Genomic DNA, 57,290 nt, shown 5'->3' with positions numbered 1-57,290 from the left:
GCGGCGTCCGCAGGGAGTCCCGCGTCCGACGATTCCGGGGAGCCGTCGCTGTGGGAACAGGCTTCGGTCCTCTTCGTGCACTGGCAGGAGGGGGAGACGAGGGCGATGGACGCCCTCGTGCGCCTGATGACGCCCGTGCTGTGGCACGTGGTGCGCGCCTACGGGCTCGAGAGCGCGCTCGCCGAGGACGTCGTGCAGACCACCTGGCTGACGCTGGTGCGCCGGCACGAGACCATCGCCGACCCCCGTGCCGTGTCGGGCTGGCTCACCACGTGCGCGCGCCGCGAGGCCTGGCGGGTCAGCAAGGCGCAGCGCCGTGCCGACCCGACCGAGGTGGAGCAGCTGGAACCCCAGCTGCCGACCGCGCCGGCCGCGGAGCAGTCCGCCCTGGTGGATGACGACCAGCGCCTCCTCTGGCTCGCCGTCGCCCGGCTCAACGAACGCTGTCAGCGGCTGCTGCGGGTGATCGCGTTCGAAGAGCGTCCCGACTACGCGCGCATCGCCCAGGACCTGTCGATGCCGGTGGGGTCCATCGGACCCACGCGGCAGCGGTGCCTGGTGAAGCTGCGCGCGCTGCTGGAGAACGACGGATACGAGAGGGAAACAGCATGAGCGCCGACGACATGAGCTCTGCGGAGTTCGCACAGGATGCCGCCCTCTTCGCGCGGATGCGGGCCATGTGGGCCCAGGTCGACCCGATGCCCGCCGACCTCATCGACCGGATGGTCGCCGCGATCGCCGTCGACGACCTGAGCCGCGAGTACGCGCTGCTGACTCTCGTGTCGACGGAGCTGGCCGCCGTGCGCGGCGACGGAGACGTGCTGACCCTGCAGTTCAGCGACGGCGAGGTCACGGTGCTGCTGCACATCACCCGCACCGAGCAGGGCACCCACCGCATCGACGGGTGGGTGGATGCCGCGCCCGAATCGGTCGTGATCGTGCACGGATCCGACGACGGCAAGGTGCGCGACGCACAGCTCGGCGAACACGGCCGGTTCGAGATCGACGGCGTCGGCGCCGGCCTCGTGCGCCTGCGGCTGACCGTCCGCGACGACCAGGGCGCCGCCCATGACATGCAGACCCCGCAATTCGAACTCTGAGGAGACGATCGATGGCTGACAATCCCGGCGACAGCCTGCCCGACTGGCGAGCCCGCTATGACGCGGCCCGGGCGAGGGGAGTGCCGCTGGATCCGGTGAGCGAACCCGTGGAGGGCGTGCACCCGTACCCCACGTCGTACGACCCGACCCACCTTCTGCTCACCGTCGCCGACGGGGCCCTCGAGCGCCTGCTGGCGGTGCTGCGGCAGGCGGCCCTCGACCTCGGGTGGGAGGTGCGGCTGCAGAACATGGACGGGTCCGCCGTCACCTCCGCGGACGCCTCGGCACGGGCCGCCCGCAACCGGCGCGACTTCGACGTGCCGAGCGTCCATCGGCTGGCGATCGTCCCCCTGCCGGACACCTCGGTCCCGTCCCCGCCGATCGACGCCTGGCGCCTGCTGCAGCGCGCCCGTGCGCGGGAGAAGGACGACCTCGTGGGCGCGAGCCTCGACCACGTCATCAGCGTGGACCCGTTCGGGGCCTCGCTGCCGTTCGGCGCATCCCTGCCGTTCGGGGCGTCGCTGCCGTTCGGGGCATCCTTGCCGTTCGGGGCATCCCTGCCCTTCGGCGCCTCGCTCGCACCGGGGACCATGCCGTACGCCGTCCCCGGCAGCGGCGGCCGCCAGGTCGTCGACTACATCGGGCCGGAACCCGAACGCCGCCTCGACCTGGACGACGAGGGACGCCGCCCCGTGGTCGCGGTCCTCGACACCGGCTGCGGGGCCCACCCGTGGCTGCCGGACGCCATCGTGACGCGGCGGCCGACGTTCGACGGCGCCTTCATCGGGGCCTCCGACCCGGCGACCGATCCCGAGGCGACGGGGGATGTCTCCGGGCCGTTCGACGGGATGCTCGACGGGGCGGCGGGCCACGGCACGTTCGTGGCCGGTATCGTGCGACAGCTCAGTCCCGAGGCCGACATCGTCTCGGTGCGCGTGTGCGACAGCAACGGCACCCTGCTGGAGGGTGAGTTCCTGCTCGCGGTGCGCAGCCTCGTGAAGGCGATGTCGCTGCCGCCGGAGAAGGGCGGATTCCCCGTCGACGTGATGAATCTGTCGCTCGGGTACTACCACGAGACGCCGGACGACCTGCTGTTCGACCGGACGCTGGTGGACCTGCTCGTGACCGCTCGCAGGCTCGGATGCGCCGTCGTCTGCTCCGCCGGGAACGACGCCACCGACCGGCCGACGTTCCCGGCCGCGCTGTGGGCGTGGCCGGATGCCGGTTTCGTGGTGCCCGATCCGGCGGATGCCGCGCCCCACGTGAGCGTGGGGGCGCTGAACCCCAATCGGACGATGGCGCTGTTCAGCAACCTCGGGGCGTGGGTGAAGACCTATGCGCCGGGTGCGGGAGTGCTGAGCACGTCCCCGCCGTTCCGCGGCGGAGTGCAGGCGGCGGTGCGCAACGACCGGTCGGGCTGGCGACGCGAGACCATCGACCCGGACGACTACGCGGGCGGATTCGCGGTGTGGAGCGGCACGTCGTTCTCGGCGCCGTACGTCGCGGCGAGCCTCGCGCGGGCGCTGAGCGAGCCGCTGATGGCGGGCCCGATGGACGACGACGAGCGGATCGCCTGCCTCCTCGCGGCACACGGCGACATCACCGCGCGCCTGGCGGAGATGGGACCGGTGGCGTCGTAGCGGATGCCCCGTGGCGCCGCGCCGCACGCCATGATGGAGGGATGGCGCGCGGTGCGGCGGAGCTTCACAGGTTGGCCCTCGAGGCGGTCAATCGCGGCGACATCGCGCGCGCGCGCCGACTCCTCGTCTCTGCCGCCGGTCTCGAGGCCGACGGCGACACGCATGCGCGCATCCTCGGCACCCTCGCCTACGTGCACAGCCAGACCGGGCGGCTGAGCGAAGCCGAGGAGCTCTGCCTGCAGGCGCTGCGCTCGCCGCAGCTGAGTGCGCAGACGCAGGCGCGCCTGGCCGGTCAGATGGGAGCACTCCTGGAGCGTGCCGGACGTTTCGACGACGCTGAACGGTGGCTCGACAAGGGCATCGCCGCGCTGCGCGACGACCCGGTCGCGCGGGCGACCATGCTGCTGAACCGAAGCCTCCTGAACTCCCGTCGCCAGCGCCTCGACGACGCCGCTTCGGACGCCGCCGAGGCGGGTGGCCTCTTCGACGCCGCCGGCGACGAGCTGCTTGCGGCGATGGCCCGGCACAATCTCGGCTACATCGCCCTGATGCGCGGCGACGTCGTGGCCGCGCTCACCGAGATGCGCGCCGCCCGCGACGTCGTGGGCGACGCGACGGTGGCGGCGGCGACGGCCGACACCGACCGTGCCGAGGCGCTGCGCGAGGCGGGACTGACCCGCGAGGCCGAGGAGCTGCTGGCATCCACCGCGTCGGTCTTCGGCCGGCACCGCATGCCGCAGTCCCGCGCCGAGGTCGAGCTGCAGCTGGCGAGATCGCAGCTGAACCACGATCCCGCGGCCGCACGGCGCACTGCGAACGCGGCGGCCAAGCGATTCCGCGCGGTGGGCAACGAGACGTGGGCCGCGCGCGCCGACGGCATCCGTCTGCGCAGCGCCATGGCCGCCGGCGGACCCTTGCCCGGCGACGCCGAGCAGGTGGCGGCCGACCTCGACGAACACGGATTCTCGAACGACGCCGCCGCCCTCCGGCTCTCCCAGGACATCTGGGAATCACGCCACGGGACGCGACCGACGTCCCGCCGGCCGCTGCGCGTGCCGCCCGCGGCATCCATCGAGGTGCGGCTGCTCACGTACGAGGCACGCGCGGCGCGCGCGGCGGCGGACGGCAAGGATGCCGCCGTCCGCCGGCATGCCGCCGCCGGCCTGCTCGAGCTGCGGCGCTGGCTGCAGGCGTTCGGGAGCCTGGACCTGCAGACGTCGGTGACGATGCACGTGGGCGGGCTCATGATCGAGGGCCTCGCCGCCGCGGCGCGATCGGGCCGCCCGGACGTGCTGTTCGACTGGTCCGAGCGGGCGCGTCTGCTCAACCACCAGATCGTCCCCGTCCGGCCGCCGGAGGACGACGCGCTCGCCGCCGACCTGGCCGAGCTGCGCCGACTGCGCGCGGAAGACCCGACGGGCCGGTGGAGGCGCGATCCGCGTCTGACCGAACTCGAGGACCGCGCCCGGGAGCGGCAGTGGTCCGCGACGCGGGGCGGCGGCATCCGTCGGCGCGCCACTCTCGCCGAGGTGCAGGACCGGCTCGACGACGGCACGGCGCTGCTTTCGTTCGTCTACACCGGGCAGGTGCTCGCGGTGGTCGTCGTCGGCGAGCGGCGGGCGAAGGTGGTGCCCCTGCCGGGCTGGGCGACGGCGCAGAAGCTGCTGCCCGGGCTGCGCGCCGACCTCGACATGGCGGCATCCATCCGCACCGGGCCGATGGCCGACGTGGTGCGGCGATCCCTCGATGAGCGGCTGGCCGCCCTGTCGCACGTGCTCCTGGACGACGCCGTCCGCGTGTCGGGCGCCGAGCGGTTCGTGCTCACCGTGCCCGGCATCCTCGAGGGCACGCCGTGGGCGATGCTCCCGGCGCTGCGCGGGCGCACCTTCACGGTCGCGGTGTCGGCGACCCGGTGGGCCGGATTCGAGCGGGACGTCCCCGTCGGCGGCCGTGTGGGCATCGCCACCGGGCCTCGCGTGGCGCGCGGCGACGAGGAGGCGGATGCCGTCGCGGCGGCCTGGACCGGGCCCTCCGACGCACCCGTCGCCCGGCTGCGGGGGGCGGATGCCACGGTGGATGCCGTCACGGCGCTCGCCGGCCGGGTCGACCTGCTGCACGTCGCCGCGCACGGGCGGCACGCGGTCGACAACCCGCTGTTCTCCGGGTTCGAGCTGGCGGACGGCACGCTGTTCGGCTACGACCTCGACCGGGTCGCCGACGTGCCCGGGGTGGTCGTGCTGTCGGCGTGCGAGGCCGGCCGGTCATCGGTGCGGTGGGGCGAGGAGGCGGTGGGCATGACGCGGGTGTGGCTGCACGCCGGTACGCAGGCGGTGGTCGCCGCCCCGGTGATCGTCGCCGACGACGCCGCGTGCGACCTGCTGGGCGCCATGCACGGCGGGCTCGCCTCCGGGCTCGGAGTGTCGGCGGCGCTCGCCCGGGCGAGCGTGGAGACGGGCATCGTCGCCCCGTTCCAGGTCTACGGATCGGGTTTCTGAAGAACTTGGTATCAGGGCACAGGGACCGTGCTCTAGGTCTACGGGGGATACGCGCGCTGGGGAGCGCCGGGGCCCTCGGACCAGGGGATGCAGCGGGGGCTGTCGGTCCGAGGGCCCGTTCCCGCCCCCGGTTCGACTGCGCTTCGACGGGCTCAGCGCGCTGATCCGGGCGCCCTGAGCGCGCGCCCTGAGCCTGTCGGACCTTGCGCCCTGAGCCTGTCGGACCTTGCGCCCTGAGCTTGTCGAAGGGCAAACCCGCGGGTCAGCGACTCGAATTGCTCGTGCGGCCGCGGACGATGCCCACGAAGGTCTCCACCTCGGGCGTGGTGCGGTCGGCATCCCACGCGAGTGCGACCGTCGAGACGGGGGCTCCGCGCAGCGGCCGATAGTCGGCGTCCTTGCGGTGGTGCAGCCGGGCCAGCGACATCGGCACGACGACGATGCCGACACCGGTCGCGACCGTCGCGACGGCGTCCTCCGTCGTCTCCGGGGAGTCGAAGGCCGGCGCGACCGTGCCCGGCACGTCGAGCCCCAGCACGTCGTCGCGGGGGACGATCAGCACCTCACCGGCGAGATCGCCGACTTCCAGCTCGTCGGCCGCGGTCAGGTGCGAGTCGGCGGCCATCACCACGACCGGCACCTCGTCGTACAGCCGGATGACGTGCAGACCGGTCGGCTCGATCGGGAGCCGGACGAGGGCGGCATCCACCTCGTCGAGGGCGGCGCGCTGGTCGGCGACCGCCACCGGGACGAGCACGAGGCGGGTGCGCGGCATCCGCTCGTTCCAGATGTCGATCCACTTGCCCGGGGTCGCGCCGGGGACCGCCCCGAGAGTGAAGGTCTCGGCCGGGGGCGGGGACGCCGGCGCAGGCTGCGCGGGGCGCGACGGCTTCGTGTTCGCCGGCTTCGCGGGCTTGCCGGCCGGCGGCTTGCGGCCCTTGGCCGGCCCGCCGAAGGTGCGCCTCCCGGGCCCCGGGCCCCGCCTGTTCCCCGCCATGGCTCCAGGGTATCGGGCGGACCGTCTGCAGGACGGATGGTCCCCGCATCCCGGGCGACCCGCGCGAATCCGCGTGCCGCTCGGCCTGTCCAGCGGATCGGTACTGCGTTCGGTACGCGGCGACCGCTAGCCTGGCGGCATGCTCGCAGTCATCGGCCTCATCGTGGCCGCGCTCGCCGCCCTGCTGCACGTCTACATCTGGGTGATGGAGAGCATCACCTGGCGAAAGCCCGCGACGTGGCGCCGGTTCGGCGTGCGCGATCAGGATGCCGCCGACACGACCCAGCCGATGGCGTTCAACCAGGGGTTCTACAACCTGTTCCTCGCGATCGAGGTGTTCACCGGCATCGTGCTGCTGCTCGTGGGCCTGACGTCTGCGGGCTACGCGCTGGTGCTGTTCGGCACGGGGTCGATGCTCGCGGCATCCCTCGTGCTCAGCACGCGCGGCGAGACGTATCGGCGCGCGGCGCTCACCCAGGGCGCGCTGCCGCTCATCGCGCTGGTGCTGCTGCTCCTGCGGATGTAGCGGGCGGGGTCCTGCGCTTCGACAAGCTCAGCGCGCGGATCCTGCGGCTCAGCGCGCTCGGAGTGTCAGGCGGCGAGCCACAGGCCGCGCCGGTCGGTCGCGACGCGCTCACCCTCGTGGATGGTGACGTCGTCGCCGATCAGCGAGCCGGCCTGCACGATCGCGTGGTCTCCGACGTGCGTGCGCACGCCGATCTTCGCCTTCGCTCCCACCGCGGCCCCGGGGCCGATGTGCGCGTGCGCCTGGATGTCGGCTTCGGGGCCGATGACGGCGTCCGCCTCCACCCACGCACCGGTGCCGATGTGCGCGCCCGGTCCGACGTGCGCACCGGGTTCCACATAAGCGCCGGTCTCGACGCGGGCGGTGGCGTGCACCTTGGCTCCGTGCGCGACGAGGCCGCGGCCGTTGACGTGCTTGCGGTACCGCAGCGCGTCGCCCTGGTCGTTCTCGATGTCCACGTAGTTCTTTCCCACGATCTCCTCCGTACCCGGTACAACCGGATCCGGGGAGGGGGTATTCCCCGAGGGCGATGCGTGCTAGGCGTGTCGAAACCGGACCCGGAAACGCAGGATGCCCCCACCCGGAAGGGCAGGGGCATCCTCAGCGGAGCGTCGTCAGTGCACGTAGGTGTCGGCGACGTCCAGGGCGCGGTCGTACGCGTCGAGGCCGCGGTGCAGCTCCTCCTCGGTGACGATGAGGGGCGGCGCGAACTGCAGGCGGTTGAAGTGCGTGAACGGGTAGACGCCCCGGCTCTTGCACTCCGCGATCACCGCGTTCATCGGCGCGGCAGCCGCACCCGACGCGTTGAACGGCACCAGCTGCTCCTTGGTCTCGCGGTTGCGCACCAGCTCGATGGCCCAGAAGAGGCCCACGCCGCGCACGTCGCCGACCGACGGGTGCTTATCGGCGAGCTCCTTCATGCGGGGAGCAACGACGCGCTCGCCGAGGTCGCGGACGCGCTCCAGGATGCCGTCGCGCTCGAAGACCTCGAACGTGGCGACGCCGGCGGCGCAGGCGAGCGGGTGGCCCGAGTAGGTGAGCCCGCCCTGGAAGGCGACCGTGTCGAAGTGCGCCGCGATCTTTTGCGAGATCACGACGCCGCCCAGCGGCACGTAGCCCGAGTTCACGCCCTTCGCGAACGTGATGAGGTCGGGGGTGACGCCGAAGCGGTTCACCGCGAACCACTCGCCGATGCGGCCGAAGCCGACCATGACCTCGTCGGCGATGTAGAGGATGCCGTACTTGTCGCACAGGTCGCGCACGCCCTGCAGGTAGCCGGGCGGCGGGACCAGCACGCCGTTCGTGCCGACGACGGTCTCGAGGATGATCGCGGCGATCGTCGAGGCGCCCTCGAGCACGATGGTCTGCTCGAGGTGCTCGAGTGCGCGCTGGGCCTCTTCGACCGGGCTCGACGAGTGGAACGGCGAGCGGTACGCGTACGGTCCGAAGAAGTGCTGCACCGAGCCGTCCCCGGGCTCGTTGGTCCAGCGGCGCGGGTCGCCGGTGGCGGTGATCGCGGTCGTCGTGTTGCCGTGGTAGCTGCGGTACGCCGCGAGCACCTTGCGCTTGCCGGTGAAGGCGCGCGCCATCCGGATCGCGTTCTCGTTCGCGTCGGCGCCGCCGTTGGTGAAGAACACCTTGTCGAGGTCGCCGGGCGCGACCTCGGCGATGCGCCGGGCGAGTTCGCCGCGCACGTCGCTGGCCATCGACGGCTGGATCGTGGCGAGGCGCCCGGCCTGCGTCTGGATGGCCTTCACGAGGTCGGGATGCTGGTGCCCGAGGTTCAGGTAGACCAGCTGCGACGAGAAGTCGAGGAACTCGTTGCCCTGGTAGTCCCAGAACGTCGAGCCCTGGCCGGCGGCCACCGGGATCGGGTCGATGAGGGCCTGCGCGCTCCACGAGTGGAAGACGTGCGCGCGGTCGTCGGCGCGCACCGCGGCTTCGGCCTCGGCGTCGGGCAGGGAGTGGACGGTGCCGTGCCGGTCGGTGTAGACCGCCGTGGCGTCAAGGGTGTCGGTCATGGTGTGTCCTTCGACTACACCCCGGTCGTTGAGCGAGCGAAGCGAGACGAAACGCGTCATGTTCGCGGGTTCGCTGCGTTTCGTCTCGGCCCTGGCGGGCCTCGCTCAACGACCGGGTGGTTGCTGTCAGTTGTTCTGCGGGAAGCCGAGGTTGATGCCGCCGTGCTTGGCGGGGTCGAGCCAGCGGCTGGTGATGGCCTTCTCACGGGTGAAGAACTCGAAGCCGTGCACGCCGTACGCCTTGGCGTCGCCGAACATCGACTGCTTCCAGCCGCCGAAGGAGTGGTAGGCGACCGGGACGGGGATCGGCACGTTGATGCCGATCATGCCCACCTGCACCTCGTTCTGGAACCGGCGGGCGGCGCCGCCGTCGTTCGTGAAGATCGCGGTGCCGTTGCCGAACCGGCCGGAGTTGATCAGGTCGAGACCCTCGTCGTAGCTGTTCACGCGCACGACCGAGAGCACCGGGCCGAAGATCTCCTCCTGGTAGGCGGCGGAGCTGGTCGGCACCTTGTCGAGGAGCGTCGGGCCGAAGAAGAAGCCGTCTTCGGCGCCGTCGACCTGGAAGCCGCGGCCGTCGACGACGATCTCCGCGCCGTCCTTCTCGGCGATGTCGACGTAGGAGGACACCTTGTCGCGGTGCACGCCGGTGATGAGCGGGCCCATGTCGGGCTCGGGGGTGGACTGGCCGTTGCCGACGCGGAGCTTGGCGATGCGGTCCTTGACCTTGGCGATGAGCTCGTCGGCGACCGGCTCGACGGCCAGGACGACCGAGATCGCCATGCAGCGCTCGCCCGCGGCACCGTAGCCCGCGTTCACGGCCATGTCGGCGGCGAGGTCGAGGTCGGCATCCGGAAGCACCAGCATGTGGTTCTTCGCGCCGCCGAGGGCCTGCACGCGCTTGCCGGTGCGGGCCGCGTTCTCGTAGATGTACTGCGCGATCGGGGTGGAGCCGACGAAGGAGATCGACTGGACGACCGGCGAGTTCAGCAGGCCGTCGACGGCCTGCTTGTCGCCCTGCAGGACCGTGAAGACGCCGTCGGGAAGACCGGCTTCCTTCCACAGGTTCGCGATCCAGAGGGATGCCGACGGGTCCTTCTCGGACGGCTTGACGATCACCGAGTTGCCCGCCGCGATCGCGATCGGGAAGAACCACATCGGCACCATGACGGGGAAGTTGAAGGGGCTGATGACACCCACGACGCCGAGCGGCTGCTTGAGTGTGTAGACGTCGATGCCGGTCGAGACGTTCTCCGAGTGCTCGCCCTTGACGAGGTGCGGGAAGCCGCACGCGAGCTCGACGACCTCCTGGCCGCGGGCGATCTCGCCCAGGGCGTCGGAGAGCACCTTGCCGTGCTCGGACGAGACGATCGCGGCGAGCTCGCCCTTGCGGGCCACGAGCAGCTCGCGGAACGCGAAGATGACGGCCTGGCGCTTGGCGATCGAGTACTGCGACCACTTCTGGAAGCCGAGCTCGGCGGAGGCGATGGCCTCGGCGATCTCGTCGTCGTCGGCGAGGGCGACCTCGGCGGTCACGGCACCGGTGGCCGGGTTGTACACGGGAGCGGTGCGGCCCGACGTGGAAGCGCGCTCGGCGCCGTCGATCCAGTGGCCGATCGCGCGGACTGCGGCGTCCGCGTCGGAGACGCCGGCGGTTGTCTCGGTGATGCTCATGGGGAACGTCCTCCTTGTATCGGACAGATCGTGTGGCGATCATCTAGGCTTGTTTTCTCAAGTGTGACACCGTGGGAAGGAACCGGAGCATGGCCGATCGTCACGAAGATGATCCCAACCGGACGGATCGTCCGAGTGGCGGTCCGCTGACGGTCGGCGACATCCTGCGCCTCCCGGAGCTCGCGCGCGTGCACCCGGACGTGCTCGTCGGGGACGCCGCACTGGACGCCCCGGTGCGCTGGGTGCACGTCTCCGACAGTGCGGGCGTGGCGCGGCTGCTCACCGGCGGGGAGCTGCTCCTGACGACGGGCTCCGGATGGCCGGGCGACCCCGACCTGCTGCGCGAGTTCATCGTGGGCCTGGTCGATGCGGGCGTGGCGGGGCTCATCCTCGAGCTCGGCACGCACTACCGCTGGGCGCCTCGGGTGGTCGTCGACACCGCGGCCGAGCACGGATTGGCTCTTGTCACCCTCAGCCGCGAGGTCAAGTTCGTGGAGCTGACCGAGGTGGTCCATCGGCAGATCATCGCCCAGCAGACCGCCGCCCTGCGGGCCCGCGACGAGGTGCGCGAGCGCTTCACCGGGCTCGCCCTGCGGGGTTCGCCCGCCGACTACATCGTCCGTCAGCTCGCCCAGACGCTCGGTGCGCCCGTCGTGCTGGAGAGCCTTGCGCACGAGGTGGTCGCCGCCGAGGTGCCGCCGGCGATGGAGGTGGAGCTGTTCACCGACTGGGAGCTGCGCTCCCGCTCCGCCCATCGCCGCGGCGGCGAGGGGCGTGCAGGCGACGGCGACTGGCTCATCGTCCCGGTCGAAGCGCGCGGCATCCGCTGGGGGAGCGTCATCGCGCTGCCCGGGCCGGAGCACCCCGCGGGCCGCCTCGCCGTCCTCGAGCAGGGGGCGATCGCCCTCGCGTTCGGGCGCCTGTCGGCCCCGGTCGACGAGTGGGCCCGGATCGGACGCCGGCGCCTGGTCGACTCCCTCCTCGCCGGCCGGTTCTCGACCCCGTCGGGCGCAGCCGCCCGGCTCGCGGCCGCGGGACTGCCCGTCGAAGGACGCCAGCTCTACGGCCTGGTGATCTCCCGCGCCCAGGTGGTGCCCGAGCAGGCCGTCGCGGCGGCGAAGGAGATCGGACGCCGGGATGCCGCCGGCCGCGACCACGCCGGCGGCCGTGTGCTGGTCGGCTCCGCACCGGCGGGCGTGCCGGGTCCGGCGGCGACGCTCCTGCTCTCCGTGCCGTCGCACGCGGTGCTCGACGACGAGACCGCCCTCGCTTTCGTCCGTGCGGTGGCGAGCCCGGCCGAGCGGGCGGTGGCATCCATCGGGTCCGCGGCATCCGGAATCGACGAAGCCCTCGCCTCGCTGCAGGAGGCCACCGACCTCGCGCGCGGGCGCGTGGGCGGCGCGGACCGCGGACCGGTGCTGCGGCGGGTCGAGGATCGGCCCCTCATCCGGCTCGTGACCACGATGCGCGACGATCACCGGCTCCTCGACCACGGGGAGCGGATGCTCGCGCCGCTGATCGAGCACGACCTGTCGCGGTCCGGCGACCTGCTCGACGTGCTGGGTGCGATGCTCGCGCATCCGGCGAACCGGACGGCCGCGGCATCCGCCTCGCACCTGTCGCGTTCCGTGTTCTACCAGCGCATCGCGCTCATCGAAGACCTGCTGGACGTCGACCTCGACGACGGCGAGACGCAGACGGCGCTGCACCTCGCGCTGCTCGTGCGGCGCTCGGCCGGCCGCTGACGGAGGAAATTCGGGATACCAAATCTCCACAGGTCCTTGACGGGGCTTCCGTGCGGTGCTGTAATTATCACTACGCGGATAGCGCATATCACATCGTGGAAATACGATCCGAGGTCGCGAGGTCGCGACGAAGGAGGACATAGATGTCAACCGACGAGGACTACGTTCACGTTCCCAGCAGGGAACACGAGAACATGGTCAACCCGCCCTCGGGCACGTTCGCGGTGCAGATGGGCATCAGCCCCCGGCTGTACAACAACGACCTCGCTCCCACCACGCGCGCCGGTCGCCACTGGAGCGGCTACAGCATCTTCACCCTCTGGGCGAACGACGTGCACAGCCTCGGCAACTACGCCTTCGCGATCGGGCTGTTCTCGCTCGGCCTCACCGGCGGCGCGATCCTCGGAGCCCTCGCCTTCGGTGCGCTGTTCCTGTTCCTCCTCCTCACCCTCTCGGGCTTCATGGGGGAGAAGACGGGTGTTCCGTTCCCGGTCATGAGCCGCATCTCCTTCGGCATCCACGGCGCGCAGATCCCCGCGATCATCCGCGGCGGCGTCGCGATCGCCTGGTTCGGCATCCAGACCTACCTCGCCTCGCAGGTGCTGCAGGTCGTCATCATCGCGATCTTCCCCGGCTTCGCGTCGCTGCAGCACGGATCGTTCCTGGGGCTGTCGGCCGCGGGGTGGATCACGTTCCTCGCGCTGTGGGTCATCCAGGTGATCATCGTCAGCTACGGCATGGAGATGATCCGCCACTACGAGGCGTACGCGGGGCCGATCATCCTGGCCACGTTCGTGGCGCTGGCCACCTGGGTGCTCGTGCAGTCCGGCTTCCAGATCGACTGGAACCCCGGCAAGGCCGTCTCGGGCGGCGACATGTGGCTGAAGATCCTCGGTGCGGCATCCCTCTGGGTCTCCATCTACGGCACGTTCGTGCTGAACTTCTGCGACTTCACCCGCAACGCGAAGTCCCGCAAGTCCATCGTCAAGGGCAACATCTGGGGCATCCCGGTCAACATGCTCTTCTTCGGTCTCATCGTCGTGGTGCTCACCGGCGGCAGCTTCAAGATCTCCGGGCACCTCATCACGTCGCCCGCCGACGTCGTCGCCGCGATCCCGAACACGTTCCTGCTGGTGCTCGCCTCGCTCGCCCTCATCGCGCTGACCATCGCGGTCAACCTGATGGCGAACTTCGTCGCCCCGACCTACGCCCTGAACAACCTGTTCCCCCGGCACCTGAACTTTCGTCGCGCGGCGCTGATCTCCGCCGTCATCGGCCTGATCCTGACCCCGTGGAACATGTACAACTCGCCGGTCGTGATCAACGTGTTCCTCGGTGGCCTCGGGGCGCTCCTCGGCCCGCTGTTCGGCATCATCATGGTCGACTACTGGCTGATCAAGAAGACCCGCATCAACGTGCCCGAGCTGTACTCGGACGCCCCCGGCAGCGAGTACGCGTACACCCGCGGCTTCAACCCGCGCGCCGTGATCGCCCTCATCATCGCGGGCATCATCGCGCTGCTGTTCACGTTCCTGCCGGTGTTCGCGACGGTGCGCGACTTCTCGTGGTTCCTCGCCGCCGGCCTCGGCGCCGTGATCTACGGGCTCATCGCCGACAAGCGCGGGCCGTTCCACGACGTGCACGGCGACGAGATCGCCGTCTCGCCGCAGCACTGAGCGCCCGACATCCTGAAGGAGCAGACATGCGCATTCTCGTCGCGAATGTGAACACCACCGAGACGATGACCGAGGGCATCGCGGAGGCGGCGCGGGCCGTCGCCTCCGCGGGCACCGAGATCGTCCCGATCACGCCGGCCTTCGGCGCCGAGTCCTGCGAGGGCAACTTCGAGAGCTACCTCGCCGCGATCGCCGTGATGGATGCCGTCGTGCGTTACGACGGCCAGTACGACGCGGTCATCCAGGCCGGCTACGGCGAACACGGGCGCGAAGGGCTCCAGGAGCTGCTCACCGTTCCGGTGGTCGACATCACCGAGGCCGCGGCATCCACCGCGATGTACCTCGGCCGGTCGTATTCGGTGGTGACCACCCTCGATCGGGCGGTGCCGCTCATCGAGGACCGCCTGATCCTGGCCGGGCTGCACGACCGGTGCGCGTCGGTGCGGTCGTCGGGCATGAGTGTGCTCGAACTCGAATCCGAGCCCGAGCGCGCCATCGAGGCGATCGTCGCCGAGGCGCAGCTGGCCGTCGACGTCGACCGTGCCGAGGTCATCGTGCTCGGCTGCGGCGGCATGGCGGAGCTGAAGGATCGCGTCGTGGAGCGCTGCGGCGTCCCCGTCGTCGACGGGGTGCAGGCCGCGGTGGCCGTGGCGGAGGGCCTGGTGAACCTGGGGCTGTCGACCTCGAAGGTGCGCACCTACGCCCCGCCGCGCCCCAAGCGGGTGACCGGCTTCCCCTCGCGCTGACACCCTGCGGAGTCTTCGCGCCGTAGTTCCGCGGGGCCCCAGCGCGGGGACGCGGGGACCCGGGTTCAGCGTTCGATGAAGATCTTGCGCAGGGGCTCGTGCACGGTCCACACGGTCTGCATGCCGGCATCCAGCTTGACGACCGAACCCGGGACGAGCTGGAGCGGGGGATGCGGCGGGTCGACGAACTCGACCGTCGCCGACCCGGCGAGCACCACGAACACCTCGCTGACCTCGGTGTCGCGCATCGCGCCGACGGTCATCTCCCACACGCCGATCTCGCCGGCATCCGACGCGTCGACGGTCGCATACCCGGTCTGCGGGGCGCCCGCGACGACCTGGTCGGCCGGGACCGGCTCGTACTTGAGCTCCAGCCCGAGCGCGGCGACGAGTTCGGCGCCGTTCACGAGTCGAACCCGAGGCCGAGGGCGTCCAGCGTCTTCAGCAGCACGTTGCGCTTGCCCTTGTTGTGGTCGGCGCGGTCGAGCGACCAGCGCACCACGTTGACCGCGGCGGCCGCGGCGGGCTCCGGGGGGAACGGCATCGGGCGCTTGCGCACCATCTCGAGGGTGGTGCGCTCGTTCTCGACCCCGTCGAGGAGGTCGAGCATGACGTTGCCGGCGAAGCGGGTGGATCCCACCCCGAGGCCGGTGAAGCCGGCGGTGTAGGCGATGCGGCGGTCGCGCGCCGTGCCGAAGAACGCCGTGAACTGCGTCGACGAGTCGATCGCACCGGCCCACTGGTGGGTGAACTTCAGGCCCTCCAGCTGCGGGAACGTGGTGAAGAAGTGGCTCGCGAGCTTGCGCCACGTCTCGGGACGGTTCTCGTACTCGGGCTTCACCTTGCGGCCGTAGTGGTAGATCGCGTCGTAGCCGCCGAAGAGGATGCGGTTGTCCTTGGTGATCCGGTAGTAGTGGAACTGGTTGGCCATGTCGCCGATGCCCTGGCGGTCGGCCCAGCCGATGGAGGCCAGCTGCTCGTCGGTCAGCGGCTCGGTCATCAGCACGTAGTCGTAGACCGGCACGGTCATGAGCCGGTTGCGCTTGATGAGCGACGGGAACACGTTGGTCGCCAGCACTGCCCGGTCGGCGGCGACCGAGCCGGCCGCCGTGTGCACGGTGACCCCCGAGCCGCTGGTGTCGAGCCCGGTGACGTGCGAGCGCTCGAAGATCTCGACCCCGTCCTCTTCGATGACCCGGGCGAGCTCGGCCGCGAGGCGTGCCGGATGCACCATCCCGCAGGCATCCTTCTCCCACACGCCCGCGAGGTAGGTCGGCGAGTGGACGGATGCCTGCACCTCGTCCTGATCGAGGTACACGACGCCGTCTTCGCCCTCGGCGGCCCACTCCTTGAGCCACTCGACCTGGTGCTCCTCGACGGCGGGGGCGAGCTGCCCGGTGCGCTCGAACTGGAAGTCCATGCCGTACTCGGCCTCGGCGGCCTGGATCTCGTCGAGGTTCTGCTGCCCCAGACGGTTCAGGAGCTCCATCTCCTTGGGCCAGCGGGCCATGCCGTTCTCGTGGCCGTGGGTCAGGCTGGCCTCGCAGAAGCCGCCGTTGCGTCCGGATGCCGCCCAGCCGACCCGTTGCGCCTCCACGACGATCACCTTCGCGCCGGGGTTGCGCTGCTTCTCGAGCAGCGCGGTCCACAGGCCGGTGTATCCCGCGCCGACGACGACGAGGTCGGCCCGGTAGGAACCGGTCAGCGTGGGGCGGTCGGGCCGCAGGTTCGCGGGAAGGTCGTCGATCCAGAAGACCGAGTGCGCGGTGGTCGCCAGCGACTCGTCGATGACGGATGCGGCAGGTTGGCGTCGTTCGAAGACGGTGGTGCCCACGGGGAATCAGCTCCGATGCAATTCAGGGATGCTCCCATCCTGGTCGGGCCCGTGCGTGCGGGGAAGGGGCGGGTGTCCCGGATTGCGCGGTCGTCCGGACAAGGAGTCTGTCCGGTACAGTTATGGCGCCGTTTTCGGAGTATCGCGCCCATTTCGGAGGATTCGCGGGATGTCGTCCGAATCCGGCCCGATTCTCCGAAATTCGGCGGGTCAGGGACGGTCGAGGCGCTTCGCGTCGTCTGGCAGCACCAGCGGATCGGGCGGTGGCGGGTCCACGATCTGCGAGGTCGAGTCGGCGGAGTCCGGGAAGGTGGGCGTGGTGCGGCCCTGGTAAGCGGCCTGGACCGGATCGAAGGATGCCGGGTCTTGCGGCCGTTCGGGCCGGCGGCCCGACCGGGATCGGCGGAGGATGCCGGCGACCAGGCCGATCGCCAGCAGTCCCCACACGCTCCAGACGATCACGCCGATCCAGAACTCGTTCTCGGTGAACGCCGACAGCCACAGCGCCAAGAACCCGCAGACCACGAGCACCGTGAGCAGGATCGTCGGTATTCTTCGTCGCACCGTCGCGCCCTTCACTTGGACGAAGGACTGTGAGGACGCACGGTCCCCACAGCCCATCGTCCTCCTACTGGAACATGCCTGCCGAGCCGATCAGGTATGACTCGGACTTCACCTGGATCTGTTCGTACGCCAGGACGCTGCCCCACTGGACTGTGCCAGTGACTTCTCCACCGGGCCCTGCGCAGCCGATGCTCTTCCAGAACGAGTCGTAGTACTTCTTCCCTGCGGGGGTCGTGAGCTGCTTGAATCCCTTGACTTTGACGCAGGCGCCCGACAGGGCGTTTGTGTCGATGGTGACTTTGTAGCCTGCCTGGTAGGCGGAGCTACTCCCGCCGATAGCCTTGCCGTTGACGGATGTGTGCCAGTTGCCGTCGCCCGGCGCTGCCCAGGTGTGCCATGTCGATGCCAGGGGTGCAGCCCCGCCGGCCGCGAACTTCGACGCGTTGCCGCCCGACTCGATCTGAACGCCGTCGACGGAAGTTGCGGACACCTTCTTGATGCGGCCGTCCGGCTGCGCGAGCTCGAACGGCTCGGTCAGGTTGACAGGATCGAGCACATTGAGTTCCCGTTGCTCCCCATCGGTCAGGGTCAAGGTGTGATCGCCGACAGTCGGTGAGTCGGGATCAGTGCGTGACCCTTGGGCCGCGGCAGGCACCGCGAATGCGACCGTGGCGACCGCGAAAGCGACCATCGTGGAAGCGAGCTTCTTCTTCATGGTGGGAACTCCTTTGCCCTTCGAAGCCGGCAGCGTCGTCGGATGCCGGTGACAGGGACGCTAGGCGCGGCCCACTGCTTGGAGAGGGAAAAGGGGCGTCGTTGAGTGCCCGATCGACTGAATTGAGTAGTGAACCGGGAAAACCGTGCAACAAGGCGTCAGCGCGCCGGCTGGCAGCGGGGGCACCAGAACACGAGAGGACGCAATGCCCCCACAGTCCATCGTCCCCCTACTGGAACATGCCTGCTGAGCCGATCTGGTATGACTCGGACTTGACCTGGATCTGCTCGTACGCCAGGACGCTGCCCCACTGGACTGTGCCAGTGACTTCTCCACCGGGCCCTGCGCAGCCGATGCTCTTCCGCGCCAGCCGCAGACAGGCGCGCGGGGTCAGAGCAGCGTTAGCGTGGGACACGAAGGCCTCCTGTGTTTGTGAAGCGGTTCCTAGACAGCTCCACTTCACAACAGGAGGCTTCGCCAATCAGCAGCTCAACCGCGATTCACACAACAACATCCCTGGACATCACAAATAGGTCGATGACGTGTTTGCGTCAGCCGCGCGTGCCGCACGCCGCCGACGGATCATTCGTCGGATCGCGAGCGTGATGGCGGCGATGATGGCGCAGACGATGAGCACCATGACCACAACGCCGAACGGGTGAAACCCGGTCAGTCCGTTCATGGTTCCTCCTAGTTGCCGATCTGGCAACTGCCAGATGCGTTGGTGAAGACGCTGTTGTACTGCATGTTGATGTACGCGGCGTCGGATGCCGGTGACAGGGACGCTAGGCGCGGCCCACTGCCTGGAGAGGGAGAAAGGGCGTCGTTGAGTGCTCGGTCGACGGAATTGAGTGGTGAACCGGGAAAACCGTGCAACAAGGCGTCAGCGCGCCGGTTGGCAGCGGGGGCACCAGAACACGATGCGCTCGCGGGTCGGGTCGGCGCCCAGCGACCCCGTCTCGATGAGGGTGCCGCAGCGGCGGCAGGGTTGACGGGCGCGGCCGTACACCCAGTCGGTGCGGCCGTGCCGGGTTTCGCCGGTGAACGAACGGATCGGGCGGTCGCGGTTGGCGCGGATCGTGCGCGCGCCGAGGGCGATGAGCTTGGCGGCATCCACCTCGGTCGCCGGGGTCTCGGGATGCAGGCCGCGCAGGAACAGCAGCTCGTTCGCATACTCGTTGCCGAACCCGGCGACGGTCCGCTGGTCTTGCAGGGCGACGTGCACGGCGCGGGGGTCGCGCTGCAGGGCCTCGGCGGCGGCAGCCGCATCGAACGGGTCGTCGTTGAGCGGATCGGGGCCGAGGTAGCCGACCGCGGAGGCGGCGTCGGCGGGATGCTCCGGAGTGCCCGGCAGCAGCTCGACGAGGCCGAGGTCGAACCCGACCGCCTCCGCCTTCGCCGTGGCGACGACCGCCCTGGCCCGGAACGCCTGCCTCGGCCAGCGGGCTCCGGGGCGGAAGACGAGCCACTCGCCCTCCATCTTGAGGTGCGTGTGCAGGATGCTGCCGCCGCTCGTGCGCAGCAGCAGATGCTTGCCGCGGGCCGTCGACGACAGCACGGTCTCCCCGGTGAGGTCGGCGGTCGCCGCCTGCGGGACGCGCAGTTCGAACCGGGTGATCACCCCGCCGCGCAGAGCACGGTCGAGGCGCTGCGCCGCGCGCCAGACGGTGTCTCCTTCGGGCACGCGTCAGCCCATCGTGCGGCGCAGGGTGAATCCGCGGGGCGACTCGACGAATCCGGCATCCCGCAGCGCACGCCCGAGCGCGGTGCCGAAGACGGGTTCGCCGCTCACCTGCTCGATCGTGATCGTCTCGAGGCGCCGCGTGCGGGCCGTCGTCGCCAGGCTGTGCGCGGCCGCCGCCTGCAGCTGCTCGTCGGCGGTGAACGTGAGCGCCGTCTTGCCGCCGCGCTCCAGGTAGAGCACCAGCGCGCCGTCGACGAGGGTGACGAGGCCCCCCGCCTTGCGTCCGGGCCGGTGGCCGCCCTGCTGCGCGGGCCACGGCAGGGCGGCGCCGTACGGGTTGGCGGGGTCGGTCGCCGCCATCGTGATCGCTTCGCGCGGCGGCGGATCGGGCAGGTTGGCATAGGTGCGCAGGCGATCGACCGTGCTGGATGCCGCGAACTGGGCGGCCCCGAGCTTCTCGATCACGTACCCGCGCCGGCAGTGGCCGGCCTCCTCGAAGCCGGCGAGGATGCGATACGCCTGCGCGAAGCCGCCCGGCATCCCCTCGGTCTGCACGGATCCGCGCGTCACGACGCCGTAGCGGTCGAGCAGCATGCTCGCCGCCGCCGTGGCGCGCACGGAGACGTCGGGTTCAGGGTCGGGCAGCAGCGCCCACCGGCCGCCGAGGCTCGGCGGCCGTGCCGGGGCGGACCTGGTCGGACTGAGTGCGGCGCCACGGTACAGGCGGGCACGCGGGGTGCGACGCGCGCTGCGGTGCGCCTGTGATCCGCCCGCCAGCAGGGTGCGGATCGGTGCGAGGGTGTCGTTGGTCACGCGGCCGGCCCACGTGAGCGCCCAGAGCGCGTCGATGATGTCCTGTTCGCTGCCGGCCCCGGTGAGCTGCTGCAGCTGGCTCGCGAAGTAGGCGCCGCCGCCGGCGAGGTGGTGCACGATCGTCGCCTCCAGCGAGCCCGGGGTGAGCTCGTCTTCGGGGGCGGGGACGGTGAGGGGCGCGGCATCCGCCGGCTGCAGCGCGATCCAGCCGTCGCGCCCGGGAAGCGACCCGTGGCCCGACCAGATGACCTCGCCGGTGGCGGTGAGTTCGTCGAGCATCGCCGGCGCGTAGTCCTTGACGCGGCTCGGCAGGATCAGCGATTCCCAGGCGCTGGCCGGAAGCGGCACGCCGGCGAGCTGCTCGATGACCGACACCACCCCGTCGATGCCCTCGAGCGGCCGGGTGAGGTGCTGCCAGCTGGGCAGGAACCGCGCGAACGCCGCAGGCTCGACAGGCTCGACACTGCCCCGGATCGCGGCGAGGGAGCGCAGCCGAATGCGCCGGAGTGCCGCGGTGTCGCACCATTCGCGTTCGTCGGCGGTGCTTGTCTCGGCCGGGAGGAAGAACCCGCTGGTGATGCGGCCCTGCTGCTCGAGCCGCTGCAGGGTGAGCCGCGCGACCGACACGCCCACGCCGAACCGGGCCGCTGCGTGCGGGGCCCGGAAGGGGCCGTGCGTGCGCGCGTACCGGGCGAAGAGGTCGGCGAGCGGATCGGCCACCGGTTCGAGGAAGGCCGTCGGCAGGCCCACCGGGAGGGCGACGCCGAGGGCGTCGCGCAGGCGTGCGGCATCCTCGATCGCGGCGAACCGCGGGGTGCCGGCGATCGTGACGGTGATGGCCCGCCGGGATGCCACCAGGGCGTCGGCGAACGTCACGGCCTCGGAGAGCGGGGGTTCGTGCCCTTCGACATGCTCAGGGCCCACGGGGGGTGGCTCAGGGCCCACGGGGGGCGGCTCCAGCCGGTCGGCGATCTCGGCGGCATCCAGCGGGCCGAGCATGCGCAGCAGGTCGGCGACCCCTTCGATGCCGCGGGCCCGGCGGTCGGGGGCGAGGCGCTGCGCCTCGGCTTCGAACTGGGCGATGATGTCGGGGTCGAGGAGCTCGCGCATCTCGACCTTGCCGAGCAGCTCCGACAGCAGCGCCGGGTCGACCGACAGCGCCGCCGCGCGCCGTTCGGCCAGCGGCGAGTCGCCCTCGTACATGAAGGCGCCGACGTAGCCGAACAGCAGATCGCGGGCGTAGGGCGACGGCTGGGCGGGCGCCGTCTCGATGAGCCGGATGCGGCGATCGGCGATCTGGCGGGTGACGCGCAGCAGCGCGGGCACGTCGTAGACGTCCTGCAGCACCTCGCGCAGGGTCTCGAGGATAATCGGGAACGTCGGGTGGTTGCGGGCCACTTCGAGCAGCTGCGCGGCGCGCTGGCGCTGCTGCCAGAGCGGGCTGCGGCGGCCGGGGTTCAGGCGCGGCATGAGCAGGGCGCGCGCCGCGCACTCCCGGAACCGCGAGGCGAACAGGGCGGACCCGCCCACCTCGTCGGTGACGATCTGCTCGAGCTCGTCGGCGTCGAACACGAACAGCTCGGCGCCGGGCGGTTCGGCCTCGGCATCCGGAATGCGCGCGATGATGCCGTCGTCGCTGGCCACCGCCGAGCCCTCGACACCCAGCCGTTCGCGGATGCGCGCGTTCACCGCGAGCGCCCACGGCGCGTGCACCGGCATGCCGTAGGGGGAGTGGAGGATGACCCGCCAGTCGCCCACCTCGTCGCGGCCGCGCTCGACCGTGAGGCTGCGGTCGGTCGGCAGTGTTCCGGTGGCATCCTTCTGCTCGGACAGGTACGCGAGGAGGTTGCCGGTGGCGTACTCGTCGAGACCGCCGGCGGCCAGCCGGTCGCGCGCCTTCGCGGGATCGGCGGATGCCACCTCGCGGCTGAACCGGCCGAGCGCCTCGCCGAGTTCGGCGGGCCGGCCCAGCCCGTCGCCGTGCCAGAACGGCACCTTGCCCGGCTGCCCGAAGGCCGGCACGACGTTGACCCGGTCGTGCGTGATCTCCACGATGCGCCAGCTGGTCGTGCCGAGGGTGAACACGTCGCTGACGCGCGACTCGTAGACCATCTCTTCGTCGAGCTCGCCGACCCGGCGGCCGGGGCCCTCGCCGACGGCGAAGACCCCGAACAGACCGCGATCGGGGATGGTTCCGCCGCTCGTGACGGCGATGCGCTGCGCACCCGGGCGTCCGGTGATGACGCCGGCATCGCGGTCCCAGACCACGCGCGGGCGCAGTTCGGCGAACTCGTCGGACGGGAATCGGCCCGCGATGAGATCGAGCGTCGCCTCGAACGCCGAGCGTGGCAGCGAGCGGAAGGGGGCGGATCGCCGCACCGTCTCGAACCAGCCCTCGACGTCGACCGGGCCGACGGCGGCCGCGGCGACGGTCTGCTGCGCGAGGATGTCGAGGGGGTTCTGCGGCACCCGGATCGCCTCGATCTGGCCGGCCAGCATGCGCTCGGTCACCACGGCGGTGTGCAGTACGTCGGAGCGGTGCTTGGGGAAAAGTGCCGCGCGGCTCACCTCGCCGACCTGGTGCCCGGCCCGGCCGATGCGCTGCAGGCCGGACGCCGCCGACGGCGGCGCCTCCACCTGGATCACCAGATCGACGGCGCCCATGTCGATGCCGAGCTCGAGACTCGAGGTGGCCACGACGCAGCGCAGGATGCCGGACTTCAGCTCTTCTTCGACCTGCGCGCGCTGCTCCTTGGATACCGACCCGTGGTGGGCCTTGGCGAGCACGGGCGGTGCCCCCGCCGTCGCCCCGGCCTGCGCCATCATCGCGGCCGGCACGGTCTGCTCGGCCAGCTCGACGCCGAGCCGCTCGGCGTAGATCTCGTTGAGTCGCCCGGTGAGCCGTTCGGCGAGACGGCGGGAGTTCGCGAACACGATCGTGGAGCTGTTCTGCAGCACCCGGTCGACGATCGCCTCTTCGACGTGCGGCCAGACCGACCCGGTCATCTCCGTGGTCTCGGGCTGGTCGAACCAGGTGGCCTCGCCCTGCTCGTCCTCGGCCGCAGGCTCGGCCGGCGGCGACTGGTAGGTGCTGGGCGCCGGCGGCGGGTTGGACAGGTCGTCGATCGGCACCACCACGCGCATGTCGAACGTCTTCACAGCCCGCGGCGCGACGATCTCGACCGGAGCCGCCCCGCCGAGGTACGACGCCACCTCGTCGATCGGCCGCACGGTGGCCGAGAGTCCGATGCGCTGGGCGGACGGGGCATCCGGCACGAGCGACCGCCGCAGCGCGTCGAGTCGTTCGAGGGTGACGGCCAGGTGCGCCCCGCGCTTGGTCGCGGCGACCGCGTGCACCTCGTCGATGATCACCGTGTGCACGTCGCGCAGCGTCTCGCCCGCCCGGCTGGTGAGCATCAGGTAGAGCGACTCGGGCGTGGTGATCAGGATGTCGGGCGGCGCCGTGACGAGCTTTCGGCGATCGGACGACGTCGTGTCGCCGGAGCGCACCCCGACGCTGAGTTCGGGAAGACGGATGCCGAGTCGACGCGCCTGCTGCCCGATGCCCACGAGCGGGGAGCGCAGGTTGCGCTCGACGTCGACGCCGAGGGCCTTCAGCGGCGACACGTACAGGATGCTCGTGGTGCCCTTCGGCGCCCCGCGTCGCGAGGCGGACGCGGCATCCGGAGGCGGGGCGGCGGCCTTCTCGTGGAACACCCGGTCGATCGCCCAGAGGAACGCCGACAGCGTCTTGCCCGAGCCGGTCGGCGCGACGACGAGCGCATGCTTGCCGGCGCCGATCGCCGTCCACGCCCCGCGCTGCGCCTCGGTGGGCGCGGTGAACGCCCCGCGGAACCACTCCCGGGTCGCGGGGCCGAACATGTCGAGCACGTCACCCACCCCACCATCATGCCCAGGGCCTCCGACATCCGGGGCAGGTGGCGCGACGCCGCTAGCCGAACACCTCGGGCAGGGCGGCGACGAACTCGTCGAAGTGGCTGTACCAGAGCGAATGCGCGCCGCCCGGGATGCTGCGCACCGAGACGCCCCGCGCGACGAGGAGCTCCACGTCGTCGTCGTCGACGTAGGGGCTCGGATCCGGTCGCACGACGATCGAGCCCGGCTCCGGCATCCACGTTCCTCCCGGGCCCGCGGCCACCGCGGCGGCCGTCGCCGGGTCGAACAGTTCGGCGGCGTGCGCCTCCGCGACGCGGTCGCGCTCGCTGTAGTGCGGGCGGGTCCGTCGCAGGCCCTCGACGGTGCGCAGGCGCCGGTCGCCTTCGTACTCCTCGGCGAGCTCGACGCGGTCCTGGCCGCCGGCGATCCGCAGCGGGGCATCCACGTAGACCGTCACTTCCGGGGCGAGGCGCGCGGCGGCGGCGGCCAGCACCACCCCGCCGAACGAGTGCCCGATCGCGACCGCGGGATGCCCGCCGCCGGCATCCTCGACGGCCTGCACGACCGCCGCGGCAGCGCGCTCCACGGTCAGCTGCGGGTCCCGGTCGGACAGGCCGTGCCCCGGCAGATCGACGGCGAGCACCTGGTACCCGCGATCGGCGAGCAGAGCGGAGACGCGCCACCAGCTCTCGGACGACCCCATCATCCCGTGCAGCAGCACCGCGACCCGCGGCCCCGTCCCGGCCTCTTCGACGTGCAGACGCATCCGGACAGTCAATCACGCCGCCCCGAGTCGTTCGGGTGTCAACTTCTGTGGGTTCGGCCCCGAGAAGTTGACACCTGAGCGGCGGACGGCCCCGGGCCGGCGCCCGCACCCGTCGCACCCGGCGCGCCCGCTCCCGCCCCCATCCGGGCCGCGGCGCCGGCGATCTCGGCAACAAGCGCGGGATCGCCGCGCAGTCCGAACGGGATGTCCGCGGGCACCCACGCGAGGGCCGACACCAGGTGCGCCACGCTCTCCCCGTGCAGGGGCCAGATGCAGTGCTCCTCGCCCTCGGCGGCGAGTTCCGCGCCCCACCCGCCGAGACGCTCCCGCATCCGCTCGAGGCTCTCGTGCAGCACCACGTCGACGCGCAGCGGCGCCCGGACCGCGCGGATGCTGCCGCGCACGTAGGCTGCGGCATCCCCACCCGGCACCGGGCGCGCAGCGAACGTCACCCGGGTGCCGAGCACGTCGCCGATGCGGTCGAGGCGGAACGTGCGCCAGTCCTCCCGGTCGCGGTCCCAGGCCAGCAGCATCCAGCTGCGCCCGAGCGCCACCAGCGCGTGCGGCTCCACGCTGCGGCGGGTCTCGGTCCCGTCGGCGGCGCGGTACGCGAAGCGCAGGCGCTCGTGGTCGCGGCAGGCGAGGGCCAGGGTGCCGAGCAGGTCGGCCGCGACCGGGATGCCCGCCGGCGACGGCGTGTGGAGGGATGCCGCGATCGCATTCGTCCGCGCGTGCAGGGCCGGGGGCAGCAGCTGCTCGAACTTCGCCAGGGCGCTCAGCGTCGTCTGCTCGCCGTCGACGAGCCCCTGGGCGACCGCGGAGCGCAGACCGACCGCGATGGTCACCGCCTCCTCCTCGGTGAGCAGCAGGGGCGGCAGGTGGGCACCGGCCTCGAGGCGATAGCCGCCGCCGAGTCCGCGCTCGGCCTCGATGCGGTACCCGAGTTCGCGGAGCCGCTCGATGTCGCGGCGCAGGGTGCGCTCGGTGACCTCGAGACGCTCGGCTAGCTGCGCGCCGGGCCAGCGCCGGTGCGTCTGCAGGAGCCCGAGCAGTTCGAGCACGCGGGATGCCGTGTCTGCCATGTTCTCCATTTTCCGCGCATAGAGGACAGAATCTGACCTGATCTGTCCGTAGCGTGGTGTTCATCGATGCAAGAGGATGCCGAGCATCCGGAGGAGAGGAACCGACGATGGACTTCAAGATCGAGCTCGTGTTCGTGCCCGTCACCGACGTGGACCGGGCGAAGCACTTCTACGAGCAGCAGCTCGGCTGGCACGTCGACCACGACCAGACCGTGAACCCGCAGCTGCGGTTCGTGCAGGTCACCCCGCCCGGATCGGCCTGCTCCATCGCGTTCGGCACCGGGATCGCCGATCACATGGAGCCGGGCAGCCAGCGCAGCGTCCAGCTCGTCATCGACGACGCGGATGCCGCCCGTGACCTGCTTCGCTCGCACGGCGTGGACGCGAGCGACGTCGACGAGCAGCCATGGGGCCGGTTCGTCGTGTTCGACGACCCCGACGGCAACCGCTGGACGCTGCAGCAGCTGGTCCGGCGCGACTGAGCCGCGCGCGCGGCCCGGCATCCCGCCCCACTCGTCACGATGCGTGAATCGCCGCGCGGATCGTGACGAGTGGGGCGGGTCGGGATGCCGGGAACGCCCCTCACTCGTCACGATCGGTGCGCCTGAGTGCCGATCGTGACGAGTGAGCCGTCTCGACGCCCGGGCGATTCGCCCGGGCGGGATTCGTCCCGGTGCTCTAGCATCGGGTCAACAGTTCCCGCGGGTTCCCCCCGACCCGTGCAACGCCCCCCCATGTCGCAGACCCTCCGCAACCGCTCGCGCGGCGTGCCGGCCGATGTCGTCGCCCGCCGTCGACGTCGCGTGCGCCGCGTCAGCATCGCGCTGTTCGCCGGGTCCGGCGTCGTCGCCGCCGCCGCGGTGCTGATCGTGGTCTCGTTGCTGGGGGTCCCGACCGTCCTCACGCTGCTCCTGACGCCTCCCCACGCGGAGGCCGCCACGTCGTCGACATCGCCGCCGCCGTCCGCACCGACATGGACGTGGACTCCGCTTCCCCGGCCATCCGGCTCTCCCGAGGCGAGCGGGCACCCGATGTCGGCCGCCACCGTTCCGCCGCCGACCGCGGCCGCCACGCCGTCTCCGACGCACCGGTCGTCCGGGGCATCCTCGGCGGAGCCCACCCCCACCTCCCGCCCGGCATCGCCTTCGCCGTCACCGAGCCCGCCGGGCAAGAGCGCCTCGGCACCCGGCCACGCCGGCAAGACCCCGAAACCGACGCCGTCACCGACTCCCTGAGTCCGCCCGCCCGCGGCGAGACAGGCCCACGCCGACGAGACGAGGTCGTCGTGATCCCGTCTCGTCGGCGCGGGCCTGTCTCGACGAATCGCCGCGCGAGCGCCGCGGGCTACAGGCGGGGCGTGCGCCCCGGCTCGGTGCGGCGGGGGCGGATCGCCTCGAACGCGGCGGCCAGCTGCAGCAGGGCCGTGTCATCGTACGCCCGGCCGGAGATCGTCAGGCCGACCGGCATCCCGATGTCGCTCATCGTGCCCATCGGCACCGTGACCGACGGGATGCCGAGGTGACGCGGCACGATGTTGCCGTTGGCGACCCAGACGCCGTTGCGCCACCCCTGGTCGGCGGATGCCTCGTTCACGTCCATGTCGGCCGGGCCGACGTCGGCCATCGCCGGGTAGATGACGGCATCGAGCCCGAGCGATTCCATCCACTGCTCCAGGTCGACACGGCGGGTCTCCTCGAGGCCGCGCAGACCCGCCTCCATGTGCGGGATCTGCGTCAGGTCGGTGACCGGGTTCGCGCGGAACAGGTCGGGCAGCTCATTGATGTCGTCGTCGAACCCGGTGTAGCGGTCGGGCAGCGCACCCGGCGGGGCGGGGAAGATGTCGGCCCCGTCGACCTGCGTCAGAGAGTTCAGGTTCGGGTCGCCGTTCGCGGCGAGGAACTCGTTCCAGCTCCAGCCGCACAGCTCGACGACCTCGCTGTGCAGGAAGTCGGCGGGCACGATGCCGCGCGTCGCGATCGTGGGCGCGCCGACGCGGTCGCCCTCGTAGTTGGTGACGGCGGGGAAGTCGACCTCGACGACCTCGGCGCCGGCGGCCTCGAGGTCGGCGCGGGCGGCGCGCCACAGCTCCATGATCGACTCGCGGGTCTCGATCTTCTCGCCGGTGGGGCCGCCGATGCCGGTGCCGGTGCCGGCATCCGGATCCGCGTTGATGTACATCTTCGGAACGCCGAACCGCTTGCCGGCGAGGTCTGCCGCACGCAGGCGCACGTACGACTCCGGCCGCACGTCGGACGCCTTCGGCAGCTGCACCCAGGGCTGCATCCGCCAGAAGTCGCCGCGCGTGGTGTGGTCGTCGGCCACCACGACGTCGAGGATCTCCAGCAGGTCGGCCACGGTGCGCGTGTGCGGCACCACGACGTCCTGCGTCGGCACCAGGGGCCAGTTGCCGCGCACCGAGATGACGCCGCGGCTCGGGCAGTACGCGACGAGGGCGTTGTGGGATGCCGGGGCGCGGCCGCTCGACCAGGTCTCCTCGCCCAGTCCGAACGCCGCATAGGATGCCGCGGTCGCCGTGCCGGATCCGTTCGACGACCCCGACCCGAACGCCGAGGTCAGCCAGTCCGCGTTGTACGGGCTCTCGGCGCGACCGTAGACGCCGCGCTGCATGCCGCCGTTGGCCATCGGGGGCATGTTCGTCAGGCCGAGGCAGATCGCCCCGCCCGCCCGCAGCCGCTCGACGGTGAACGCGTCGCGCTGGGCGACCAGATCCTTGAACGCGGGGGAGCCGGATGCCGCGGTCAGTCCCTTGTGCAGATAGCTGTCCTTCGCCGTGTACGGGATGCCGTCCAGCGGTCCGAGCAGCTCGCCGGCCGCGCGCCGGGCGTCGGAGGCCGCCGCTTCGTCGAGGGCGGCCGGGTTCGGCACCACGACCGCGTTCAGCTTGGTCTCGGTGTCGGGACCGTCGTACGCGGCGATGCGCGCCTGATACGCCTGGACCAGCTGGACGCTGGTGACCTCGCCGGATTCGAGCGCGGCGCGCAGGTCGGCGATGGATGCTTCGACGACGTCGAACATGATCAGGCTCCCGACTCGTCGGACTGGGCGGCGATGAGGGACGGCTGCTGCTGCGTGATGCAGTGGATGCCGCCGCCGCCGGCGAAGATCTGGCGGGCGTCCACCGTGACCGCGCGTCGGTTCCCGGGGTAGGCGGCCTCGAGGATCTCGCGGGCCTGCGCGTCGCCGGACTCGTCTCCGAAGCCGCACGCGATGATGCCGCCGTTGACGACGAGGTGGTTGACGTAGGAGTAGTCGACGAAGCCCTCGTCGTCGCGGATGGTCGCCGGCGCCGGCAGGTCGATGATCTCCAGCTCGCGGCCCATGGCGTCGGTCTGTCCGGCGAGGATCGCGCGCAGGTCGCGCGAGACCTGGTAGTCGGGGTGCTCCGGGTTGTTCTGCTTGTGCAGCATGACTGTGCCGGGGGTGCCGAAGGCCGCGACGATGTCGACGTGGCCGTTGGTGCCGAAGTCGTCGTAGTCGCGGGTGAGGCCACGCGGCAGCCAGATGAATGTGGAGATGCCCAGCGTGCGGGCGAACTCGGCCTCGACGCGCGCCTTGTCGGCGTACGGATTGCGGCGCTTGTCGAGCTGCACGGTCTCGGTGAGCAGCATCGTGCCCTCGCCGTCGACGTGGATTCCGCCGCCCTCGTTCACCAGCAGCGAGCTGACGAGCTCGGAGCCGACGAGGTCCGACACGAGGCGGGCGTGCTCGGCGGACTTGGCGAAGTCCGACCAGCCGCGGTCGCCCCAGCCGTTGAACACCCAGTCGACGGCGCCGAGCACGCCGGGGCGCTCGTCGTCGACGACGAACGTGGGCCCGTGGTCGCGGAACCAGAACTCGTCGACGGGCGCCTCGACCAGCTCGATCTCGGAGCTGAGCATGCGGCGCGCGCGCTCGGTCTGCGACGGATCGACGACCATGGTCACCGGTTCGAAGTCGATGATCGCGTTCGCGACGGCGCTCCACGCCTCGAAGAAGCGCTCCTGCTCCGCCGCGTCGTCACCGGTGGTCTGACCCTCGTTGGGGAATGCCATCCAGGTGCGATCGTGCGGGGCGCCTTCGTGCGGCATCCTCCAGGCCATGGGGGCTCCTCTTCGTCGAGACGGGCGGTCGTGCCGTCAGCGTATCCGTTCCGGGTCATCCCGACCACGCCTCCGCGGCCAGTGCGGGATGCCGGGATCGCCGCCGTGGCGATCCGGGAAAGTTATTGACTTCGAGGTCAATATAACACAGGATGTTGCCGACCCACCATCCCGAAGGAGTGAAACGATGGCGACATCCCGCAGCGACAGAGTCGGACACGTCGAGGAGGCGGGCGTCGACTACCTGCCCGAGAACGAGCGGGACTCGTCGCCCGGCAACCTGTTCGCCGTCTTCCTCGGCAGCAACCTCGGATGGACGGTCGCGGTGTACGGCTGGGTGGCCGTGCAGCTCGGCCTCGACTTCCGGGGAGCGGTGCTGGCCACCGTGGTCGGCACGCTGCTGGGAGCGGTCGTGCTGCTGCCGCTCGCGACGATCTCGCCCCGGACCGGCACCAACATGACGGTGTCCAGCGGTGCGTTCTTCGGCATCCGCGGACGGCTCATCGGCTCCGGGCTGTCGCTGGTCATCGCCATCGTGTTCGCCGCGCTCACCGTGTGGACCAGCGGTGACGCCCTCGTCGCGACCGGCCATCGCCTCGTCGGCCTTCCGAACGCTCCGGCCGTCCACGCGGTCGCCTACGCGATCGTGTCGGCGGTCATCGTGGTGGTCGCCCTGTTCGGCCACGCCACGATCGTCGCGATGCAGAAGTTCGTCGTCCCGATCGCCGGGACCGCCCTCGTCCTCGGGTTCCTCGCGTTCTCCGCCGGGTTCGACCCGACGAGGGCGGCCGCGCATCCCGCGCTCGGCGGATACGCGCAGACCTTCGTGCTCGCCGCGGTGCTGGCGATGGCCGGTCCGCTCTCGTACGCACCCGTCGTCGGCGACTACACCCGGCGGATCTCCCTGCGTCGGCACTCCGCCCGGCGGGTGCGTGCGGCGCTGTTCGCGGGGCTCATGATCGGGATGCTGCTGCCCGCCGTCCTGGGTGCCTTCGTCGGGGTCGCGGTGCGGCACTCGACGGGCGACTTCATGGGGGATCTCGTCGGGGCATCCCCGCTGTGGTTCGTGGTGCTCGTGCTCATCGTCTCGATCGCGGGCGGGTTCGGGCAGGGCGTGCTGAACATCTACGCCACGGGCCTCGACCTGGAGACCTTCTTCCCGCGGCTGCGCCGTGTGCACACGACCGCGCTCGCCGCGGCGGCCTCGGTCGCGCTGCTGTACGTGGGCGTCTTCGTGTTCGACGCGCTCGACTCCATCACGGCGGCGACGGTCATCCTCAACGGCATCACGGCCCCGTGGGTCGTCGTCATCCTGATCGGCGCGCTGCGGGCGCGATCCTACGACCCGCACGATCTGCAGGCGTTCGCCCAGGGTCGCCACGGCGGACGCTACTGGTTCCGCGGCGGATGGAACGTGCCGGCCGTGGTCGCCTGGTTCGTCGGCTCGGTGTTCGGGGTGCTGAGCGTCGACACCACCCTCTACCGGGGGCCTCTCGCGGGCGTCTTCGGCGGTGTCGACCCGAGCGCCCTCGGCTCGGGGATCGTGACGGCCGTCGTCTACGGTGGATTCGTGCTGCTGTCGCCCCGTCTCGTCGACCCCGCGCCGGAGGCGACGCCCGCGGTCCCGGACGCGGCGGCCCCGCCGGTGCTGGAGCAGCCTGCGCCATGAGCGCGTCGTCGTCCGCCCGGCCGCGGGCCGTCCGCAAGTCGCCGGCCGAGCGCGGCGAGGAGCTGCGCGCCGCCGCCCGCGAGATCGCCCGCAGCGACGGGCTCGCCGCGGTGACGCTGCGCTCCGTCGCCGAACGGGTCGGGGTGGCGCGGACCCTGGTGGTGCACTACGAGCCGAACATGGAGGCCCTCGTCGCGGCGACCTTCCGCACCATCGCCGAGGACGAACTGGCCGAGATGCGCACCGTGACCGACGCGGAGGCGACGGCGACCGACGCGCTGCGGGTGCTGACGCGGGCGCTGCTGGACACCGGCCGCGACGACGTGACCGCGCTGTGGGCGGAGGTCTTCGTGCTCGGCCGACGCAACGAAGCCCTCGAAGCGGCCGTGCGCGACCTCATGGATGAGTGGCAGGTGTTCGTCGTCGCGCTCATCGAGCGGGGCGTCGCCGCGGGCGAGTTCCGCACGGATGATCCGGCGTCGGTGGCGTGGCAGTACCTCGGCATGATCGACGGCATCAACTCCCACGCCCTGGTGAAGTTCGGTGCCGCGACCGAGCGCGGGCGCCTCGTCTGCCACGCCCTGGAGCACGAACTCGGCCTCGCCCCCGGCTCGCTGCGCTAGCAGGCGCCCGGTTCAACCAACAAGATGTGCGGCCGGGGCGCACGATTCTTGTCGGTTGAACGAGGGGGCGGGCTGCTCAACCGACAAGATCGGCGTCGGCGGCGCGCAATCGTCGTCGGTTGAAGGGTGCGGCGGGGGGCCGAGCCGGGCGCATCTACGATGCGGACAGCCTCCCGTCCCGGTCGAGCTCGAGGGTCAGGTCGATGCCGAGCCGCGCAAGGAACGCGTCGTCGTGACTGACCACGAGCACCGCACCCCGATACGCCGACAGGGCGTCGACGAGCTGCGACACGGTGTCCAGATCGAGGTTGTTCGTCGGCTCGTCGAGCACCAGCAGCTGGGGCGGCGGGTCGGCGAGCAGCAGGCGCGCCAGGGCCACCCGGAAGCGCTCGCCGCCGGACAGCGTCGCCACCGGCCGCAGCACGGTGTCCCCGCGCAGCAGGAACCGCGCCGCGCGATTGCGCAGCTCCCGGGTCGGGGTGTGCTCGGCGGCGGCCTGCAGGTTCTCGAGCACCGTGGCATCCTCGTCCAGCCCGTCCACCCGCTGCGGCAGGTAGCCGATCCGGTCGGTGTGCGCGTGGGCGGACGGCCCGGGCGCTTCGTCTCGTCGCTGCGCTCCTCGCTCAGCGACCGGGGGGTTCACCAGGTGCTCCAGCAGCGTGGTCTTGCCGGTGCCGTTCGCGCCGATCAGCGCGACTCGCTCCGGACCCTGGACGACCCAGGCGTGCTCGCCGTCCGAGAGGGTCGCGATGCGGCGTCCGGCGGCGACGTCCGGGTCGGGCAGGTCGATGTGCATGCTGTCGTCGTCCCGCACGCGGCGTTCGGCGGCATCCAGCGCGGCGCGGGCGGATGCCTCCTTCTCACCGACCTCCACACGCAGCCGCCCGGCGGAGACCTCGGCCGCCATCCGGCGCCCGTGCGCCACGATCTTCGGCACGCGCTTCTCCGCCTCGGCCTTGCGTGCCATCGACGCCCGGCTCGCCAGCTTGGACTCGGCCTCGATGCGCTGACGCTTCTCGCGGCGGAAGTCCTTGCGGGCATCCGACTCGGCGCGCACCGCGGCATCCTGCTCGGCATCCAGCCACGCGCGCCACTGGGAGTACGGGCCGCCGAACACCGAGACCGTGCCGCCGTAGAGCTCGGCGGTGTCGTCCATGAGCTCCAGCAGCGCGACGTCGTGGCTGACCACGATGAGGGCGCCCCGCCACGAACGGACGAGATCGGCCAGGCGCGCGCGGGCGTTCCGGTCGAGGTTGTTCGTCGGTTCGTCCAGCAGGGTCACCGCGGCGCCCCGGAGCCGGATGCCGGCGACGGCCGCGAGCACGGCCTCGCCGCCGGACAACTCGCCCACGCGGCGGTCGAGGGCGCCGTCCGGCAGCCCCGCCTCGGCGAGGGCGGCCACCGCGCGGGCCTCGACGTCCCAGTCGTCGCCGATCGTGTCGAAGTGCACCGGGTCGACGTCGCCCCGCTCGACGGCGCGGACGGCATCCAGCACCGGCGCGACGCCGAGCAGGGCCGCGACCGGGGTGTCGGTCGCCAGGGTGAGGTGCTGCGGGAGGTATGCGACCTCGCCGGTGGTGGTGACCGAGCCGGATGCCGGCGTCAGCTCGCCGGCGATGAGGCGCAGCAGGGTCGACTTGCCGGACCCGTTGCGGCCGACGAGCCCGGTGCGGCCGGCGCCGAAGACGCCGGACACGCCGGCCAGGGCGGGCGAGCCGTCGGGCCAGGTGAAGGCGACGTCGTCGAGGACGACGGACGATTTGGTGAGGGACAGTGACATGGAGGCCTCCGGAGTGTTCGGGATGCACCGAACACCGAAGGCCGCGCAGAGCGCTGCCGGGCGGAGGCCCTGGAGCGGGAGGCGACGGGATCGACGGTCGGCGCGGATGGATGCGCGGACACGTCGCAGATCGACGGGACGGCGCGGATTACAGCGCGGACGCGGCGATCTTCGTCACAGGTCGTTCCTCACACTCGGGACAGGGACTCGTTCAGGGTAGCGGATCACCCTGTGCTTCGGGTGGGTGTGCCCTTCGACAGGCTCAGGGCGCGGAACCCGGTCTTGCGCGCCGGTTGTGCGCGCTGAGCCTGTCGAAGCGCAGGGGCCCGGGTCAGGTGGCCGGGTCGGGCGCGGGGGTGAGCGCGTCGAGGCGCTTCGCGAGGAAGGTCGCGACGTCGTCGAGCTCGGCCTGCGAGACGCTGTGGGTGAGTCCGGCGTACACGCGACCGGACAGCTCCGCGTGGGCAGGAAGCCACTCGGTGGTGTGGGCGACGAGGGATGCCGGGATCACCTCGTCGCGGGCGCCGCGGCCCCAGAACACGGGCGGCCGGAGCTCGGCGAGCTCGGCGTCGCGGGGCAGGTCGCCGGGGGCCGCGTACCCGGCGAGCAGCACGGCGAACGCGAATCCGTCGGGCCGCAGTCGCAGGGACTGCAGCGCCACGGCGCCGCCCTGCGAGAAGCCGAGGAGGCCCACCGGTGCGTCGTGGCCGGTGGTGTCCAGCCAGGCGAGGAACGCCTCGGCGGCATCGGTGACGCGGGCGGGATCCCGCGTGGAGAGGTCGTCGATCGGATACCAGGCGGCGCCCGGGGCCGGCCACGGCGGAGTCAGGGGAGCGCGGACGGATGCCACGACGAGCCCGTCGGGCAGGGACGGCACCAGCCCGTACAGGTCGTGCTCGTCGGCACCGTAGCCGTGCAGCAGCACCAGCAGCGGACGCCCCGCGCGCTCGGCGGGCGGCGCGGACCACAGCACCGCTCCGGGGTCGAGGTCGGGCACGTCGGGATCGCTCATGCGCTCCATGATCGCAGGAGCATCCGACATCCTGCTCAGGGTGTCCCTTCGTCTCGCTGCGCGGTTCCTGAGCGAAGGCGCGCCAGCGCCGCAGACGAAGGGCGCTCAGGGACCGAGGGTGGGACGCGCGCTCAGGGGCCGTCGGTGCGGGAGGCGGCGGAGCGCTTGGCGGACTCGATGATCATCTCGACCCCGCGCATCAGGAGGTCGAGGTCGCGCAGGTCGGCCAGGCCCGCGCCGTAGCGCGCGATCATCGGGTACTTGCGGGGATCGACGATGAGCGGCTCGTCGAGCCAGGCGCCCTGGGCGACGTCCTCGTCGCCGCCGGATTCCGCCCGGGCGCGGGCCATGCCGGCGGCGCCGGAGAGGCTGTGGGATGCCAGCAGCGCGTAGTGGCGCACGATCTCCTCGTCGGACAGGCCGGCTTCGCGGAAGGCATCCAGCATCAGCTCGATCGTGGCCAGCTCGCCCGGACCGTGCGTCGTGAGCACGATCGCCTCGGCGGCGATCGCCGGATAGCGGGCCGCCCACGCGAGGGTGCGCGAGGTGAGCTGCCGCAGGCGGTCGTCCCACGCGGTGGCATCCACTTCGGCGACGGATGCCGCCTCGATGTGGTCCAGCAGTGCCCGCATGAGGTCGTCCTTGCTGCGGAAGTGCCGGTAGATCGCGGTCGGATCGGCGCCCAGCATCGTGCCGAGCTCGCGCACCGAGATGGCGCTGACGCCCGGGCGCCCTGCGAGTTCGAGTCCGGCCGCGATGATCCGCTCCGGATCGAGTTTCACCTTCGTCCGGACAGCTGACTTGACGGCCATGCGCACCTCCTCGTCCATGCTCCCACGCCGGGTGGCGCTCCCTCACTGTAACGGTTCGGACAACACCAATGTCAACACTGTTGACAGCGGCGGCGTCGGACCCGTACAGTCGCATCGCAACCGAATCGACACGACGAAGTGGGACACATGGCAACGGCAGACGTCATCTTCACCGGTGGGGCGATCTTCACCGGCTCCGGCGAACCGATCTCCGGCTACGCGGTGGCCGTCACCGGCGATCGCATCACGGCGCTCATCTCGGCATCCGAGATCGACCTGTACCGCGGCGCGGAGACGCGGATCGTCGACCTCGACGGCGCTCTTCTCAGCCCCGGCTTCCAGGACGCGCACATCCACCCGACATCCGGGGGAGTGGAGCTTCTGCAGTGCGACCTCAGCGCGAGCGAGGATGCCGCGGACGCCGTCGGCCGCATCTCCGCGTACGCCGCGGCCAACCCCGAGGTCGAGTGGATCTCGGGCGGCGGCTGGTCGATGGACCACTATCCGGGCGGCAACCCGCTGGCATCCCTCATCGACGCGGTCGTGCCCGACCGACCGGTCACGGTGATGAGCCGCGACCACCACAGCCTGTGGGCGAACACCGCGGCGATCCGCGCCGCCGGCATCGACGCCTCCACCCCCGACCCCGAGGACGGGGTCATCGTGCGCGACGCCGACGGCAACCCGACGGGCACGTTCCACGAGGGCGCCGGCGAATTGTTCGCCGCCCACCGCCCCGCCCCCGACGCTGACCTCGTCTACCAGGGTCTGCTGCGCGCGCAGGACGAGATGCTCAAGCTCGGCATCACCGGCTGGCAGGACGCCATGATCGGCACCGGCGCGGGCATGGCCGACGCGCTGGACGCCTACCTGCGCGCCCTCGACGAGGGCGCCCTGAAGGTGCACGTCGTCGGGGCGCAGTGGTGGGAGCGCTCCGGCGGCATCGAGCAGGTGGACGCCATGGTCGCCCGCCGGGAGAAGGTCGCCGCCCGCGGTGCCGAAAAGCTGACCCTCGGCACCACGAAGATCATGGTCGACGGCGTCGCCGAGAACCAGACCGCCGCGATGCTCGACCCCTACCGCGACGGACACGGGCACGTCACCGACAACGCGGGACTGAGCTTCATCGACCCCGAGGCGCTCAAGCAGTACGTGACCGCGCTGGATGCCGCGGGGCAGCAGGTGCACTTCCACGCCCTCGGCGACCGTGCCGTGCGCGAAGCGCTCGACGCCCTCGAAGCGGCGCGCGCGGCCAACGGCCCCACGGACGGCCGCCACCACCTCGCGCACCTGCAGATCGTCGACCTCGCCGACGTGGCGCGCTTCGCCGAGCTGGACGCCACCGCGAACCTGCAGTCGCTGTGGGCGACCCACGAGGATCAGCTCGACGAGCTCAGCCTGCCGTTCATGAAGGACGGCGCCGTGATGCGGCAGTACCCGTTCGGCGACTTCGTGCGCGCCGGCGTGCGCCTGTGCTCCGGCAGCGACTGGCCGGTCTCGTCGGCCGACCCGATCGCCGCGATCCACATCGCCGTGAACCGGGCGGTCCCCGGGTCCGACCGCGAGCCGCTGGGCGGGGAGGGGCAGAAGCTCGACCTGGCCACCGTGTTCGCGTCGTACACGTCCGGCACCGCGCGCATCAACCACCGCGACCACGACACCGGCCGCATCCGCCCCGGGTACCTCGCGAACCTCGCCGTGATCTCGCCGAATCCGTTCGAGCTCGCACCCGGCGACATCCACACCGCCACCGTGCAGTCCACCTGGATCGACGGCGAACCCGTCTACGTCCGTCCCGAGCTCGTCGGCGCGGCAGCCGAGCGCTGAACCCGACCCGAACCACCGAACTGGAGCCGAAGATGACCTCCCCCTTCCGAAAGGCCCGCGGGCGCATCGCCGCCGGGGTCGCGGGCACGCTCGTCGCCGCCCTCGCCCTGGCCGGATGCTCGTCGTCGAGCAGCCCGAACACGTCGGCGACGCCCGACGCGGTCAAGATCACCGCGAACACCGCAGCCCCGTCCGGCGACATCGACAGCGTCACCTGGGCCGTCTACGCCGAGCCCCTGTCGCTCGACTACGCGTACGCGTTCGACTACCCGGACAACCAGGTGCTCGCGAACGTGTGCGAGTCGCTGCTGCGCCTCAACCCCGACTGGACGCTCTCCCCGAGCCTTGCCACCTCGTTCGAGCACCCGAAGCCCAACGTCTGGGTGTACAACCTCCGCCAGGGCGTGAAGTTCCATGACGGCACCCCGATGACGGCGGCGGATGTCGTGGCATCCATGAAGCGCCACATGGACCCCGCCGTCGGGTCGTCGTGGGCGGACGTGTACAAGTTCGTGACGTCGATCACGCAGACCGGCCCCTCCCAGGTGACGGTCACCGAGAGCCAGCCGGACTCGCAGTTCAACCTGATGATGGGCAGCGCCCCCGGCGTGGTCGAGTCGGCCGCCTACCTGAAGAAGGCCGGCAAGAACTACGGCAACTCGACCGGGCTGGTCGACTGCACCGGGCCCTACAAGATCGACAGCTGGACCTCCGGCCAGTCGATCCAGCTGTCGCGCGACGACGCCTACTGGGACAAAGACCTGATGGCGAAGAACAAGACGTTCAAGTTCGTCTTCCTGCAGGATGCCACCGCCCGCGTCAACGCCCTCAAGTCGGGCGCGGTGGACGGCTCGTTCATGGTTCCGACCGAGGCGATCTCGCAGCTGCAGAACACGAGCGCGGGCAACCTGTACTTCGGGCTGAACACGGCGGTCAACAGCCTCATCATCTCCAACCTCAAGGGGGCGCTGGGAGACCTGAAGGTGCGCCAGGCGATCATGGCCGCCCTCGACCGGCAGGGCATGACCAAGGCCGCGACCGGCGGCGTCGGACAGGTCTCCAACGCGCTCACCACCGAGTCGGTGTGGTCGGGAGCCTCGGCCGAGACGACCAAGCGCGCCTTCGCCGACCTGAAGACCTACCCGCTGAACCTCGACAAGGCCAAGCAGCTGGTCAAGGAGGCCGGAGCCGAGGGCAAGACCGTGACCATCGCGACCGCCCCCATCGGCAACGACTTCAACATCGTGTCGCAGGGCACCGCGGCGGCGCTGCAGTCGATCGGCATGAAGGCCAAGATCGTCACCGTGACGCCCGCGCAGTACTCGGCGCTGTTCAGCGACCCGACCGCGCGCAAGGGAATCGACCTCTTCTACACGAACTGGTACCTCTCCAGCCCCGATCCGCTCGAGATGTACGCGATCCTGCAGACCGGCCAGTTCTCGAACTACGCCGACTGGTCCGACCCGACGTACGACAAGATCGTGAACCAGGCCATCAAGACCCAGGACCCCGAGGCCCGCGCGGTGCTGTCGGCCCAGGCGCAGAAGATCACCAACGAGCAACTGCCCTGGCTGCCGCTGGCCGCCGGCCCCATGACGATGTTCCTGGGCAAGAAGATCACCGGCGCCTCGCCGTCGGTCGCGTTCCTCTACTACCCGTGGGCGGCGACAATTGGCAAGCGCTGACACCGTCACCGCGGTGACGCTGCCGGTCGCCGGAGGAGGGCGCACGTCCGCCTTCCTCCGGCGCCTGGCCGGCAAGCTCGGCAGCCTGCTGCTGACGCTGTGGATCGTGACCCTGCTCGTCTTCTTCTGCCGGTTCCTGGTGCCCGGCGACCCGGTGCGGTTCCTGCTGCGCGGGCGCCGCCCCAACCCGGACGCCATCAAGGCGATCACCGAGCAGTACGGGCTGAACCTGCCCCCGTGGCAGCAGTACGTGAACTGGGTGACGGGGATGCTGCACGGCGACTTCGGCTGGTCCCTGCAGTACCGCCAGCCGGTGTCCACCGTCATCGCGAGCCGGATGCCGACCACCGTGATGCTCGTGGCGATGGCCGCGGTGCTGATCGTCGTGCTGGGCCTGCTGGCCGGCATCCTCGCCGCGAGCAAGCGCGGCAAGCCCGCCGACCGCGTCACGCTCATCGCGCTGACGATCCTGTCGGCGATCCCGTCGTTCGTCGGCTCGATCGTGCTCATCGCGATCTTCGCGGTCGAACTCGGCTGGTTCCCGAGCTTCGGGACCGGTCAGGGCTTCTTCGACATGATCTACCACCTGACCCTGCCCGCCCTCGCGCTGACGATCGTCTTCGTCGTGATCGTCGGCAAGGTGACCCGGTCGGCGATGGTGGAGCAGTACGGCCGGGAGCACGTCGAGGTGGCGCGCTCCCGCGGACTCAGCCGCGGCGCGGTGGTGCGCCGGCACGTGTTCCGCAACGCGCTGCGTCCCATCGTCACCGTCGGCGGCCCGCTCATCGCGGGTCTGCTGGTGGCGACGTCGATCGTGGAGACCGCGTTCGGCATCTCCGGCATCGGAAACCTGCTCGTGCAGTCCGTGGACCGACTCGACTTCCCCGTCGTGCAGGCGATCGTGCTGCTCGTGGTGACCGCGTTCCTCGTGGTCAACGCGATCATCGACATCCTCGAACCCCTCATCGACCCCCGATCCGCGGCAGGAGCGTCAGCCCGATGACGACCTCACCCACCACCGCGCTGCGCGTTCTGCGCGCACCCCGCATGCCCGTGGCCAGCACCACGTTCTGGATCGCCGTGGCGGTCCTCGCGGTGCTCGTCATCGCGGCCGTCTTCGCACCCTGGCTGGCGCCGTATCCGCCCGACCAGATCGACTACGCGGCCATCAACGCCGGCCCGTCGCCGCAGCACTGGCTCGGCACCGACAACCTCGGCCGCGACACGCTGAGCCGCACCATGTGGGGCGGTCGCACCGCCCTCCTCGGCCCGCTGCTGGTCGTCATCGGCTCGACGGTCCTCGGCATGCTGCTGGGCCTGGCCGCCGGCTGGAAGGGCGGCTGGCTCGACAGCGTGCTCGGCCGCGCCTTCGACGTGCTGTTCGCGTTCCCGTCGCTGCTGATCGCCATCATCGCCGTCGCCCTGTTCGGCAAGGGGCTGGTGGCGCCGGTGATCGCGATGTGCATCGCGTACACCCCCTACGTCGCCCGGCTCACCCGAGCGCTGGTGCAGGCGGAGCGCACCCGCCCCTACGTCTCGGCGTACCGGGTGCAGGGGTTCGGCGGTCCGTGGATCGCGCTGCGCCGCGTGATGCCCAACATCACCCCCGTGGTGGGTGCGCAGTCCACCCTCAACTTCGGATACGTGCTCGCCGAACTCGCCGGCCTGTCGTTCCTCGGGCTCGGCGTCCAGCCGCCCACCCCCGACTGGGGCGCCATGATCAACGAGGCCCAGGCGGGCATCGTGTCGGGCGCGTTCCTGCCGGCGATCGTCCCCGCCGTCGCGGTGGTGCTCGCCGTCGTGTCGGTGAACGTCATCGGTGAAGAGATGTCCGACCGGATCGGCGGAGAGGTGCCGGCATGAACCCGCTCCTGAATGTGCGTGATCTCACGCTGACCCTGCCGAACGGCACCGAGCTGCTGCACGGCATCACGCTGCACGTGGATGCCGGCGAGACGGTGGGACTGGTCGGGGAATCCGGGTCGGGCAAGTCGCTGACCGCGCGGATGGCCCTGGCCCTGTGGCCCGAGTCCGCGACCTTCGGCGGATCGGTGACGGTCGACGGCAAGGAGGTCGTCGGGGCGAGCGAGGCCCGCATCCTCGACGTCCGCCGCAACACCGCGGCGATGATCTTCCAGGATCCCCGGGCCGGCATCAACCCGATGCGCACCATCGGCGACCACATGACCGAGACGCTGCAGCTCGTGGAGCGCAAGTCGCCGGCCGAGGCCCGTGCCCGCGCGATCGAGCTGCTGCGCGCCGTGCAGCTGCCCGACCCGGAGGCGCACCTGAAGCAGTTCCCGCACGAGTTCTCCGGCGGGATGCTGCAGCGCGTCATGATCGCGGGGGCGCTCACCTCGTCGCCGAAGCTGCTCATCTGCGACGAGCCGACGACCGCGCTGGATGTCACGACCCAGGCGGAGATCATCCAGGTGCTGGCCACGCAGCGCGCCGAGCGGGGAATGGGGATGCTGTTCATCACCCACGACCTGAACCTCGCGGCCTCCATCTGCGACCGCGTGTACGTGATGCAGGGCGGGAACATCGTCGAGCAGGGCGACGCGCGGCAGGTGTTCTTCGCGCCGGCCCAGCCGTACACGCAGCGTCTCGTCGCCGCGACCCCCACGGTGGACGTCCCGCCGGCGCCGGCATCGCTGCGCCCTGAGCTTGGGGCCCCGCGCCGCGAGGCTCCGGGCGTCGCGTCAGCGACGGCCGGAGGAGGCGTGGGGAGCGAAGGGCAGGACCCCGGGTCGACCGCCCCCACCGCGCTCGCCCTCGAAGTCTCCGGCGTCTCCAAGACCTACCTGCGCCGCGGCAAGCCGCCGGTGCAGGCGGTGCGGGACGCCTCGCTGCAGATCCCGCGCGGCGGATCGCTCGGGGTGGTCGGCGAGTCCGGTTCGGGCAAGTCGACGCTCGCGCGCATGGTGGTCGGTCTCGAGGAGGCGGATGCCGGCGGCATCCGCATCGCCGGCGCCGAGCGCACGCGCGCCCCGCGCGGCCGCGACGAACGGCTGGCGCGGGCGAAGTCGGTGCAGATGGTGTTCCAGGATCCGTACCTGTCGCTGGATCCCCGCATCCCGGCCGGCCGCGCGATCGAGGACGTCCTGCACCTGCACACGTCGCTGAGCACCGCCGACGCCAAGAAGCGCGTGCGGGACCTGCTGGAGGCCGTCGGGCTCGGCGAGACGCATGCGCAGGCGCGTCCGAAGACGCTGTCGGGCGGTCAGCGGCAGCGGGTCGCGATCGCCCGGGCCATCGCGATCGAGCCGGACGTGCTCGTGATGGACGAGGCCACCAGCGCGCTGGACGTCTCGGTGCAGGCCCAGGTGCTCGACATGGTGGCATCCGTGCGCCGCGAGCGCGGTCTCACCGTGATGTTCATCAGCCACGACCTCGGGGTCGTGCGGCGAGTGTGCGACGAGACCGTCGTGATGCGCCGCGGCGAGATCGTGGAGCAGGGACCCACGGAGCAGCTGCTCCTGGACCCCCGGCACGAGTACACCCGGCTGCTGCTGGACAGCGTCCCCCGCGCCGCCTGACCGGCGGCACGGGGGACGCGGGGACCCGGCTCAGACCAGCTTCTTGGACTCTGTGGCAGGGGCCCAGGCCCACGTCACCAGGGCGCCGAGGGCGAGGACGCCGGCGAGCCAGTACATCGATACCGACACGCCCCACTTCTCCAGGCTGATCGGCAGGAAGAACGTGCCGATCGCCGAGGCGATGCGGCTGGTGGCGTTCAGGAGGCCGACGCCGCTGCCGCGCAGGTGGGTCGGGAACAGCTCCGGCGGGTACACCTGGGTGATGTTCGAGGCGCCCGACATCACGAACGAGTAGATGACGAACGGGATCAGCATCAGCCACGCCGATGCGCCGGAGAGGATGCCGAGCAGCACCAGCATCACCGCCATGATCACGAACGTCCAGAACGTGAAGCCGCGGCGCGGGAACTTCTGGATCGCCCACAGACCGGCGATGCCACCGGCGAGCAGGAACAGGTTGATCACCAGGTTCTGCAGGTTCGCGTCGTGCACCTTCATCGCCTCGAGGATCGTGTACACGAACGTGTAGATCGCGAAGTACGGCAGCACTTGGAAGCTGTAGAAGAGGATGCCGAACCACGTGCTCTTGCGCAGCTCGGGGCTGAACAGCTCGGCGTAGCTGCTCTTCTCCTCCAGGTGGGCGGCGGGGATGTAGACGTTGCCGGTGTTCAGGTACTTCGCGGCGATGTGCTTGGCCTCCTCGCCGCGCCCCTTGCTGATGAGCCAGCCCGGCGACTCGGGCGATCCGATGCGCACGATCAGCACGAACAGGGCCGGGATGAAGCCGGATGCCAGCAGCCACCGCCAGGTGTCCGGTCCGACGTTCACGTATGCGCCGATGATGTTGGCGATCACGTAGCCGACCGTCCACAGCACGGTCAGCGACGCCAGCATGAGGCCGCGGGACTTGCGCGGCGCGAACTCGCTCAGCAGCGTCGGGCCGACCGCGTAGTCGGCGCCGAGCCCGAAGCCGATGAGCAGGCGCAGCACGAACAGGATCTCGACGTTGGGCGCCCAGAACTGGGCGAGGGATGCCGCCGCGATCAGCACGAAGTTGAGCACGTAGACGCGCTGCCGGCCGATGCGGTCGCTCACCCGGCCGAGGATCAGCGAGCCGAAGAACAGGCCGATGAGGGCGGAGCTCGCCAGCATCCCCTGCCAGAAGCCGTTCAGGCCCCACTGCGTGGTGATCATCGGCAGGGCGCTGCCGATGATGCCGAGCGCGTAGCCGTCGGAGAAGTTCGCCCCAAAGGTCATCACGGTGACCTTGAAGTGGAAGCGCCCGAAGGGGATCTGGTCGAGGGCGACCATTCCTTCGGGGACGGGCTCCTGGGCCTCGTCGGTGGTGGCGATGTTCATGTCGATCCTTTGCGTCGTCGGAAGGTTCGGGCCGGGAAGCCGGTGGGTCGGGTGGGAGGGAGGGACGGATGCCTGGCCGGGGGTCAGGCGGGGGAGTCGAGGTATCCGCGCGCGGCGGCGAGGTCCTCGGACAGGGAACGGTCGGCGTGGTCGTGGCCGAGGAGGGGGACCAGGGCGGCGACGAACGCGCCGAGGGGTCGCTGCGGGTCGAGACGGTCGCCGTGCAGCTCGACGGCGCGCAGCGCCGCGAGCAGTTCGCAGGCGAGCACGTCGAAGGCGGCATCCAGACCCCGGCGCAGGTTGCCGACGGCCTGGGTGGAGAAGCTCGAGTGGTTCTCCACGCCGCGCGAGATCACGACGGATCCGAGGGAGGCGGGCTGGGCGCTGTGGCGCAGCTCGGCCTGCGCGGCGGCCTGGTTGTACTCGAGCAGCATGACGCCGCTCGCGCCGGGGGCGCCGGTGCCGAGGAACGAGCCGAGACCGGTCATCTCGGGGTTGGAGAGCTCGGTCAGCCGCGCCACCGAGAGCTGCCCGGTCGAGGCGAGCGCGAGCCCGGCGTGGTCGGTCGCCAGCGCGACCGGCAGCCCGTGGAAGTTGCCGTTGTGGAAGGCATCCCCGGACGCGGCGTCGATGAGGGGGTTCTCTGCGGCGGCGACCAACTCGGCGCCGACGACGCGCTCCAGGGCGTCGCCGGCCGCCGCGAGGGCTCCGGCGACCTGCGGGTACGCGCGGAACCCGTAGGAGTCCTGCACGCGGAGCGGCGTCACCGGGACGTCGGCGAGGAGGGCCCGCACGGCTCCGGCGGCATCCTCCTGACCGGCCTGACCACGCGCGGCCTGCACCTCCGGCTGCAGGCACTCGCGGGAGGCGCGCACAGCGAGGAACGACAGGGCCGCGACCGACGCCTGCGAGCGCTGCCACCGGCGCAGGCGCTCGATCTGGATGCACGCCATCGCGAGGGTCATCGCGTTGGACGACAGGAACGGCAGCGCATCGCCAGGATGGATGTCCCACGCCGGCGACCCGTGCGATTCGTCGCCGAGCAGCGCCAGCGCGATCTCGGCCAGGGCGCTGAGGTCTCCGGTGCCGATCGCGCCGGTCGCGTGCACCCGCGGCATCCGATTCTCGGCGATCGCCGCGTGCAGCGCGGCGATCACGTCGGGGTGGATGCCGGAGCCGCCGCGCAGCAGCTGATTCAGCCGGATGATCAGCGCCGTGCGTACGGTGCGGTCGTCCAGGAGCTCTCCGGAGCCGGTGGCGTGGCTGTGCAGCAGCCGCAGGTCGGTGGCGACGTCCTGCGCGACGCTCGTGTCGCGGTTGGCGCCGACGCCGGTGGTGCGTCCGTAGACGGCGCGTCGCCCGGCGAGCTCGGTGGCCAGCGCGTGGGACGCCGCCACCCGGTCGCGGGCGCGGGCGTCGACCTCGATCGCCGGATGCTCCTGCGCGCCCAGGCGCAGCGCCTCGTCGATCGTGAGGTTCGTTCCATCGAGAGCGGTCATGTCGAAACCTTCGGGGATCCGGTCACAGGCTCAGTTCGAGCCGGGTGAGGGCCTGCGCGGCCATGACGGTGGCGCGCACCGCGCGCGTGGTGAGCTGGCCGGCCCGCAGCACGGGAGCCATCGTGCTCACCGATCCGACGACGACGCCGTGGCTGAACACGGGAGCGGACACGCCCCACACGCCTTCGTCGACCTCGTCCGCGCTCACCGCGAATCCGCGTTCGCGGATGCCGGCGAGGCTGGCGCCGAGCCGCTCGGCCTCGGCCGGGGTCACGCCGTTGCGATCCAGGATCTCGGCGACCTCCTCCGCGGGCAGGTGCGCGAGCACCGCCTTGGCGCTGGCCCCGGCGATCATCGGCACCACCTCGCCGACGGTGAACGAGCAGCGCAGCACCCGCGACCCGTCGGCGGTGTCCACGCACACCACGGTGTCGCCGGAGCGCATCAGCAGCGCGGCGAACTCCTGGGTGTGGGAGGCCAGCTCGGCGAGCGTGCGCGAGGTGTGCCCGGTGCTGAGGACGCTGCGGCGATACCGTTCGGCGAGCGAGATCGACACCGCGCCGGCGTGGTACCGGCCGTGACTGGGACCCTCTTCGACGAGTCCGGCATCCACCAGCGAGGCGATGCAGCGGTAGACGGCGCTCGCCGGCAGGCCCGTGAACGCGCTGATCTCGGTGACGCGCGGGGCATCCATGTGGGCCATCGCCAGCAGCACGTGGGTGACGCGGTCGAAGCTTCCGGTGGGCGGCTCGGCGATGCGCTTCGTTGCGACGGCGGAGGGGGTCATGTGCGGCAGAGTATGCCCGTTTCGCGGCATGCGGAACAGGAAGTTTGCGCTCAGCGCAAATCGACTTCGAACGCCGCGGGTCCTGGGCGCAAACCGGCCGCGGGGGCAGAATGGGGGGCATGCCGGTCCGCACCCCCGATCCCGAGCCCGCCGGCGACGAGCCCTTCGGCCCGCCGCCGGGAAACATGTCGAACCCGGGATGGCTGAGCGACATCGAGCTCGCCGAGGCCCGGCGGCGTCTGCCGATGCTGTACGTCGAAGCCGTGCCGGTGCGGGTGGACGGCATGGGGGTCGTCACCGAGGTGGGGATGCTGCTGCGCGCCACCGTCCTCGGCGAGATCACGCGCACCATCGTGTCCGGCCGGGTGCGCTACGGGGAGCCGCTGCGCGACGCGCTGTTCCGGCACCTGGAGAACGACCTCGGGCCGATGGCGTTCCCGCTGCTGCCGCCGCAGCCGAACCCGTTCACCGTCGCCGAGTACTTCCCGATGCCGGGGCTCGGCGCCTTCCACGACGACCGCCAGCACGCGGTGTCGATGGCGTTCGTGGTGCCGGTCACCGGCACCTGCGAACCGCGCCAGGACGCCCTCGAGGTCACCTGGATGACTCCGCAGGAGGCGGCATCCGACACGGTCGCCGCCGAGATGGAGGGCGGCCGCGGCACCCTCGTGCGCATGGCCCTGGCCAGCGTGGGGGCGCTGCGGTAGGTGTCCGGCTCCGTGCGGCGCACCACCGTCTGCATCGCAGGCGGCGGGCCCGCCGGGCTCATGCTCGGACTGCTGCTGGCCCGCAGCGGGATCGAGGTCACCGTCCTCGAGAAGCACGAGGACTTCTTCCGCGACTTCCGCGGCGACACCGTGCACCCGTCGACGCTGAACCTCATCGACGCGCTCGGACTCCGGGCCCGCTTCGAGGCGATCGACCACGTGCCGCTGCAGCGGCTGGACGTCGTCGTGAACGGCATCCGGATCCACGCCATCGACTTCTCGACGCTGCCCGCGCCGAACCGCCTGGTGACGCTCATGCCGCAGTGGGATCTGCTGGAGCTGCTGGCGGCCGAGGCATCCACCCTGCCCGCGTTCCGCCTCGAGATGGGGGCCGAAGTGGCCGATGTCGTGCGCCGTGACGGCCGGGTGACCGGGGTGCGGCTGACCGACGGCGCCGTGGTCGAGGCCGACCTGGTCGTCGCGTGCGACGGCCGCGCCTCGACGGTGCGCGAAGCCGCCGGGCTCGTCCCACGGGCCCGCGGCGTGCCGACGGACGTCGCCTGGTTCCGGATGCCGCGGCCTGCGGCCCCGATGCCCGACACGCTCGGCTGGATCGGCGCCGAGGGACTCGTCGTGACCATTCCGCGGCCAGGCTATCTGCAGTGCGGGCTGCTCATCCCCAAGGGGTCGTTCGACGCGGTGCGGGCGGGCGGGATCGAGGCGTTCCGTCAGCGCATCGCGCGGGCGGTGCCGCGGTGTGCTGACGTGGTGGGCGACATCGCGAGCCTCGACGACGTCAAGCTGCTGTCGGTGCAGATCGATCGGCTGCCGCGGTGGTGGACGCCGGGACTCCTGTGCATCGGGGATGCCGCCCACGCGATGTCGCCGGTGTTCGGTGTCGGGATCAACTATGCGGTGCAGGATGCCGTGGCCGCCGCCCGGCTGCTGGCGCCCGCGCTGCGGCGGACCGAGCCCGGCCCGGTTGGTGCCGGAGTGGTGGATGCCGGGGCGGTGGATGTCGCGTGCGCGGCGGTTCAACGGCGACGCGATCGGCCGACCGGCGCGATGCAGGCCGTGCAGCGGGCCGTGCACGCGCGCATCGCGTCGGGGGCGCTGTCCGACCTCATCGCGAACCCGCCGACGCGCCGTCAGCGGTTGTTCCTGCGGGCGGTGCTGCCGCGGGTGAAGCCGCTCGTGGCACGGCTCGTCGGCTACGGGTTCCGGCCGGAGCGCCTGGACCCGTAGCCGACGGAATCCGCGTCAGGATGCAGCGGTGCGGATGATGTCGGTGAACCGCGCCTCGACGGCCGACGTCCACTGCGGCACCGCGTAGGCGACCGGCCACAGCTCGCCGTCATCCAGCGCGGCGCGGTCCTCGAAGCCGATCGTCGCGTACCGCTCGCCGAACTTCACGGCCGGCCGCAGGAACACGACGACCTTGCCGGCGTCGTTCGCGAAGGCCGGCATCCCGTAGTACGTCTTGGGCATCAGCTGCGGGGCGACGGTCGTCACCACCCGATAGAGGCCCTCGCCGGTCTCGCGGTCGGAACCTTCCAGCTTTTCGATCGCCTCGCGCACGGCGAGGGTTCCCGCCTCGCGGTCCTTGCCCGCCTTCTCCTGGGCCCGCAGTTCCTTTGCGCGCTGCTTGACCGCTTCGCGCTCCTGCAGGGACAGTCCGCTCTCAGCCATTTCGCCGTTCCTTTCGTCGGTGTTGTTCCGACTCTAGGAACGCGCGGATCCGGATGCTTCTCGGATCCTGCTCGTCTCGGTGGCCGGCGAAACATGGCTTCGGCGACGAAACAGGGCCGCGGCGACTCGGTCTCGTCGGCGCGGCCCTGTTTCGATGGGGGAGCTTGTGGTCAGCGGGTGGTCTCGCGGGCGATCGCGGCCAGGAACGCGTCGATGTCGTCCTCGGACGTGTCGAACGAGCACATCCAGCGCACCTCGTTGCGGGCGGCATCCCAGTCGTAGAACCGGAAGCTGGAGCGGAGGCGGTCGGCGACGCCGTCGGGCAGGGTTGCGAAGATGCCGTTGACCTCGGTCTTCTGCGAGAAGCCGACGCCGCGGACGGTGCCGTCGGCGAGTCCCGCCTCGATGCCGGTGCGCAGGCGGTGCGCCATCGCGTTCGCGTGCGACGCGTTGCGCAGCCACAGGTCGCCCTCGTACAGCGCGATCAGCTGAGCGGACACGAACCGCATCTTCGAGGCCAGCTGCATGTTGAGCTTGCGCAGGAACTTCAGGCCGTGGGATGCCGCGGGGTCCAGCACCACGATCGCCTCGGCGCCGAGGGCGCCGTTCTTCGTGCCGCCGACCGAGAGGATGTCGATGCCGGCATCCCGCGTGAAGGCGCGCAGCGGCACGTCGAGGGCGGCAGCGGCGTTGGAGAGCCGGGCGCCGTCGAGGTGCACCCGCATGCCGAGCGAATGGGCGTGGTCGGCGATCGCGCGCAGTTCGGCCGGCGTGTACAGGGTGCCGAGCTCGGTGGACTGGGTGATCGAGACGGCCAGCGGCTGGGCGCGGTGCTCGTCGCCCCAGCCCCACGCCTCGCGGTCGATGAGCTCGGGGGTGAGCTTTCCGTCGGGGGTCTCGACCTGCAGGATCTTGATGCCCGCGACCCGCTCCGGTGCGCCGCCCTCGTCGGTGTTGATGTGCGCGGTCTTGGCCGCGACCACCGCACCCCAGCGGGGCAGCAGGGACTGGATCGCGGTGACGTTCGCGCCGGTCCCGTTGAACACCGGGAACGCCTCGACGGGATCGCCGAAGTGCGCCGCGAACACCTGCTGCAGGCGCTCGGTGTAGGCATCCTCCCCGTACGCGACCTGGTGGCCGCCGTTGGCCGCCGCGATCGCGGCGAGCACCTCGGGGTGCACGCCGGAGTAGTTGTCGGATGCGAAGCCGCGCACAGCGGTGTCGTGGAGGGAGGTCACGAGGATCCAATCTAGTTCGGGTGGCTGACCCGGGTGGTGCCCACGTCCCCACCCGGGTCAGGGGAGGGTGAGAACCGTGTCGTTCAGCTCCGCGGCATCCTGCGCGAACAGGCCTGCCACGGCGGAGGCCAGGGCGGCCTCGTGGTCGGCCAGCGCCTTCACGCGGAAGATCACCGCGGCGGCGCGCAGCGGGGTGCCGGCATCCCGCGCGGCCTTCGCGAAGCCCTGTGCGACCGCCCGGGTCCACGCCTCGGCGCCCGCCTTGACTGCGGCGTAGTTGGCGCCGCCGGCGAGGGGCCGGGCCACGCTCACCGACGAGACGATGGCGAGGCGGCCGGCATCCGACGCGCGCAGGTCGGCGTCGAAGGCGCGGCTCACGTGGCGCAGGGCCGTCAGGGATGCCTCCAGTGCGCGGTAGTCCTCGTCGGTCTGTCCGGCCAGGCCCCCGCCGCCGCGCCAGCCGCCCACGAGCGGGAGGACGCCGTCGAACCGGATGCCGCGCTCCCGCAGCCGGGCGGCGAGGTCGGCGACCTGCTGCTCGTCGGTCACGTCGCACACCTCGGGCTCGGCGCCGAGTTCGGCGAGCGGCTCGAGGCGGGCGGCGTCGCGGCCGGTGGCGACGACGCGCGCACCGGCCGCGATCAGGGCACCCGCGACGGCGCGGCCGGCGTCGCTGGTCGCACCGGCGAGGAGCACGGTGCGACCGGAGCGATTCGTCTCGCTGCGCTCGCGGGGCGACTGCGAGCTCTCGTCAGGCATCTCGTCCGGTGATGCCCGACGTCGACTCGATGACGTCGCCCATCTTCTTGGACAGGGCCTCGTAGAACATCGACAGCGGGAACTCGTCGTCCATCACCTGGTCGGTGTACCCCTTGGGGGCGCCGGCGAGGATCTCGTCGGGCAGGCCGCGGTTCCAGGTGGACGCCGGGTTGGGGGTGACGACCGAGCGCACCAGGTCGTAGGCGGCGAGCCAGTGCGCCGTCTTCGGCCGGTCGATCGACTGCCAGTAGAGGTGGTCGATCGCGTCGCCGAGCGCGACGACCGCGGCCGGCACGTCGTCCCAGTCGAACGCGAGCGCCGTGTCGGTCCAGTGCAGCACGTTGCGCTGATGCAGCCACGCGAACAGCAGCTGTCCGCCCAGGCCGTCGTAGTTGCGCACGCGCGAGCCGGTGATCGCGAAGCGGAAGATGCGGTCGAAGATCACCGCGTACTGCACGAGCCCGGCGTGGAGCAGCGTCTGCTGCTCGGTCTCGGTCAGCTGCTCACCGGCATCCACCCGGGCCTGCAGCGAACGCTGGATCGACACGCACTCGCGGAACGCGGTCAGGTCGCAGCGCAGCTCTTCGAGCGAGTACAGGAAGAACGGCATCCGCTGCTTGATCATGAACGGGTCGAAGGGCAGGTCGCCGCGCATGTGGGTGCGGTCGTGGATGATGTCCCACATCACGAACGTGCGCTCGGTGAGCTGCTGGTCGTCGAGCATCGCGGCGGCGTCGGCCGGCAGGTCGAGCTTGGTGATGTCGGATGCCGCACGCACGACTCGGCGGTAGCGGGCGGCCTCGCGGTCCTGGAAGATCGCGCCCCACGTGAACGCCGGGATCTCGCGCATCGCGACCGTTTCCGGGAACAGCACCGCGCAGTTGGTGTCGTAGCCGGGGGTGAAGTCGACCAGGCGCAGGCTCACGAACAGCTTGTTGGTGTACTGCGTCTCGAGCTGGTCGATGAACTCCGGCCAGATGGTCTCGACGATGAGGGCCTCGACGTGGCGCTCGGACGAGCCGTTCTGCGTGTACATCGGGAAGACGACGAGGTGACGGATGCCGTCGACGCGGTGAAGCTGAGGCTGGAAGGCGACGAGCGAGTCGAGGAAGTCCGGCACGCCGAACCCGCCGTCGACCCACGCGGCGAAGTCGGCGGGGAGCGCCCGGAGGTACTCGGCGTCGTGCGGGAACAGCGGCGCCAGCGTGCGGATCGACGCGACGATCGTGTCGACGTGTTCGCGGGCCGCGGCGTGGTCGGATGCCTCGGGGATGGAGCCGTCCTTGATCTGCAGCGGCTGCAGGGCGGTGGCGGCTTGCTTCAGCGCGATCCACGCCGCCGACTTCTCGGCGGTGGCGGCGGTCGTGCCGTCTTCGAGGACCTCGGGTTCTCCGACGATGGCCTTTGCTTCATGGGCGTAGGTGAGTGACATGGGGAAACCTCCGATCCTGGAGTTCAGCCGGAAATATTCCGGCATATCGACTGTGATGCGGATAATCTTACAGGTATGACCGATGTTCTGGCGACCCCGGCTCCCGCGGCGAATCTCGACGCCACCGACCTCGCGATCGTCGCGGCGATCTCGCAGGATGCCCGCGCGACCCTGGCCCAGTTGTCCGACACGGTCGGGCTGTCGGTGTCGGCGGTGCAGGCGCGGCTTCGCCGGCTCGAGACCCGCGGCGTCATCGCCGGGTACCGACCCATCCTCGACGCCGAAGCGGTCGGCAAGCCGCTGTCCGCGTTCATCGAGATCACGCCCCTGCGCCTGGACCAGCCCGACGACGCCCCCGAACTGCTCGAGCACCTCGCCGAGATCGAGGGCTGCTATTCGATCGCGGGCCAGGCGAGCTACATGCTCTTCGTGCGCGTCGCATCGCCGCGCGAGCTGGAGCGGCTGATCCGCGACATCCGGCTGGCGGCATCCGTCTCGACCCGCACGACGGTCGTGCTGCAGACGTTCTACGAGCATCGTCCCATCGTCCCCGCACGGTAGCCTGCGGGGTCCCGCGCGGGATACATCGCGCGACGGATGCCGCCCGACGGGTGCTCCCGTAGCGTGGAGAGCGTGTTCCGCCCCCTGACCACCCGCCAGTGGACGTTCGACGTGTGCGTCGGCGTCCTCTTCTTCGTGCTCGCGGGCTGGCCGGTGGTGCAGGGCGTGGTGAACGGGCAGCCCGGCCAGGCGCTGGTCGGGTTGACCCTGACGGCCCTGATCTCCGGAGCGCTGGTGATCCGCCGGTTCTCGCCCGGTGTGGCGCTGATGGCCGCGTGGACGGTCGCCGTTCTGCAGATGCTGGCGGGCTTCCAGGTGGAGGCCTACGATCTCGCGATCTTCGGCGTCCTGTACGCGACGGCCGCGTACGGGACGCGGGTGGTGTTCTGGCTCGGGTTCGCCTCGGCGCTCGTGGGAGCGCTGGTCGCGACCGCCTACCTGCAGCTGCGCAACCTGATCGAGATGATCCATCTCGGATCGATGGGGGCGCTCGTCACCGCGGGATTCGCGTGGATGGCCGCCTCGTTCGCGTTGCTCCTGGCCTGGACGACGGGAGCCATGGTGCGCGCCGTGCTGCGCTCCCGGGCATCCCGGCTCGCGCAGGTGCAGGCCGAGGCGGAGGCGGCCACCGAACAGGAGCGGGTGCGCATCGCCCGCGACATGCACGACGTCGTCGCGCACTCGCTCGCCGTGGTGATCGCCCAGGCGGACGGCGCGCGCTACGCGGCGGCCTCCGACCCGGATGCCGCCACGGCCGCGCTGGGGACGATCTCGTCCACGGCCCGGGCGGCCCTGGCCGATGTCCGGCTGCTGCTCGGACAGCTGCGGCATTCTCAGAGCGACGGGCCGCAGCCGTCGCTCGCCGACCTCGAGGGACTGTTTGCCCAGGTGCGGGCGGCGGGCCTCGAGCTGCGGGTGACGGTGGATCCGGCTCCGCGCTCGGAGCCGGGCGCGGCGGTGCAGTTGGCGGTGTACCGGATTCTCCAGGAGGCCTTCACGAACGCGATCCGGCACGGCGATCACGGCGCCGCCGACGTGACGCTGGCCTGGATGCCGGATGCCGTGGCGGTCACGGTGCGCAATCGGCTCGCGGCCGATGCGGCGCCGCAGCCGGGCGGGCACGGCCTGATCGGCATGCGCGAGCGCGCGCAGCTGGTTGGTGGCACGCTGGATGCCGGTGCCGAGGGCACCGAGTTCGTCGTGCGGGCCCGCATCCCGCTCTCGGGGGTCGTTCAGTGAGGTGGGGACGGTGACAGACGCGCGAGCAGGGTCGCAGGAGCACGAGGCGTCGCGGATCCGCGTGGTGCTCGTCGACGACCAGGCGCTGTTCCGTGCGGGCATCCGCATGGTCATCGATTCGCAGCCCGACCTGGAGGTGGTGGGCGAGGCCGGCAACGGCCGGGACGGGCTCGACGTGGTGCGCCGGGCCAGGCCGGATGTCGTGCTGATGGACATCCGGATGCCGGTGCTCGACGGTCTCGCCGCGACGGCCGAGCTGCTGCAGGACGCGCCGGGCGATCCGGGGCCGCGCATCGTGATGCTCACCACGTTCGACCTCGACGAAGCGGCCGCGCGTGCGATCCGGCAGGGAGCGTCGGGCTTTCTGCTGAAGGATGCCGACCCCGAGTTCCTGCTGGCTGCGATCCGCACCGTGCACGCGGGTTCTGCGGTCATCGCGGCGTCCGCGACCCGTGAGCTCTTCGCGCAGTCGACGGCGCAGACGCAGCCCGTGCCGGCATCCTTCCAGGACCTCACCGAGCGCGAGCGCGAGATCTTCGCGCTCGCCGCCCGCGGGCTGTCGAACGCCGAGATCGCGGCGCGGGAGTACCTGTCGGAGGCGACCGTGAAGACCCACATCAGCCGGATCCTCACCAAGCTCGCACTTCGCGACCGCGTGCAGCTGGTGGTGTTCGCGTTCGAGCACGGCTTGGCCTGACCTCCCGCCGGCACGCGCGGCCCCCTTGCGCGCCCGGTGCGGGTGCCACAGACTGCGTTGCGGAGCGACGATCTGCGGCGGCCGAACGGCTTCGGGGTATCACGCGCCGGCTGCCGGGCTCCTTGAATTCTGCGTGCCCCGGTCGGGGCGCCCGTGTTCTGATTCGGAGGTTCTTCATGTCCGCACTCACGATCGACCCGTCGCCGTTGCGCGAGGTCGGCTGCATCCTGCTTCCCGGCGACGCCGGGTACGAGGCGGCGTGCACGCCGTGGAACCTCGCGTTCCCGTTGCGGCCGGCGGCGGTCGCCGTGCCGCGTTCGGTGGACGACGTCGTCGCGGCGGTCACCGCGGCCGATCGTCTCGGGCTGCGGATCGCGCCGCAGAGCACCGGGCACGCGGCATCCACGATCGCCCCCGCGGTCGGCGACGACACGCTGCTGGTCCGTCTGAGCGAGTTGACCGGGGTCACCGTCGACGTCGCGGCGCGCACGGCGCGCGTGGTGGGCGGAACGGTGTGGCGCGAGGTCGTCGAGGCGGTCGCACCGCACGGGCTCACCGCCGTGCACGGGAGCGCGGGAGACGTCGCCGTCGCGGGGTATGTGCTCGGCGGCGGTGTGTCGTTCTACGGCCGCCGGCACGGCCTTGCGACCGGTGGAGCGCGAGCGTTCGAGGTGGTGACGGCGTCGGGACGCCTCGTGCGCGCGACCGCGGACGAGCATCCGGAGCTCTTCTGGGCTCTGCGCGGAGGCGGCGGCAACTTCGGGGTCGTCGTCGCGCTCGAGCTGGACCTGCTGCCGATCACGGATCTCGTCGCCGGCATGCTGCTGTGGGATCTGGATCGCGCCCCGGAGGTGCTGCGGGCGTGGAACGACTGGTCGGCGACCGCGCCGGACGCGGCCACGACGAGTCTGCGCATGATGCGGTTTCCGCCGATCCCGGAGCTGCCGCCGTTCATCAGCGGCCGGCGCCTCATCGTGGTCGACGGTGCGATCCTCACGGACGACGAGGAGGCCGCCGATCTGCTCGCACCGCTGCGCGCCCTGGCGCCGGAGCTCGACACGTTCGCCAGAATTCCCGCGGCGGGTCTCCTCGAGGTGCACATGGACCCGCCTCAGCCGTCGCCCGCGGTCAGCGACCACACGCTGCTCGACGACCTGGACGATGCCGGGCTCGACGCCCTGCTGGGGGCCGCGGGACCGGATGCCGAGTCTGCCCCGATGATCGTGGAGCTTCGTCAGCTGGGCGGGGCCCTCGCCGGCGGCCACGACGGCGCGCTGCCCGGCCTCGGCGGGCGGTTCGCGGTGTACACGGTCGCGATGGCGCCGACGCCGGAGGCGTTCGCGGCCGGTCAGCGCTCGACCGCGGCGGTCGTGGATGCCGTGCGTCCGTGGGCGGCTGCCACCGTGTTCGCGAACTTCTCGGACCGCACGAAGCCCGCATCCGACCTGTTCGATGCCGATGTGGTCGCCCGGCTCGCGGCCGTGCGCGACGAGTACGACCCGCGACGCCGGATGCTCGCCGCCCACGAGGTGTGAGTCCCGGCGGGGATGATCCACCCCGAGACGCATGCCCGATGTCATCCTTGCGATGTATGCGGATCCGGCTCGGGGCCGACGCGCCGGGTTCGGGGTGATCCCTAACGTCGGTGATATGGAGATCACAACCACCGACCTGGGCCTGGCGGCCCGAGTGCAGCAACTCACCAAGACGTTCGGTTCGGGGGACGGCGAGGTGCGCGCGCTCGACAACGTGTCGGTCGGCGTCCGCCGGGGCGAGTTCACCGCGATCATGGGGCCCTCCGGTTCGGGGAAGTCGACGCTGATGCATGTGATGGCGGGGTTGGATGCCGCATCGTCCGGTCGGGCGTGGATCGGCGACACCGAGATCACCGGTCTCGGCGACAAGGAGCTGACGCTTCTGCGTCGTCGCCGGGTCGGGTTCGTCTTCCAGGGGTTCAACCTGGTGCCGACGCTCGATGTGATGGGCAACATCCTGCTGCCGTTCGACCTGGACGGCCGCACGCCGTCGGCGCTCGAGCGCGCGCGCATCGAGGGGCTGGTCGAGACGCTCGGTCTTTCGCCGCGGCTGCGGCATCGCCCGCACGAATTGTCCGGTGGGCAGCAGCAGCGCGTGGCGATCGCGCGCGCCCTGGCCACGGCGCCCGATCTCGTGTTCGCCGACGAGCCGACCGGCAACCTCGATTCGCGTTCGGGGTGCGAGGTGCTGGCGCTGCTGCGTGCGGCTTCCGCCGAGCACGGCCAGTCGATCGCGATGGTGACGCACGACCCGGTGGCGGCTTCG

At 71.3% G+C, this 57,290-nt stretch carries 49 protein-coding genes (2 of these 49 only partly in view); 24 read left to right on the top strand and 25 right to left on the bottom strand.

Annotated features, from left to right (window positions below; translation table 11 throughout):
• The 4 genes in view from LK09_RS03000 to LK09_RS02985 are tightly spaced (at most 41 nt apart) and all read left to right on the top strand, a layout consistent with a single transcriptional unit that may run on beyond the window.
• On the top strand, positions 1-612 hold the 3' portion of the coding sequence (locus tag LK09_RS03000) for an RNA polymerase sigma factor (RefSeq protein WP_231562936.1). Its footprint begins 42 nt before the window's first position; 612 of the gene's 654 nt are visible here — the last part of the coding sequence; its start codon lies beyond the left edge, outside the window; its stop codon occupies positions 610-612.
• Positions 609-1,100: a hypothetical protein gene (locus tag LK09_RS02995; RefSeq protein ID WP_231562935.1), complete on the top strand. Its 492-nt coding sequence runs from the start codon at positions 609-611 to the stop codon at positions 1,098-1,100. Before LK09_RS03000 ends, LK09_RS02995 begins: the two co-directional genes overlap by 4 nt.
• 11 nt (positions 1,101-1,111) lie before the next feature.
• A complete protein-coding gene (locus LK09_RS20535) occupies positions 1,112-2,740 on the top strand; it encodes a S8 family peptidase (protein ID WP_082008011.1) in 1,629 nt (542 codons plus the stop codon).
• Between the two features lie 41 nt (positions 2,741-2,781).
• Positions 2,782-5,235: a CHAT domain-containing protein gene (locus tag LK09_RS02985; protein WP_039395611.1), complete on the top strand. Its 2,454-nt coding sequence runs from the start codon at positions 2,782-2,784 to the stop codon at positions 5,233-5,235.
• Between the two features lie 262 nt (positions 5,236-5,497).
• Here LK09_RS02985 and LK09_RS02980 read toward each other — a convergent pair whose 3' ends face one another.
• Positions 5,498-6,232, bottom strand: coding sequence for a LysR family substrate-binding domain-containing protein (locus LK09_RS02980; protein WP_039395608.1), 735 nt, complete (start codon positions 6,230-6,232; stop codon positions 5,498-5,500).
• A 139-nt stretch (positions 6,233-6,371) separates the two neighbouring features.
• Here LK09_RS02980 and LK09_RS02975 point away from each other — a divergent pair, with 139 nt between their 5' ends.
• The gene (locus LK09_RS02975; RefSeq protein WP_039395605.1) at positions 6,372-6,758 is read left to right on the top strand and encodes a DUF1304 domain-containing protein; all 387 of its coding nucleotides are present in this window, start codon (positions 6,372-6,374) and stop codon (positions 6,756-6,758) included.
• A 65-nt stretch (positions 6,759-6,823) separates the two neighbouring features.
• Here LK09_RS02975 and LK09_RS02970 read toward each other — a convergent pair whose 3' ends face one another.
• The 3 genes from LK09_RS02970 to LK09_RS02960 form a co-directional block, all read right to left on the bottom strand.
• Positions 6,824-7,231 carry a transferase gene (locus LK09_RS02970; protein WP_039395602.1) on the bottom strand — a complete coding sequence of 136 codons (408 nt, stop codon included), beginning with the start codon at positions 7,229-7,231 and terminating at the stop codon, positions 6,824-6,826.
• Between the two features lie 141 nt (positions 7,232-7,372).
• Entirely contained in the window at positions 7,373-8,779 is a 1,407-nt protein-coding gene (locus LK09_RS02965; protein WP_039395599.1) for an aspartate aminotransferase family protein, read from the bottom strand.
• A 126-nt stretch (positions 8,780-8,905) separates the two neighbouring features.
• Positions 8,906-10,453: a CoA-acylating methylmalonate-semialdehyde dehydrogenase gene (locus LK09_RS02960; RefSeq protein WP_052226346.1), complete on the bottom strand. Its 1,548-nt coding sequence runs from the start codon at positions 10,451-10,453 to the stop codon at positions 8,906-8,908.
• Positions 10,454-10,542: 89 nt separating this feature from the next.
• Between LK09_RS02960 and LK09_RS02955 the strand changes: the two genes are divergently transcribed.
• The 3 genes from LK09_RS02955 to LK09_RS02945 all read left to right on the top strand — a co-directional run bounded on the left by LK09_RS02955 (position 10,543) and on the right by LK09_RS02945 (position 14,620).
• Entirely contained in the window at positions 10,543-12,198 is a 1,656-nt protein-coding gene (locus LK09_RS02955) for a PucR family transcriptional regulator (protein WP_082008010.1), read from the top strand.
• A 194-nt stretch (positions 12,199-12,392) separates the two neighbouring features.
• Positions 12,393-13,874 carry an NCS1 family nucleobase:cation symporter-1 gene (locus LK09_RS02950; protein ID WP_231562940.1) on the top strand — a complete coding sequence of 494 codons (1,482 nt, stop codon included), beginning with the start codon at positions 12,393-12,395 and terminating at the stop codon, positions 13,872-13,874.
• Between the two features lie 26 nt (positions 13,875-13,900).
• Positions 13,901-14,620 (top strand): aspartate/glutamate racemase family protein, encoded by a 720-nt coding sequence (locus tag LK09_RS02945; protein WP_039395593.1) that lies wholly within the window; start codon positions 13,901-13,903, stop codon positions 14,618-14,620.
• Positions 14,621-14,685: 65 nt separating this feature from the next.
• Here LK09_RS02945 and LK09_RS02940 read toward each other — a convergent pair whose 3' ends face one another.
• From LK09_RS02940 to LK09_RS02905, 9 genes are all read right to left on the bottom strand, one after another.
• Complete coding sequence (locus LK09_RS02940) at positions 14,686-15,027, bottom strand: cupin domain-containing protein (RefSeq protein WP_039395591.1); 342 nt, start codon at positions 15,025-15,027, stop codon at positions 14,686-14,688.
• Positions 15,024-16,454, bottom strand: coding sequence for an NAD(P)/FAD-dependent oxidoreductase (locus LK09_RS02935; protein WP_039395588.1), 1,431 nt, complete (start codon positions 16,452-16,454; stop codon positions 15,024-15,026). The genes LK09_RS02940 and LK09_RS02935 overlap by 4 nt, the downstream gene beginning before the upstream one ends.
• Before the next feature lie 210 nt (positions 16,455-16,664).
• Entirely contained in the window at positions 16,665-17,033 is a 369-nt protein-coding gene (locus tag LK09_RS02930) for a hypothetical protein (protein WP_156138630.1), read from the bottom strand.
• A 49-nt stretch (positions 17,034-17,082) separates the two neighbouring features.
• Complete coding sequence (locus LK09_RS02925; protein WP_039395582.1) at positions 17,083-17,733, bottom strand: hypothetical protein; 651 nt, start codon at positions 17,731-17,733, stop codon at positions 17,083-17,085.
• A 523-nt stretch (positions 17,734-18,256) separates the two neighbouring features.
• Complete coding sequence (locus tag LK09_RS21365; RefSeq protein ID WP_156138629.1) at positions 18,257-18,415, bottom strand: hypothetical protein; 159 nt, start codon at positions 18,413-18,415, stop codon at positions 18,257-18,259.
• A gap of 201 nt (positions 18,416-18,616) precedes the next feature.
• Positions 18,617-19,417 (bottom strand): DNA-formamidopyrimidine glycosylase family protein, encoded by an 801-nt coding sequence (locus LK09_RS02920; RefSeq protein ID WP_039395579.1) that lies wholly within the window; start codon positions 19,415-19,417, stop codon positions 18,617-18,619.
• Between the two features lie 3 nt (positions 19,418-19,420).
• Positions 19,421-24,130, bottom strand: coding sequence for an ATP-dependent helicase (locus tag LK09_RS02915; protein ID WP_039395577.1), 4,710 nt, complete (start codon positions 24,128-24,130; stop codon positions 19,421-19,423).
• A gap of 52 nt (positions 24,131-24,182) precedes the next feature.
• A complete protein-coding gene (locus LK09_RS02910) occupies positions 24,183-24,893 on the bottom strand; it encodes an alpha/beta fold hydrolase (RefSeq protein WP_039395573.1) in 711 nt (236 codons plus the stop codon).
• Positions 24,894-24,931: 38 nt separating this feature from the next.
• The gene (locus tag LK09_RS02905) at positions 24,932-25,975 is read right to left on the bottom strand and encodes a helix-turn-helix transcriptional regulator (protein WP_082008018.1); all 1,044 of its coding nucleotides are present in this window, start codon (positions 25,973-25,975) and stop codon (positions 24,932-24,934) included.
• Between the two features lie 107 nt (positions 25,976-26,082).
• Between LK09_RS02905 and LK09_RS02900 the strand changes: the two genes are divergently transcribed.
• Both LK09_RS02900 and LK09_RS02895 read left to right on the top strand, forming a co-directional pair.
• A complete protein-coding gene (locus LK09_RS02900) occupies positions 26,083-26,457 on the top strand; it encodes a VOC family protein (protein WP_039395571.1) in 375 nt (124 codons plus the stop codon).
• Positions 26,458-26,709: 252 nt separating this feature from the next.
• Positions 26,710-27,210, top strand: coding sequence for a hypothetical protein (locus LK09_RS02895; RefSeq protein WP_039395568.1), 501 nt, complete (start codon positions 26,710-26,712; stop codon positions 27,208-27,210).
• Positions 27,211-27,319: 109 nt separating this feature from the next.
• Here the strand turns inward: LK09_RS02895 and LK09_RS02890 are convergent, their stop codons facing one another.
• Both LK09_RS02890 and LK09_RS02885 read right to left on the bottom strand, forming a co-directional pair.
• Positions 27,320-29,011 carry an amidase gene (locus tag LK09_RS02890; RefSeq protein ID WP_039395565.1) on the bottom strand — a complete coding sequence of 564 codons (1,692 nt, stop codon included), beginning with the start codon at positions 29,009-29,011 and terminating at the stop codon, positions 27,320-27,322.
• 2 nt (positions 29,012-29,013) lie between these two features.
• Positions 29,014-30,075: an agmatine deiminase family protein gene (locus LK09_RS02885; protein WP_039395561.1), complete on the bottom strand. Its 1,062-nt coding sequence runs from the start codon at positions 30,073-30,075 to the stop codon at positions 29,014-29,016.
• A 187-nt stretch (positions 30,076-30,262) separates the two neighbouring features.
• Here LK09_RS02885 and LK09_RS02880 point away from each other — a divergent pair, with 187 nt between their 5' ends.
• Together LK09_RS02880 and LK09_RS02875 are read left to right on the top strand one after the other, a co-directional pair.
• Complete coding sequence (locus LK09_RS02880; protein ID WP_052226344.1) at positions 30,263-31,744, top strand: purine-cytosine permease family protein; 1,482 nt, start codon at positions 30,263-30,265, stop codon at positions 31,742-31,744.
• A complete protein-coding gene (locus LK09_RS02875; protein WP_039395559.1) occupies positions 31,741-32,367 on the top strand; it encodes a TetR/AcrR family transcriptional regulator in 627 nt (208 codons plus the stop codon). The genes LK09_RS02880 and LK09_RS02875 overlap by 4 nt, the downstream gene beginning before the upstream one ends.
• Before the next feature lie 154 nt (positions 32,368-32,521).
• Here LK09_RS02875 and LK09_RS02870 read toward each other — a convergent pair whose 3' ends face one another.
• The 3 genes from LK09_RS02870 to LK09_RS02860 form a co-directional block, all read right to left on the bottom strand.
• Positions 32,522-34,147, bottom strand: a complete 1,626-nt coding sequence (locus LK09_RS02870) for an ABC-F family ATP-binding cassette domain-containing protein (RefSeq protein ID WP_039395556.1) — start codon at positions 34,145-34,147, stop codon at positions 32,522-32,524.
• A 331-nt stretch (positions 34,148-34,478) separates the two neighbouring features.
• Positions 34,479-35,159, bottom strand: coding sequence for an alpha/beta hydrolase (locus LK09_RS02865; RefSeq protein ID WP_039395824.1), 681 nt, complete (start codon positions 35,157-35,159; stop codon positions 34,479-34,481).
• 131 nt (positions 35,160-35,290) lie between these two features.
• Positions 35,291-35,971, bottom strand: coding sequence for a TetR/AcrR family transcriptional regulator (locus tag LK09_RS02860; protein WP_039395822.1), 681 nt, complete (start codon positions 35,969-35,971; stop codon positions 35,291-35,293).
• 147 nt (positions 35,972-36,118) lie between these two features.
• Here LK09_RS02860 and LK09_RS02855 point away from each other — a divergent pair, with 147 nt between their 5' ends.
• Genes LK09_RS02855 through LK09_RS02835 form a run of 5 tightly spaced genes read left to right on the top strand, consistent with a single transcriptional unit; the run spans position 36,119 to position 43,022 of the window.
• Positions 36,119-37,798, top strand: coding sequence for an amidohydrolase (locus LK09_RS02855; RefSeq protein ID WP_039395553.1), 1,680 nt, complete (start codon positions 36,119-36,121; stop codon positions 37,796-37,798).
• A gap of 32 nt (positions 37,799-37,830) precedes the next feature.
• Positions 37,831-39,483 (top strand): ABC transporter substrate-binding protein, encoded by a 1,653-nt coding sequence (locus LK09_RS02850; RefSeq protein ID WP_039395550.1) that lies wholly within the window; start codon positions 37,831-37,833, stop codon positions 39,481-39,483.
• Positions 39,470-40,486 (top strand): ABC transporter permease, encoded by a 1,017-nt coding sequence (locus LK09_RS02845; protein WP_082008009.1) that lies wholly within the window; start codon positions 39,470-39,472, stop codon positions 40,484-40,486. The genes LK09_RS02850 and LK09_RS02845 overlap by 14 nt, the downstream gene beginning before the upstream one ends.
• Positions 40,483-41,346 (top strand): ABC transporter permease, encoded by an 864-nt coding sequence (locus tag LK09_RS02840; protein WP_052226343.1) that lies wholly within the window; start codon positions 40,483-40,485, stop codon positions 41,344-41,346. The genes LK09_RS02845 and LK09_RS02840 overlap by 4 nt, the downstream gene beginning before the upstream one ends.
• Positions 41,343-43,022, top strand: a complete 1,680-nt coding sequence (locus tag LK09_RS02835; protein WP_039395547.1) for a dipeptide ABC transporter ATP-binding protein — start codon at positions 41,343-41,345, stop codon at positions 43,020-43,022. Before LK09_RS02840 ends, LK09_RS02835 begins: the two co-directional genes overlap by 4 nt.
• Positions 43,023-43,052: 30 nt before the next feature.
• Here the strand turns inward: LK09_RS02835 and LK09_RS02830 are convergent, their stop codons facing one another.
• The 3 genes from LK09_RS02830 to LK09_RS02820 all read right to left on the bottom strand — a co-directional run bounded on the left by LK09_RS02830 (position 43,053) and on the right by LK09_RS02820 (position 46,667).
• The gene (locus tag LK09_RS02830) at positions 43,053-44,381 is read right to left on the bottom strand and encodes an MFS transporter (protein ID WP_039395544.1); all 1,329 of its coding nucleotides are present in this window, start codon (positions 44,379-44,381) and stop codon (positions 43,053-43,055) included.
• Positions 44,382-44,464: 83 nt separating this feature from the next.
• Positions 44,465-45,880: an aromatic amino acid ammonia-lyase gene (locus LK09_RS02825; RefSeq protein WP_052226342.1), complete on the bottom strand. Its 1,416-nt coding sequence runs from the start codon at positions 45,878-45,880 to the stop codon at positions 44,465-44,467.
• A gap of 22 nt (positions 45,881-45,902) precedes the next feature.
• Positions 45,903-46,667 carry an IclR family transcriptional regulator gene (locus tag LK09_RS02820; protein WP_052226341.1) on the bottom strand — a complete coding sequence of 255 codons (765 nt, stop codon included), beginning with the start codon at positions 46,665-46,667 and terminating at the stop codon, positions 45,903-45,905.
• Between the two features lie 119 nt (positions 46,668-46,786).
• Between LK09_RS02820 and LK09_RS02815 the strand changes: the two genes are divergently transcribed.
• Positions 46,787-47,374, top strand: a complete 588-nt coding sequence (locus LK09_RS02815; protein WP_039395540.1) for an NUDIX hydrolase family protein — start codon at positions 46,787-46,789, stop codon at positions 47,372-47,374.
• A 12-nt stretch (positions 47,375-47,386) separates the two neighbouring features.
• Positions 47,387-48,619, top strand: a complete 1,233-nt coding sequence (locus LK09_RS02810; protein ID WP_231562934.1) for an FAD-dependent oxidoreductase — start codon at positions 47,387-47,389, stop codon at positions 48,617-48,619.
• A gap of 15 nt (positions 48,620-48,634) precedes the next feature.
• On the opposite strand, the gene LK09_RS02805 is transcribed toward LK09_RS02810, so the two are convergent.
• The 4 genes from LK09_RS02805 to LK09_RS02790 all read right to left on the bottom strand — a co-directional run bounded on the left by LK09_RS02805 (position 48,635) and on the right by LK09_RS02790 (position 52,492).
• Positions 48,635-49,063: a hypothetical protein gene (locus LK09_RS02805; RefSeq protein ID WP_039395534.1), complete on the bottom strand. Its 429-nt coding sequence runs from the start codon at positions 49,061-49,063 to the stop codon at positions 48,635-48,637.
• A gap of 170 nt (positions 49,064-49,233) precedes the next feature.
• Entirely contained in the window at positions 49,234-50,301 is a 1,068-nt protein-coding gene (locus LK09_RS02800; protein ID WP_039395531.1) for a threonine aldolase family protein, read from the bottom strand.
• A 57-nt stretch (positions 50,302-50,358) separates the two neighbouring features.
• Positions 50,359-51,060, bottom strand: a complete 702-nt coding sequence (locus LK09_RS02795; protein ID WP_052226340.1) for an SDR family NAD(P)-dependent oxidoreductase — start codon at positions 51,058-51,060, stop codon at positions 50,359-50,361.
• A complete protein-coding gene (locus tag LK09_RS02790) occupies positions 51,053-52,492 on the bottom strand; it encodes a DUF6421 family protein (RefSeq protein ID WP_039395526.1) in 1,440 nt (479 codons plus the stop codon). The genes LK09_RS02795 and LK09_RS02790 overlap by 8 nt, the downstream gene beginning before the upstream one ends.
• A 75-nt stretch (positions 52,493-52,567) precedes the next feature.
• On the opposite strand from LK09_RS02790, the gene LK09_RS02785 reads away from it, so the two are divergent.
• The 5 genes from LK09_RS02785 to LK09_RS02765 all read left to right on the top strand — a co-directional run.
• Entirely contained in the window at positions 52,568-53,053 is a 486-nt protein-coding gene (locus LK09_RS02785) for an Lrp/AsnC family transcriptional regulator (protein WP_052226339.1), read from the top strand.
• 72 nt (positions 53,054-53,125) lie between these two features.
• Complete coding sequence (locus LK09_RS02780) at positions 53,126-54,292, top strand: sensor histidine kinase (RefSeq protein WP_039395810.1); 1,167 nt, start codon at positions 53,126-53,128, stop codon at positions 54,290-54,292.
• A gap of 10 nt (positions 54,293-54,302) precedes the next feature.
• The gene (locus LK09_RS02775; protein ID WP_052226357.1) at positions 54,303-54,989 is read left to right on the top strand and encodes a response regulator; all 687 of its coding nucleotides are present in this window, start codon (positions 54,303-54,305) and stop codon (positions 54,987-54,989) included.
• Between the two features lie 176 nt (positions 54,990-55,165).
• On the top strand, positions 55,166-56,524 hold the full coding sequence (locus LK09_RS02770; RefSeq protein WP_039395523.1) for an FAD-binding oxidoreductase: 1,359 nt from the start codon (positions 55,166-55,168) through the stop codon (positions 56,522-56,524).
• 115 nt (positions 56,525-56,639) lie between these two features.
• Positions 56,640-57,290: the 5' portion of an ABC transporter ATP-binding protein gene (locus LK09_RS02765; RefSeq protein WP_039395520.1), read on the top strand. The gene runs 120 nt beyond the window's last position; the window shows 651 of its 771 coding nt (coding positions 1-651); the start codon lies at positions 56,640-56,642; its stop codon lies beyond the right edge, outside the window.

The organism is Microbacterium mangrovi (assembly GCF_000802305.1).
GTDB lineage: Bacteria > Actinomycetota > Actinomycetes > Actinomycetales > Microbacteriaceae > Microbacterium > Microbacterium mangrovi.
Note: the sequence above shows the minus strand (reverse complement) of the source record. Positions and strands in the feature narration are given on the sequence as shown.

Coding starts and splice junctions, on each gene's coding strand:
- LK09_RS02995 (WP_231562935.1), top strand. CDS start 609: ATGAGCGCCGACGACATGAGCTCTGCGGAGTTCGCACAGGATGCCGCC.
- LK09_RS20535 (WP_082008011.1), top strand. CDS start 1,112: ATGGCTGACAATCCCGGCGACAGCCTGCCCGACTGGCGAGCCCGCTAT.
- LK09_RS02985 (WP_039395611.1), top strand. CDS start 2,782: ATGGCGCGCGGTGCGGCGGAGCTTCACAGGTTGGCCCTCGAGGCGGTC.
- LK09_RS02980 (WP_039395608.1), bottom strand. CDS start 6,232: ATGGCGGGGAACAGGCGGGGCCCGGGGCCCGGGAGGCGCACCTTCGGC.
- LK09_RS02975 (WP_039395605.1), top strand. CDS start 6,372: ATGCTCGCAGTCATCGGCCTCATCGTGGCCGCGCTCGCCGCCCTGCTG.
- LK09_RS02965 (WP_039395599.1), bottom strand. CDS start 8,779: ATGACCGACACCCTTGACGCCACGGCGGTCTACACCGACCGGCACGGC.
- LK09_RS02960 (WP_052226346.1), bottom strand. CDS start 10,453: ATGAGCATCACCGAGACAACCGCCGGCGTCTCCGACGCGGACGCCGCA.
- LK09_RS02955 (WP_082008010.1), top strand. CDS start 10,543: ATGGCCGATCGTCACGAAGATGATCCCAACCGGACGGATCGTCCGAGT.
- LK09_RS02950 (WP_231562940.1), top strand. CDS start 12,393: ATGGTCAACCCGCCCTCGGGCACGTTCGCGGTGCAGATGGGCATCAGC.
- LK09_RS02945 (WP_039395593.1), top strand. CDS start 13,901: ATGCGCATTCTCGTCGCGAATGTGAACACCACCGAGACGATGACCGAG.
- LK09_RS02925 (WP_039395582.1), bottom strand. CDS start 17,733: ATGAAGAAGAAGCTCGCTTCCACGATGGTCGCTTTCGCGGTCGCCACG.
- LK09_RS21365 (WP_156138629.1), bottom strand. CDS start 18,415: ATGAACGGACTGACCGGGTTTCACCCGTTCGGCGTTGTGGTCATGGTG.
- LK09_RS02910 (WP_039395573.1), bottom strand. CDS start 24,893: ATGCGTCTGCACGTCGAAGAGGCCGGGACGGGGCCGCGGGTCGCGGTG.
- LK09_RS02905 (WP_082008018.1), bottom strand. CDS start 25,975: ATGGCAGACACGGCATCCCGCGTGCTCGAACTGCTCGGGCTCCTGCAG.
- LK09_RS02900 (WP_039395571.1), top strand. CDS start 26,083: ATGGACTTCAAGATCGAGCTCGTGTTCGTGCCCGTCACCGACGTGGAC.
- LK09_RS02895 (WP_039395568.1), top strand. CDS start 26,710: ATGTCGCAGACCCTCCGCAACCGCTCGCGCGGCGTGCCGGCCGATGTC.
- LK09_RS02890 (WP_039395565.1), bottom strand. CDS start 29,011: ATGTTCGACGTCGTCGAAGCATCCATCGCCGACCTGCGCGCCGCGCTC.
- LK09_RS02885 (WP_039395561.1), bottom strand. CDS start 30,075: ATGGCCTGGAGGATGCCGCACGAAGGCGCCCCGCACGATCGCACCTGG.
- LK09_RS02880 (WP_052226344.1), top strand. CDS start 30,263: ATGGCGACATCCCGCAGCGACAGAGTCGGACACGTCGAGGAGGCGGGC.
- LK09_RS02875 (WP_039395559.1), top strand. CDS start 31,741: ATGAGCGCGTCGTCGTCCGCCCGGCCGCGGGCCGTCCGCAAGTCGCCG.
- LK09_RS02870 (WP_039395556.1), bottom strand. CDS start 34,147: ATGTCACTGTCCCTCACCAAATCGTCCGTCGTCCTCGACGACGTCGCC.
- LK09_RS02865 (WP_039395824.1), bottom strand. CDS start 35,159: ATGAGCGATCCCGACGTGCCCGACCTCGACCCCGGAGCGGTGCTGTGG.
- LK09_RS02860 (WP_039395822.1), bottom strand. CDS start 35,971: ATGGCCGTCAAGTCAGCTGTCCGGACGAAGGTGAAACTCGATCCGGAG.
- LK09_RS02855 (WP_039395553.1), top strand. CDS start 36,119: ATGGCAACGGCAGACGTCATCTTCACCGGTGGGGCGATCTTCACCGGC.
- LK09_RS02850 (WP_039395550.1), top strand. CDS start 37,831: ATGACCTCCCCCTTCCGAAAGGCCCGCGGGCGCATCGCCGCCGGGGTC.
- LK09_RS02840 (WP_052226343.1), top strand. CDS start 40,483: ATGACGACCTCACCCACCACCGCGCTGCGCGTTCTGCGCGCACCCCGC.
- LK09_RS02835 (WP_039395547.1), top strand. CDS start 41,343: ATGAACCCGCTCCTGAATGTGCGTGATCTCACGCTGACCCTGCCGAAC.
- LK09_RS02830 (WP_039395544.1), bottom strand. CDS start 44,381: ATGAACATCGCCACCACCGACGAGGCCCAGGAGCCCGTCCCCGAAGGA.
- LK09_RS02825 (WP_052226342.1), bottom strand. CDS start 45,880: ATGACCGCTCTCGATGGAACGAACCTCACGATCGACGAGGCGCTGCGC.
- LK09_RS02820 (WP_052226341.1), bottom strand. CDS start 46,667: ATGACCCCCTCCGCCGTCGCAACGAAGCGCATCGCCGAGCCGCCCACC.
- LK09_RS02815 (WP_039395540.1), top strand. CDS start 46,787: ATGCCGGTCCGCACCCCCGATCCCGAGCCCGCCGGCGACGAGCCCTTC.
- LK09_RS02805 (WP_039395534.1), bottom strand. CDS start 49,063: ATGGCTGAGAGCGGACTGTCCCTGCAGGAGCGCGAAGCGGTCAAGCAG.
- LK09_RS02795 (WP_052226340.1), bottom strand. CDS start 51,060: ATGCCTGACGAGAGCTCGCAGTCGCCCCGCGAGCGCAGCGAGACGAAT.
- LK09_RS02790 (WP_039395526.1), bottom strand. CDS start 52,492: ATGTCACTCACCTACGCCCATGAAGCAAAGGCCATCGTCGGAGAACCC.
- LK09_RS02785 (WP_052226339.1), top strand. CDS start 52,568: ATGACCGATGTTCTGGCGACCCCGGCTCCCGCGGCGAATCTCGACGCC.
- LK09_RS02770 (WP_039395523.1), top strand. CDS start 55,166: ATGTCCGCACTCACGATCGACCCGTCGCCGTTGCGCGAGGTCGGCTGC.